The organism is Ruegeria sp. HU-ET01832 (assembly GCF_040371315.1).
In the GTDB taxonomy this organism is placed as follows: Bacteria; Pseudomonadota; Alphaproteobacteria; order Rhodobacterales; family Rhodobacteraceae; genus Ruegeria; species Ruegeria lacuscaerulensis_A.
The window spans coordinates 1-57671 of the sequence record NZ_BAABWL010000010.1 but is presented as its reverse complement, the minus strand read 5'-3'; the positions used below and the strand labels follow the sequence as shown (position 1 = coordinate 57671).

The 57671-nt window shown below is 55.3% G+C and carries 48 protein-coding genes (1 of these 48 running past the window's edge); 24 read left to right on the top strand and 24 right to left on the bottom strand.

Features of this window, described 5'->3' with window-relative positions; genetic code table 11:
• The 4 genes in view from paaB to ABWV79_RS21205 are tightly spaced (at most 9 nt apart) and all read left to right on the top strand, a layout consistent with a single transcriptional unit that may run on beyond the window.
• Window positions 1-28, top strand: the 3' end of a protein-coding gene (paaB, locus tag ABWV79_RS21220) for a 1,2-phenylacetyl-CoA epoxidase subunit PaaB (RefSeq protein ID WP_170356441.1). It extends 263 nt beyond the left edge of the window; the window shows 28 of its 291 coding nt (coding positions 264-291); its start codon lies off the left edge, out of view; its stop codon occupies window positions 26-28.
• Window positions 28-792: a 1,2-phenylacetyl-CoA epoxidase subunit PaaC gene (gene paaC / locus ABWV79_RS21215; RefSeq protein ID WP_353394693.1), complete on the top strand. Its 765-nt coding sequence runs from the start codon at window positions 28-30 to the stop codon at window positions 790-792. The genes paaB and paaC overlap by 1 nt, the downstream gene beginning before the upstream one ends.
• 2 nt (window positions 793-794) lie before the next feature.
• Window positions 795-1256: a 1,2-phenylacetyl-CoA epoxidase subunit PaaD gene (paaD, locus tag ABWV79_RS21210; protein ID WP_170356502.1), complete on the top strand. Its 462-nt coding sequence runs from the start codon at window positions 795-797 to the stop codon at window positions 1254-1256.
• Between the two features lie 9 nt (window positions 1257-1265).
• A complete protein-coding gene (locus tag ABWV79_RS21205; RefSeq protein WP_353394691.1) occupies window positions 1266-2333 on the top strand; it encodes a 2Fe-2S iron-sulfur cluster-binding protein in 1068 nt (355 codons plus the stop codon).
• On the opposite strand, the gene ABWV79_RS21200 is transcribed toward ABWV79_RS21205, so the two are convergent.
• Genes ABWV79_RS21200 through paaI form a run of 3 tightly spaced genes read right to left on the bottom strand, consistent with a single transcriptional unit; the run spans window position 2312 to window position 4681 of the window.
• The gene (locus tag ABWV79_RS21200) at window positions 2312-2938 is read right to left on the bottom strand and encodes a TetR/AcrR family transcriptional regulator (protein ID WP_170356444.1); all 627 of its coding nucleotides are present in this window, start codon (window positions 2936-2938) and stop codon (window positions 2312-2314) included. The two genes, ABWV79_RS21205 and ABWV79_RS21200, sit on opposite strands and share 22 nt — an antisense overlap.
• A 4-nt stretch (window positions 2939-2942) precedes the next feature.
• Entirely contained in the window at window positions 2943-4244 is a 1302-nt protein-coding gene (gene paaK / locus ABWV79_RS21195) for a phenylacetate--CoA ligase PaaK (protein WP_353394689.1), read from the bottom strand.
• Window positions 4245-4255: 11 nt separating this feature from the next.
• Window positions 4256-4681 (bottom strand): hydroxyphenylacetyl-CoA thioesterase PaaI, encoded by a 426-nt coding sequence (gene paaI / locus ABWV79_RS21190; protein ID WP_170356503.1) that lies wholly within the window; start codon window positions 4679-4681, stop codon window positions 4256-4258.
• A gap of 370 nt (window positions 4682-5051) precedes the next feature.
• Here paaI and paaZ point away from each other — a divergent pair, with 370 nt between their 5' ends.
• The 4 genes from paaZ (at window position 5052) to ABWV79_RS21170 (ending at window position 9814) form a co-directional block, all read left to right on the top strand.
• Window positions 5052-7091: a phenylacetic acid degradation bifunctional protein PaaZ gene (paaZ, locus tag ABWV79_RS21185; RefSeq protein ID WP_353394686.1), complete on the top strand. Its 2040-nt coding sequence runs from the start codon at window positions 5052-5054 to the stop codon at window positions 7089-7091.
• Window positions 7092-7174: 83 nt separating this feature from the next.
• A complete protein-coding gene (locus ABWV79_RS21180) occupies window positions 7175-7912 on the top strand; it encodes a hypothetical protein (RefSeq protein ID WP_353394684.1) in 738 nt (245 codons plus the stop codon).
• A gap of 140 nt (window positions 7913-8052) precedes the next feature.
• Window positions 8053-8907, top strand: a complete 855-nt coding sequence (locus tag ABWV79_RS21175; protein ID WP_353394682.1) for an SGNH/GDSL hydrolase family protein — start codon at window positions 8053-8055, stop codon at window positions 8905-8907.
• Window positions 8908-8929: 22 nt separating this feature from the next.
• A complete protein-coding gene (locus ABWV79_RS21170) occupies window positions 8930-9814 on the top strand; it encodes an SGNH/GDSL hydrolase family protein (protein WP_353394680.1) in 885 nt (294 codons plus the stop codon).
• Between the two features lie 33 nt (window positions 9815-9847).
• Here ABWV79_RS21170 and ABWV79_RS21165 read toward each other — a convergent pair whose 3' ends face one another.
• The 4 genes from ABWV79_RS21165 to ABWV79_RS21150 form a co-directional block, all read right to left on the bottom strand.
• Window positions 9848-11380 (bottom strand): sensor histidine kinase, encoded by a 1533-nt coding sequence (locus ABWV79_RS21165; RefSeq protein ID WP_353394678.1) that lies wholly within the window; start codon window positions 11378-11380, stop codon window positions 9848-9850.
• The gene (locus ABWV79_RS21160) at window positions 11365-12057 is read right to left on the bottom strand and encodes a response regulator transcription factor (RefSeq protein ID WP_170755928.1); all 693 of its coding nucleotides are present in this window, start codon (window positions 12055-12057) and stop codon (window positions 11365-11367) included. Before ABWV79_RS21160 ends, ABWV79_RS21165 begins: the two co-directional genes overlap by 16 nt.
• Before the next feature lie 12 nt (window positions 12058-12069).
• On the bottom strand, window positions 12070-13596 hold the full coding sequence (locus ABWV79_RS21155) for a DUF4153 domain-containing protein (protein WP_353394675.1): 1527 nt from the start codon (window positions 13594-13596) through the stop codon (window positions 12070-12072).
• Between the two features lie 144 nt (window positions 13597-13740).
• Complete coding sequence (locus ABWV79_RS21150; RefSeq protein WP_353394673.1) at window positions 13741-14169, bottom strand: DoxX family protein; 429 nt, start codon at window positions 14167-14169, stop codon at window positions 13741-13743.
• A 227-nt stretch (window positions 14170-14396) separates the two neighbouring features.
• Between ABWV79_RS21150 and ABWV79_RS21145 the strand changes: the two genes are divergently transcribed.
• The 3 genes from ABWV79_RS21145 (at window position 14397) to ABWV79_RS21135 (ending at window position 18563) form a co-directional block, all read left to right on the top strand.
• Entirely contained in the window at window positions 14397-15440 is a 1044-nt protein-coding gene (locus ABWV79_RS21145; RefSeq protein WP_353394671.1) for a zinc-dependent alcohol dehydrogenase family protein, read from the top strand.
• A 124-nt stretch (window positions 15441-15564) separates the two neighbouring features.
• Window positions 15565-16578: a helix-turn-helix domain-containing protein gene (locus ABWV79_RS21140; protein ID WP_353394668.1), complete on the top strand. Its 1014-nt coding sequence runs from the start codon at window positions 15565-15567 to the stop codon at window positions 16576-16578.
• A gap of 365 nt (window positions 16579-16943) precedes the next feature.
• Window positions 16944-18563, top strand: a complete 1620-nt coding sequence (locus ABWV79_RS21135; RefSeq protein ID WP_353394666.1) for a GMC family oxidoreductase — start codon at window positions 16944-16946, stop codon at window positions 18561-18563.
• Window positions 18564-18627: 64 nt separating this feature from the next.
• On the opposite strand, the gene ABWV79_RS21130 is transcribed toward ABWV79_RS21135, so the two are convergent.
• The 5 genes from ABWV79_RS21130 to ABWV79_RS21110 form a co-directional block, all read right to left on the bottom strand.
• Window positions 18628-19095 carry an acyl-CoA thioesterase gene (locus tag ABWV79_RS21130; RefSeq protein ID WP_170356457.1) on the bottom strand — a complete coding sequence of 156 codons (468 nt, stop codon included), beginning with the start codon at window positions 19093-19095 and terminating at the stop codon, window positions 18628-18630.
• A 136-nt stretch (window positions 19096-19231) separates the two neighbouring features.
• A complete protein-coding gene (locus ABWV79_RS21125) occupies window positions 19232-20290 on the bottom strand; it encodes an acyl-CoA dehydrogenase family protein (protein ID WP_353394663.1) in 1059 nt (352 codons plus the stop codon).
• Between the two features lie 3 nt (window positions 20291-20293).
• Window positions 20294-21481: an acyl-CoA dehydrogenase family protein gene (locus tag ABWV79_RS21120; RefSeq protein ID WP_353394661.1), complete on the bottom strand. Its 1188-nt coding sequence runs from the start codon at window positions 21479-21481 to the stop codon at window positions 20294-20296.
• 2 nt (window positions 21482-21483) lie between these two features.
• Window positions 21484-23544: a 3-hydroxyacyl-CoA dehydrogenase NAD-binding domain-containing protein gene (locus tag ABWV79_RS21115; RefSeq protein WP_353394659.1), complete on the bottom strand. Its 2061-nt coding sequence runs from the start codon at window positions 23542-23544 to the stop codon at window positions 21484-21486.
• 377 nt (window positions 23545-23921) lie between these two features.
• Window positions 23922-25073 carry a porin gene (locus ABWV79_RS21110; protein ID WP_170755919.1) on the bottom strand — a complete coding sequence of 384 codons (1152 nt, stop codon included), beginning with the start codon at window positions 25071-25073 and terminating at the stop codon, window positions 23922-23924.
• A 488-nt stretch (window positions 25074-25561) separates the two neighbouring features.
• Between ABWV79_RS21110 and speD the strand changes: the two genes are divergently transcribed.
• Window positions 25562-25960 (top strand): adenosylmethionine decarboxylase, encoded by a 399-nt coding sequence (gene speD / locus ABWV79_RS21105; protein WP_353394656.1) that lies wholly within the window; start codon window positions 25562-25564, stop codon window positions 25958-25960.
• Here speD and ABWV79_RS21100 read toward each other — a convergent pair.
• From ABWV79_RS21100 to ABWV79_RS21080, 5 genes are all read right to left on the bottom strand, one after another.
• Window positions 25907-27448, bottom strand: a complete 1542-nt coding sequence (locus ABWV79_RS21100; protein WP_353394654.1) for a polyamine aminopropyltransferase — start codon at window positions 27446-27448, stop codon at window positions 25907-25909. The two genes, speD and ABWV79_RS21100, sit on opposite strands and share 54 nt — an antisense overlap.
• Window positions 27445-27669 (bottom strand): DUF350 domain-containing protein, encoded by a 225-nt coding sequence (locus ABWV79_RS21095; protein ID WP_170356464.1) that lies wholly within the window; start codon window positions 27667-27669, stop codon window positions 27445-27447. The genes ABWV79_RS21100 and ABWV79_RS21095 overlap by 4 nt, the downstream gene beginning before the upstream one ends.
• 176 nt (window positions 27670-27845) lie before the next feature.
• Window positions 27846-29147 carry a DUF4178 domain-containing protein gene (locus ABWV79_RS21090; RefSeq protein ID WP_353394652.1) on the bottom strand — a complete coding sequence of 434 codons (1302 nt, stop codon included), beginning with the start codon at window positions 29145-29147 and terminating at the stop codon, window positions 27846-27848.
• Entirely contained in the window at window positions 29147-29662 is a 516-nt protein-coding gene (locus ABWV79_RS21085) for a DUF4178 domain-containing protein (RefSeq protein ID WP_353394650.1), read from the bottom strand. The genes ABWV79_RS21090 and ABWV79_RS21085 overlap by 1 nt, the downstream gene beginning before the upstream one ends.
• A 171-nt stretch (window positions 29663-29833) precedes the next feature.
• A complete protein-coding gene (locus ABWV79_RS21080) occupies window positions 29834-30724 on the bottom strand; it encodes a LysR family transcriptional regulator (RefSeq protein WP_353394648.1) in 891 nt (296 codons plus the stop codon).
• A 112-nt stretch (window positions 30725-30836) separates the two neighbouring features.
• Here ABWV79_RS21080 and ABWV79_RS21075 point away from each other — a divergent pair, with 112 nt between their 5' ends.
• From ABWV79_RS21075 to ABWV79_RS21060, 4 genes are all read left to right on the top strand, one after another.
• Entirely contained in the window at window positions 30837-32387 is a 1551-nt protein-coding gene (locus ABWV79_RS21075; RefSeq protein WP_353394646.1) for a proton-conducting transporter transmembrane domain-containing protein, read from the top strand.
• Between the two features lie 14 nt (window positions 32388-32401).
• Window positions 32402-34810, top strand: coding sequence for a YbcC family protein (locus ABWV79_RS21070; RefSeq protein ID WP_353394644.1), 2409 nt, complete (start codon window positions 32402-32404; stop codon window positions 34808-34810).
• 230 nt (window positions 34811-35040) lie between these two features.
• The gene (curA, locus tag ABWV79_RS21065) at window positions 35041-36072 is read left to right on the top strand and encodes an NADPH-dependent curcumin/dihydrocurcumin reductase (protein WP_353394642.1); all 1032 of its coding nucleotides are present in this window, start codon (window positions 35041-35043) and stop codon (window positions 36070-36072) included.
• Window positions 36073-36290: 218 nt separating this feature from the next.
• Window positions 36291-38348 carry an adenylate/guanylate cyclase domain-containing protein gene (locus tag ABWV79_RS21060; RefSeq protein ID WP_353394640.1) on the top strand — a complete coding sequence of 686 codons (2058 nt, stop codon included), beginning with the start codon at window positions 36291-36293 and terminating at the stop codon, window positions 38346-38348.
• 372 nt (window positions 38349-38720) lie between these two features.
• Here the strand turns inward: ABWV79_RS21060 and ABWV79_RS21055 are convergent, their stop codons facing one another.
• The 7 genes from ABWV79_RS21055 to ABWV79_RS21025 all read right to left on the bottom strand — a co-directional run bounded on the left by ABWV79_RS21055 (window position 38721) and on the right by ABWV79_RS21025 (window position 44598).
• Window positions 38721-39335, bottom strand: a complete 615-nt coding sequence (locus ABWV79_RS21055) for a rhodanese-like domain-containing protein (RefSeq protein ID WP_353394638.1) — start codon at window positions 39333-39335, stop codon at window positions 38721-38723.
• Window positions 39332-39532 (bottom strand): YgaP family membrane protein, encoded by a 201-nt coding sequence (locus ABWV79_RS21050; RefSeq protein ID WP_353394636.1) that lies wholly within the window; start codon window positions 39530-39532, stop codon window positions 39332-39334. Before ABWV79_RS21050 ends, ABWV79_RS21055 begins: the two co-directional genes overlap by 4 nt.
• A gap of 65 nt (window positions 39533-39597) precedes the next feature.
• Window positions 39598-40239, bottom strand: coding sequence for a Crp/Fnr family transcriptional regulator (locus tag ABWV79_RS21045; RefSeq protein WP_353394634.1), 642 nt, complete (start codon window positions 40237-40239; stop codon window positions 39598-39600).
• A 134-nt stretch (window positions 40240-40373) separates the two neighbouring features.
• Window positions 40374-41090 carry an MbnP family protein gene (locus ABWV79_RS21040; protein ID WP_353394632.1) on the bottom strand — a complete coding sequence of 239 codons (717 nt, stop codon included), beginning with the start codon at window positions 41088-41090 and terminating at the stop codon, window positions 40374-40376.
• 10 nt (window positions 41091-41100) lie between these two features.
• On the bottom strand, window positions 41101-42267 hold the full coding sequence (locus ABWV79_RS21035; protein ID WP_353394630.1) for a cytochrome-c peroxidase: 1167 nt from the start codon (window positions 42265-42267) through the stop codon (window positions 41101-41103).
• Window positions 42224-43522, bottom strand: coding sequence for a hypothetical protein (locus ABWV79_RS21030; protein ID WP_353394628.1), 1299 nt, complete (start codon window positions 43520-43522; stop codon window positions 42224-42226). The genes ABWV79_RS21035 and ABWV79_RS21030 overlap by 44 nt, the downstream gene beginning before the upstream one ends.
• Window positions 43523-43803: 281 nt before the next feature.
• Entirely contained in the window at window positions 43804-44598 is a 795-nt protein-coding gene (locus ABWV79_RS21025; protein ID WP_353394626.1) for a FadR/GntR family transcriptional regulator, read from the bottom strand.
• Window positions 44599-44949: 351 nt separating this feature from the next.
• Here ABWV79_RS21025 and ABWV79_RS21020 point away from each other — a divergent pair, with 351 nt between their 5' ends.
• The 8 genes from ABWV79_RS21020 to lpdA all read left to right on the top strand — a co-directional run bounded on the left by ABWV79_RS21020 (window position 44950) and on the right by lpdA (window position 57660).
• Window positions 44950-45999 carry a TRAP transporter substrate-binding protein gene (locus tag ABWV79_RS21020; protein WP_353394624.1) on the top strand — a complete coding sequence of 350 codons (1050 nt, stop codon included), beginning with the start codon at window positions 44950-44952 and terminating at the stop codon, window positions 45997-45999.
• Window positions 46000-46114: 115 nt separating this feature from the next.
• Window positions 46115-48178: a TRAP transporter large permease subunit gene (locus tag ABWV79_RS21015; protein ID WP_353394622.1), complete on the top strand. Its 2064-nt coding sequence runs from the start codon at window positions 46115-46117 to the stop codon at window positions 48176-48178.
• A gap of 14 nt (window positions 48179-48192) precedes the next feature.
• Window positions 48193-49380 (top strand): alpha-hydroxy acid oxidase, encoded by a 1188-nt coding sequence (locus ABWV79_RS21010; protein WP_353394620.1) that lies wholly within the window; start codon window positions 48193-48195, stop codon window positions 49378-49380.
• Window positions 49377-51068 (top strand): D-lactate dehydrogenase, encoded by a 1692-nt coding sequence (gene dld, locus ABWV79_RS21005; protein ID WP_353394617.1) that lies wholly within the window; start codon window positions 49377-49379, stop codon window positions 51066-51068. Before ABWV79_RS21010 ends, dld begins: the two co-directional genes overlap by 4 nt.
• 161 nt (window positions 51069-51229) lie before the next feature.
• Complete coding sequence (gene phbB / locus ABWV79_RS21000; protein ID WP_353394614.1) at window positions 51230-51952, top strand: acetoacetyl-CoA reductase; 723 nt, start codon at window positions 51230-51232, stop codon at window positions 51950-51952.
• 33 nt (window positions 51953-51985) lie between these two features.
• Window positions 51986-54640, top strand: coding sequence for a pyruvate dehydrogenase (acetyl-transferring), homodimeric type (gene aceE / locus ABWV79_RS20995; protein ID WP_353394611.1), 2655 nt, complete (start codon window positions 51986-51988; stop codon window positions 54638-54640).
• A gap of 27 nt (window positions 54641-54667) precedes the next feature.
• Window positions 54668-55918 (top strand): dihydrolipoyllysine-residue acetyltransferase, encoded by a 1251-nt coding sequence (gene aceF / locus ABWV79_RS20990; RefSeq protein ID WP_353394608.1) that lies wholly within the window; start codon window positions 54668-54670, stop codon window positions 55916-55918.
• Window positions 55919-55929: 11 nt separating this feature from the next.
• Window positions 55930-57660: a dihydrolipoyl dehydrogenase gene (gene lpdA, locus ABWV79_RS20985; protein ID WP_353394605.1), complete on the top strand. Its 1731-nt coding sequence runs from the start codon at window positions 55930-55932 to the stop codon at window positions 57658-57660.
• The last annotated feature ends 11 nt before the right edge of the window (window positions 57661-57671 follow it).

Below are 57671 nucleotides of genomic sequence, written 5' to 3'. Positions count from 1 at the left end.
CATTCCTGACGAAGTTGGGAAAATGTGATGGACGCGGCGCAAAAACCACTGTTCGAGTTTCTGCTGAGACAAGGCGACAACGCTTTGGTTCTTGGGCATCGAACCTCGGAATGGTGCGGGGTCGCTCCGGTTTTGGAAGAAGATATCGCGCTGGCCAATATGGCCTTGGATCAGATCGGACAAACCCAGTTGTGGCTGGGATATGCGGCTGAGGTCGAAGGGGCCGGACGCTCTGCCGACGATCTGGCGTTTCTACGTGACGTTTATGATTTCCGGAATTTGCTGATGCTTGAGGTCCCGAACGGCGATTTCGGGCGCACTCAGATGCGGCAATTCCTATATGACGCCTTTCAAGTGCCATGGTTGAAGCAACTGCAAAATTCCACCGACACCCGAGTGGCTGAAATCGCCTCAAAGTGCTTGAAAGAGGCCCTCTATCACTTGGATAGGTCTTCTCACACGGTAATCGCCTTGGGGGACGGCACCGCGGAAAGCAACAAGCGCATGGATGAAGCGCTTACTTTCCTGTGGCCGTATAGTGGTGAAGTCTTTGTCGATGACGAAACCGATCATGCCATGGCGGCAGCGGGTGTCGCGCCATTGCCTTCAGAAATAAAACCTCTGTGGCTTGAAACCGTACAGACGGTGCTGGCGCAGGCGTGCTTGACTTTGCCGGAAGGCGACTATGCCCAAAAAGGAGGGCGAACCGGATTTCGACACACTGAACACCTGGGCCATATGCTGGCCGTGATGCAAACCCTTCAACGCTCGTATCCAGGCGCAACGTGGTGACGATGATGGCGGTGACCGAGGCTCAGGTCTGGGATTGGCTCGACACCGTGCCTGACCCTGAAATCCCAGTCATCTCGGTTGTGGATCTGGGCGTGATCCGCGAGGTGCAGGTCGCGCAGGACCATGTGACTGTGACGATCACACCGACCTATTCCGGCTGCCCGGCCATGGCTGTTATCGCGCTGGACATCGAAACCGAACTTGCAAAAAACGGCATCGGCAAGCTGGACATTCAAACCCGCATCGCACCGGCGTGGACGACTGACTGGTTATCCGAAAAAGGCCGCGCCCGACTGGAAGAATTCGGGATTGCCCCACCCCAAGCTGCGGGTGGTCCCAAACGATGCCCCCATTGCAAATCCAAGCGGGTAGAAAAAATCAGCCAGTTCGGTTCGACCCCCTGCAAGGCCCAATGGCGATGTCAGGATTGCATGGAACCCTTCGACTATTTCAAGTGTATCTGAGGTCCCGATATGACCAACTTCCACCCTCTGAAAGTCACCGATATTCAAAAGACCATCCGCGACGCCGTCGTAGTCACTTTGCAAGCTGAAAACGTGGCAGAGTTTGGTTTTGCACCTGGTCAGTACCTGACGTTCAAAAGGGATTTCGAGGGCGAGGAACTACGCCGGTCATACTCTATCTGCGCGGCACCGCATGAAGGCATCCTGCAGGTTGGGATCAAAAGTGTGGATGGCGGGGCGTTCTCAACATGGGCCAATACCGAACTGCAGGTTGGGGACGTAATGGACGCCATGCCTCCCATGGGCAACTTTCATGCCGCAGTCGAAGACGACGCGCCGCACTATCTGGCGTTTGCTGGCGGCTCGGGCATCACTCCGGTCCTGTCCATTCTCAAGACCACCCTGTCCGAGGACGCGTCTACGCGGTTCACTTTGGTCTACGCAAATCGCACACCAAATACGATCATGTTCCGGGAAGAGCTTGAGGACCTGAAAAACCGCTACCTTCATCGGCTGAACATCGTCCACGTTCTTGAGGATGACAGTCAGGACATTGAATTGTTCAAAGGCCGGGTCGATCAAACCAAATGCGCCGATCTGTTTCGACACTGGATCGACATTAAATCGGTCTCGATGGCTTACATCTGCGGGCCCGAGCCAATGATGCTGGCCATTTCACAGGCGCTTAAGGATCATGGATTGCGAAAGGACCAAATTCGTTTCGAACTTTTCGCGTCGTCTCAACCCGGGCGCGCCAGAAAACGCGCTGTCTCAAAAGCCGCTGAAACTGGCGGTGTCAAAGGTCGCGTCACATTGGGCGGAGAAACCAGAAGCCTTGTCATACCTAAAGACACAAGCTTGCTGGAATCGGCTTTGGCCGAAAACTTGGATGCGCCCCACGCCTGTAAAGCGGGTGTTTGTTCGACCTGCAAGGCCAAGGTCCTTGAAGGTGAGGTTGAAATGGTCGCCAACCACGCCCTTGAGGACTACGAGGTTGAAGCCGGTTTTGTTCTGACCTGTCAGTGCTTTGCAGTGTCAGAGAAAGTTGTTTGGGATTATGATGAGGCCGGGCATTGAACGTTGCTTAACACTCCGGGCAAGCCCGCCACGGTGAAACGGGCAACCGTTTTGGCATATCCTTCGCGATCAGCACGTGTCGCCTTTGGATGCCACATGTAATACCAGTTCAGCATTCCGAACACAGACATGGTCACCTCACGCAGCAGGCTGCCATCGTCTTGCAGCTTGCCACCACTGATCGCGTTCAGAATGTTGCTCATCTGCGCTACCATGTCTTTTTGATAGGCTTTAAGCACCTTCTGCATATGCTCGGGCAGCAGAGAGACACCTTCGCTTTGAATGGTGTGTTCGTAATCCATCCCTTCATAGGCCAGCAGATATTCGCGCAGGATCAGATGCAACTGTTCTTCGGGTGGATACCCGTCCAGATCAATTGCGGAGACGCGGTTCTTCAACTCGGACAGATAGGTATCCAGAATGTCGAACAGCAGTGCTTCTTTGCTGTCATAATAGTGGTAAATATTCGCCTTCGATATACCCGCGGCTTTGGCGACTTGATTCATCGAAGCCCGTGCGATGCCTTCATGGGCGAACACATTGGCAGCCACCGCGAGGATGCTCTGACGCTTCTTGTCATGGTCCTTAGCGATCGTCCGCGCCACGGGTTTACTCCTTTGGCCTGTTGTCAACTACTCGACGGGCTTTGCCCTGGCTGCGCTCGACACTGCCCGGAGCACCAACGTTCACCGATGCGCCGATCCCAATGGTGTCTTTAATCCTCTTGGACAAGGCCCCGGCAATACCTTCGCGCATGTCCTCTGGCGCGCCGGTTTCAACGCGTACTGTCATATCGTCCATCCGGCCCGTGCGGGACAGCTCTATTTGGAAATGCGGCGCCAGTTCCGGGGCTGCCAAAACAAGCTCTTCAATCTGGGTCGGAAAGACGTTCACGCCCCTCAAGATGATCATGTCATCGGATCGGCCGGTGATTTTCTCCATTCTCCGCATTGATCGCGCCGTTCCCGGCAAAAGCCGCGTCAGATCGCGAGTGCGATAGCGGATCATTGGCATGCCCTCTTTGGTCAGCGTCGTAAAGACCAGCTCACCCAGCTCGCCATCTGGCAGCACTTCACTCGTCTCCGGGTCAATGATTTCCGGGTAGAAGTGGTCCTCCCAGATATGCAGCCCGTCCTTGGTCTCGACGCACTCATTTGCAACGCCTGGCCCCATGATTTCGGACAGGCCATAGATGTCGACTGCATGCATGTCGAAGGCATCCTCAACCTCTGCCCTCATTGCGTTCGTCCAGGGTTCGGCGCCAAAGATTCCCACATCCAACGTGGAATCGCGCGGGTCGATACCAGCCGTGTGAAACTGCTCCAGTATGTTAAGCATATAGGACGGAGTGACCATGATCGTGCTGGGTTTGAAGTCCTGTATCAGCATCACTTGGCGTTCTGTCATACCGCCGGAAACCGGAACAACCGTGCAGTTCAGACGCTCGGCCCCGTAATGCGCGCCCAACCCCCCTGTGAACAGGCCATAGCCATAGGCGATGTGCACTATTTCTCCTGGTTTGGTACCGCTGGCCCGCATGGATCGCGCCACAAGTCCGGCCCAGTTATCAATATCTTTCGGAGTATAGCCCACCACTGTTGGTTTACCCGTCGTCCCGGATGATGCATGGACCCGCACGATTTCTTCCCGAGGAACAGCGAAAAGCCCAAATGGATAGTTGGCACGCAGATCGTCTTTGTGCGTAAACGGGAATTTCGACAGGTCGCTTAGAGATCGCAGATCATCCGGATGGACCCCCGCCGCGTCGAATCGTTGGCGATACATCGGAACGTTTTCGTAAACGTGGCGCAGAGACCATCTCAGACGGTCCAACTGCAGGCTTCTAATTTCGTCGATGGAAGCAATCTCTATCGGATCAAGCGTGTTTCGGGCTGGTGTTAGATCTTTCATGAACTCCTCCGCTATTCCTCGAACACGTGACCGTGCACCGCCCGAGAGCAACCGCGAAACACTGCTACAACTGTGTTCGTCTGATTGACCACTGTCACATCATAAATACCGCTCCGCCCAGTAAGGCTGACCTCGGTCGCTGTTGCGGTCAGACGATCGCCCAACTGACCGGGCGCGATGTAGGTAATTGAGTTGTGTTGCGCGACCGTCGATTGGTTCCGGCTGTTGCAGGCAAACGCGAATGCACTATCGGCCAGCATATAGATCACGCCTCCATGACAAATGCCGTGCCCGTTAGTGTGGTGCTTTTCTACTGTCAGCGTCAGAACCGCCTGCCCTTCATCCACCGCTTCGATCTGCATTCCCACCCAAGGACTTGCCTGATCATTACCCCACATCGTTCGGGCCGCCTGTTCCGCACGTTCCTTGGGCGTCATAACTGTACCCTTGGGCTTTTGGCCGTATTCGTCACCACTACGATACCACACGCGAAGGCGATGATCGTCTTGTCCTGACAGCCAAGCTGTTTACGGCATAGGCGACTGGTGCAATGTGCTGCTGCCTCGCCTCACTGATCAAAAGTTTGTGCGCAGCATTCGCGCAATTCAAGGCATCGCGAAAGGTACGGTGCATTTCATTGGTAAAATTGCTCATCTGATCAGGTCGATTCACAGTGAACCCGTCCCAACCTGCGTGTCGCGTGGCAAGCACTGTATACTCCTTGATCTTAAGCAACCTTCAATTTAAACATTTCATAAACCGTCCGGTTGGTCAATTAATGAACGACACCATTGTAGAGGTCCCGAAATGGCAGTTCAGAACGTTGAAAGTCATGTAGCCGGTCAATGGATTGGCTGTGACAGCGCCGCGCGGGATATCCACTCGGCGGTGACCGGAGATTTGATTGCACGGGCAGGCAACAGTGCTTTGGACACCGAAGCCATGCTGGAATATGCGCGTGCCAAAGGCGGTTCGGCGTTGAGGGCCATGACTTTCCATGATCGAGCCCGCATGCTGAAGGCACTTGCGCTGCATTTGGGCCAGCACAAAAAGGCACTTTATGACGCCTCTTTCGCGACCGGGTCTACGCACAAGGACCACCTGATCGACATTGATGGGGGGATCGGCACGTTGCTGGTCTTTGCCAGCAAAGGTCGGCGTGAGATGCCAGATGATACGATCTATCTGGACGGCAATATCGAGCAACTGTCCCGCAGTGGAACCTTTTTGGGGCAACATATCTGCACCTCGTTGACGGGCGCCGCTGTCCACATCAATGCGTTCAATTTTCCGGTCTGGGGCATGCTGGAAAAGCTTGCGCCCACCTTACTTGCCGGGGTGCCGGCAATCGTCAAACCGGCGACAGCCACCTGTTACGTAACCGAGTTATGTGTTCGCATCATGCTCGAAAGCGGCTTGTTGCCAGATGGTGCAGTACAGCTGATCTCGGGCGATATTGGTGCGCTGCTAGACGACGTCGGATCGCAAGATGTGATCAGCTTTACCGGCTCGGCGCAAACGGCTCTTAAACTGCGTAGCACACCGAGCATTTTGCATAACGCAACCCGTTTTATTGCCGAGCAAGACAGCCTGAATGCCTCAATTCTCGGACCCGATGCGGAAGTAGGCACGCCCGAATTCGACCTATTCATCAAGGAAATTACCCGCGAGACGACGGCAAAGGCTGGGCAGAAATGCACTGCCATTCGTCGGATTATTGCGCCTGAACCACTGGTCGAAGCGGTGATTACAGCTTTGCGGAAAACCCTTGAGCGGACAATTATAGGCGATCCCTCGGACACGGCGACGCAGATGGGGCCGCTGGTCTCTCAGGCGCAACGCCGGGACGTTTTGCAGAAAGCCGCCCTGATCGAGCAGGATGCGACTCGCGTATTTGGCCACCCAGAAAAGTTTCAGGTATCGGGTGCGGACCGCAAAAAAGGCGCGTTCGTGCCGCCCATGCTGTTTTATTGCGAGACCCCAGATACAGCGCAATACGTTCATGATGTCGAAGCCTTTGGGCCGGTTTCGACCGTCATGCCTTACCGCGATCTTGATCATGCCCTTCGCCTGACCAACAAGGGCAAAGGCAGCCTTGTTGCCTCGGTCATCACCAACGACGGCGACTTTGCCCGACAAGCCGCCTTGGGTGCGGGCGCGTTTCACGGGCGACTGTACTTCAACAACCGACAATCTATGAACGAAAGCACGGGCCATGGCTCTCCGCTGCCGCACATGGTGCATGGTGGCCCAGGACGCGCGGGCGGCGGCGAAGAGCTGGGAGGCGTTCGGGGCGTACTGCACTACATGCAGCGCACTGCGGTTCAGGGCAGCCCCGATATTCTGACGCGGATTAACCGAAAATGGACGGCCGGCTCAGCAGAAGTCACCCGCGATGCCCACCCCTTTACCCGCACCTTCCATGAACTGGAAATAGGTGAGACATTACACACCGCGTCCCGAGAAATCTCTTTGGCCGACATTGAAACTTTCGCACATTTCACCGGCGATACGTTCTATGCACACATGGACGAAGCTGCCGCGAAGCGGAACCCATTTTTCCCGGGACGGGTTGCACATGGGTATCTGTTACTCAGCTTCGCTGCGGGGTTGTTCGTGCAACCAGATGAAGGGCCAGTTCTGGCGAATACCGGGCTCGACAATCTGAGGTTCCTTAAGCCCGTGCAAGCCGGAGACAGCATTCAAGTTCATCTGACGGTCAAGCAGAAAACTCCGCGCAACCAAGACTATGGCGAGGTTCGCTGGCATGTGACACTGACAAACCAGAATGGCGAGCGGGCAGCCGAGTACGAACTTCTGACAATGAATGCATATTCCCGAGGTTGAGCATCGGTTTTCCGTGGCCACACAAGACATTGGCATGATATCCAATAGGCCAGCCTGCGAACCGGCCATTTGGAAACTTAGATTTGAATTCAGCCGAAAAACTGATTGAAGAACTTGTTGCGCTGGAACCGATCAAGACCTGGTCGCTGATCGTTACCCTGTTCGGTGACATGAACGGCAAAGAAATTACAGGCAAAGACTTGGGGCTGCTACTTGGTCGTGTTGGGATCAAAACCGAAGCCATGCGTGTCGCCTTGCACCGCCTTAGAAAAGACGGCTGGATCGAGTCAACAAAATCGGGGCGCGAAGTTACCTATCGCCTTTCTTCAAATGGCCTATCAGATACCCGGGCCGCCTATGAGGATGTATATCGTCAAGACGCCAAATACCCCGAAGGCTGGGTAACCTGCTGGGTTCGTCAAGGATTCGCAGCGCCACCTTTATCGATTCCAATCGAAAAAGCGCTGGTTCTGATGCCCGCCTCAGCTGCTGCCAAAGCCGAAAACGTCGTGACGCTAAAGTTTGATGACTACCCTCCGCCCGAGTGGTTCTCGAGCGGTCTTGTGCAGGACAATGTTCTACGTCAAGCGTCGCACATCTTTGACCTTGCAGCTTCTGCCGAAATTCATCGCATGCAATCCTTGCCCCAAGCTGCGATACGACTGATGCTTTTGCACCACTGGCGGAAAATGGCACTGCGCCCTGCAGTATGGGCCCATATTTCCCTAAACCCAAAAGGACCGCTGGCACTGTGCCACGGCAGGGTCACCGATCTACTGTCCGCGTTGCCCAACTTGTCGCCCGAACGATTTTCCCGATAACTCACGTTCCAATCTGAGTGTCTCTGCTAACTGTAACCGGGTCTTGATTGGTATTTCATCGCCGGTTAGGCCATGTTTTACCGATCAGTTAGGATTTGGATGCACAGTTGGTTCTCATCGAAGGTAGCCGCGTGACACACATGGGACGATCAATCTTGCGCACTGCGCTTGTGGCGATACTGTCGCTGGGTACAGTGCCTGCGCTGGCGCAACCCGACATTTTGGTGCTGGGCGACAGCCAGATCTCTTTTGGGGCAGGAAAGGAATACACCCGGTTCTTCCAAGACTTGCCACAACGCTGCAATGTGACAGCAGAACGCACTCGGTTGATGGAAAAGCTTGGCGCGCGTCAAACGGCTGCGATCGGTGTACGGTCCACCTCGTTGCAATCTTGGACATCCGTCAGCGGGCCGACACGCGGTGCAATCTGCGATGTAGACAAGAAATTTGGTGTTAACGCTGGTGCCTATGGGATCGATGGAAACCCTGATCGTGTTTTCATCCAGATCGGAAAAGGTCCATCTTATCAGTTCTGCAAACCCAAACAGACCGCGTTTGAGGCTATGTTTGCCGAAAACTACTATGATCCCGGTTTGTTGGTCCTGACTTTTCTGGGCAACTCGGCCGATCGCTGGGCAAACTCACCAGAAGCGGTCGCACAGGATGTGTCCAAGACTCTGGAACAGGTGCCCAAGGACATGCCTTGCGTCTTTATCTCAAGCGCGCCGGTCTACCTGAAAAAAACAAACGACAAGCGGATGAAAGCTCAAACGGCCATTGCCCGGGCGTTCGAGCGTGCCGATGCCCAGTGTATTGCCGTGGAAGGGTTTAATGCAAAGACGCGCGCGGCCATTGAGGGCAAACCAAAATATTTTCGCCGCAACGAAGCCGGTCGTGTCAAAGATCCGCATCATCCAAGTCCGGCTGCAATTCGCCAGTTCTTGAAGATCAACACGGTCGATTTCTGCGATGCGATCTTCGAAGCCCTGAAATAGAGAAACCGCATAAGGGGGAAACATGCAGTTTCTGAACAAAGCCTCGGGCATGGCCATTGCCCTTCTTTTGAAAGCACTTCCGGTCAGTGCCGAGCCGTTTGACTCGCCTGAAATACTGATCATCGGGGACAGTCAGATATCGTTCGGCTCGGGGCCTGCATTCCTGGAGTTTTTCAGTAATATCAAAACTCATTGCAAACCGAACGCCGAGCAAAAGCAGCATCTTGAACGACTTGGAAAAATGCGGGTCGGTGTAATCGGTGTGCGCTCCAGTTCTATACCATCGTGGACGGCACGATCTGGCAAGGGTAAGGATACGATCTGCAAGGTTGATCCCAAATGGCGGGTTAATGCGGGGGCTTATGGTTTCGTAAACAAGTCCGGCAACAAATACGTCCAGATTGGCGAAGGGCGCGACTACCAGTTTTGCGCAGCAAACACGTCTCCGCTGGAAGAGATGTTGCGCGACGATTATTACGACCCAAAGCTGATTCTGATGTCTTTTCTGGGCAATTCCGCCAAACGCTGGGCCAACAGCCCCGAGGCTGCAATCCGCGATGTTCAAAAGTTGAAAACCCAACTTCCACCTGACCTACCCTGTATTTTCATGACCACCGCCCCAGCTTACAAAAAGAAAATCGTAGACTTGAGATTGCGGGCGCAAAAGAACCTAATGGACGCCTTCAAAACATCAGGCTTGCGTTGTTCGTTTGTGCCGGGATCCACGTCGGAAACTGTCGCCGCCAATCAAGGGAACAAAGAGTATTTTCGTCTGAACAAAAAAGGCATGGTGAAAGATCCGTATCATCCGAACGAAGCTGCAGCCAAAAACTTCTTTGCCCTAGAAATGGATCAGATTTGTACGGCGATCTTCACGCAAATTTCGCCGACGAAGGAACAAAGCTGAATCCTAATCGTGCTCTTTAGCGCGACAGTCGAGTCAGCCGAAGGTCAAGAGAAAACATGCCCCGCGACTGGATGAGTCCAGGCTTAGGCGTCCACCGATCGCCTCGGCGGTTGCCGTCACAATATTCAAACCCATACCCGTCCCACCACTGTTTCTCCGCGTGGTGAAAAAGGGCTGCATTATCTTTCCTGCATTCCCATCGCTAACCCCCGTGCCGTTGTCTGCAACGCGCAGGGTGGTCGCATCGTTGCCTTGACCTGCTGTCAGAACGATTTCGCTGGCGTCGTGTTGCTGTGCATTTTCAAGCAAATGCGTCAGTATAATCCTTAGCGTTTCTTCAGCCACGGGCAGAGGGAGATCTCCGTTTTCGACTTGCACCGAAAGGTTGGGAAAGGTCTCGGTCACGAAGGGAACGACATCATCTAGACGACAACTTCCGGTCAAAGCACTTTGATCGGCAAGGCTGAACGCACGCATATGGGCCAGCAAGTCCTCCATACGCTTGCCGCCTTTATCTACGGTATCCAGAAGCTTGTTCCGTTGTTCCACAGGCAAGCTGTTGTCCCGCAGCAGCTCGGTCGCACCTTTGAGGGCAGTCAGAGGAGACTTCAACTCGTGCGTGACATGGGCGGTATAGGTTTTTAGCGCGTCTTGTTTGTTTTGCAGACGTGTGGTGAGAGACTGAAAGCTCTGACTCAGCTCCTCAATTTCGCGGGTTCCTAAATGCTCTGGTGGCTCCCACGCGTCAACGCCATAGCCTGCCGATTGCGTCCTTTCTATCAAAAGACGGATGGGCCGTGTGATAAAGCGCCAGAACACAAACCCGATCAACGCAGTGGACAAAGCCACGAATACGGCCGCTTTGGCCAAGTTAAAACGCTCTCCATAAAGAAATCGGAAGATATGGTTTGGGGTCCGGCTCAGATAGACAGCCCCGATCTGCGCCTCTTCTACGAACACCGGCATCGCAACAAACACGCGAACACGGGCTGCCCTGCTGAGTGTATAGACCGCAGGTGTTCTGTCCTCGCGCAGACGCGTTCGAGCGACCGACGCGATGTTCCCGTGCATAGCTTCCTGTACTTCGGCCACCTGCCCCAGATTCTCTCCGAGTTCGGCGGTTCCGGCGAAGACATTTCCGAACGTATCCAGAAACCGATACCCCACCAGCGTTTGCGTCTGTGCGCCAGCCGCGATCCGCGATAAAGGAGCCGCTATTTGCTTATAAACGCGGCCCGGGTCCAGTTGCATTGCCTGCGCATCGGGGCGCGGAGGCAAAACTGTTTCCCGGTTTACCGACAATGCTGGAAAGACTGCCCGATCGACCGAAATTGCGCCGCGCTTGGGCGGATCAAGCCCTGCTGCCTCAGCATATAGCTCGGAATAGGTCGCCGAGAGGACAGCAGCTTGTGTCAGCAGGCTTTCTTCGGTTTGCTGGACCAACTGGCTGTCGTAAAATCGGAACAATGCCAGCCCAGCAAACGGCAGACAAAGAACAATCCCCAGTACAAGCAAGACAACAGTCCAAAGCTTGGGACGTTTTCTAGGCTTTACCCCGCCTTGCATGGTCCCATCCTCAGGCCAACACCATGCACGGTGACAATTCCGTCGGTGCAGCCGGCTTGTGACAGCTTGGCGCGGATATTGCGAATATGACTGTCTATTGTTCGGTCCGACACGTGGATGTTGTAACCGTACAGCGCATCCACCAACTGAGGTCGGGACATAACGTGATCCGGTCGAGACATCAAAGTTGCCAACAGCCGAAGCTCTGATCCTGTCAATACCACCTGCTCTGCGCCGTACAGGCACGAATGGCGCCGCGCATCCAGAGTCAGCTTCCCTTGCACGAGGACTTGTTCCGCCGGGGTGGCTGGCGGGACGCTGCGTTTGAGGATGGCTTTGATACGTGCCACCAGTTCGCGCGGGGAAAAGGGTTTGGTCAGATAGTCGTCTGCTCCGATCTCAAGCCCGACGACCCGGTCAACCTCATCATCCCGAGCCGTAAGAAACAGGATCGGGACATCCGAGGACTTGCGAATTTCGCGACACACTTCAAGCCCGTCACGTTCAGGCAGGCCGATATCCAATACGATCAGTTCAGGTTGCTCTTGTCGAGCAGCGTCAAGTGCGGCCAAACCGTCACTGGCAAACATCGTCTGAAAACCAGCGTTTTCAACTGCAAACCCTGTCACTTCAAGAATGTCCGGATCGTCGTCGACGATAAGAATACGTGCGGGCATCAAATAGGGTCCTCAGCTCTGAGCCTGATAATAGGCTTGGATGCGCCACCTGCGAAAGCCCCATTCTCGCCAGTTGGAAATGGCATCCTGGGACATGAGATAGTCCAGTCTTTTACCGCAAATACGCTCGCCGGTTTTGGCTTCAAAAGCGTGTATGGCAGGGTATGCATCGGGACCTAATCCGCAGATGTAGTAGGTATCGCGAAGCGCCAGATCCTGACCGTGCGTCAGGTTGTAGCCAGCGATCAGGTGCGCGAAATTGACAAAGCAGCAAACATAGACTGTGACGACAACGGTGGCCAGGCACCGTCGCAATAGCCAATCAACTCCCAACCCTCGATGAACTTGAATGACCGTCAGCACCAAGCCGATCAATACAAGGCCCATCCAGACAAAGGCGGCCACGCGCAGATAAGTCAGTGCATATGCCTCAACATATAGCTGTAGGCGGAAGGCTGCGGTCATCACCAAAAAGATATTCTGAGCCAACCAAAGATAAACCAGATTCCGCAGGACCGTATCCTGCGCGATCATGCTGCGTGTCAACAGGACGAATACCCCTGCTAGCAATGCCGTCACGACCAAAGGATAGGCACCGCGATGGGCATAGGAAGCATAAGTCATACCATCGGGCAAGGCGACACCGCCGGTAAAAATCCCGATATCCATACCTGTCTGCACTAAGAACAACAGGTTGAACAAAAACAGCGAATTCCGAACAGAAAGAGGGTTGATCAGAAATGTAACCCGTCCGGGCCCGGCCCTCTGGAAAGAGGGTTTTTGCGCTCCGGAACCCAACCAAGACTTACTAAGGTTCAAACACGCCCAAACTTGAGACCCGATCAGACACCAGAACAAGACGCGCAACCAAAAATCGGCTGTGAACAAATGAGTTGGGTCCAACCCTTGCAGGTAGCCTTCCAGAACTGGGTTTGCGGCGGCCAGCAGTATCAGGAAAATGATGCCCATCATGAAGGGAAGCACGGCCGAAGATGCCTGACGACGAATGCCCTTGCCCATATCTGCCTCAGGCAAATCACGCAGCGCGGCCCAACTCAGCAACAAGTTTCCGATTGTAGGCAATCGTATCGCAACCCTAAAAAACAAGCGTTCGTTCAACGGCAATCCGTAGACCGACCACCCCACCAGCAAAACCAACCCGGCCAGACTAAATAACACCGACAAGAATTGCAGGTCGATGCACAACGGCAAATTGCTCACTAGGGCAAAGCCCATGGCCCCGACCCACTCGCGCCGATTGGTCCGAGGGGTCTTCAAGGCCACTATTGCTGCCGAAAGGATCATCGCAAACACGGCAAGAGAGATTCCAATCGGCTGGTGCCAGAACAGCCAGTCTGCCAGTGTCACCAAAACGCCAAGCAAAGGTATCTTGTGCCGCATTCCAAGTGAGGAAAACAGCGATTTATCGCTTTGCGCCCGTGGGGTTGTTTGCGCGGATGTTGTCTCTGACATGCTTAGCCACCACGCATCTCGTTTAAGGCTATCCGGCACTCCGTGGATTATCAGCTCCTGCCTCATTATGCGCCTCCTGATTGCGGTTATTCTTCCCATCAAGTTGACAGACGCAATTGCAGAGCTGGGGCGAGTCCTGAACAGGTTTTGAAAAGCTATTGTGCAGATTTTGCGCACACCTTTGACGACTCCACCCAGTTGACCAAACGATCAGACCCAGCGACGGTCGCGTGTCGACCACCAGATACAAACCAACAGTAGGACTTGAATAACTAGGCGTAAGTTCAGCTGCCATTCGGTAGCAAATGGGTAAAGCTCAGGGTTCAGTGACATATGAATGTTGGCCGGGGTCACGGCCAATGTCAGTAAAATCAGACAATTCCCAGCCAGTTGGCGGGCCTGCGGCAATAGAATGCCAATCGCCCCCAGGATTTCCAGTACTCCTGACACATAAACCACCGCCAACGGCCAAGGAACATAAGGTGGCGTAATACTTAGGAAGAACTCTGACACGACAAAATGCCCGATCCCGCCGCAAAAAAAACCAAAGGAAAACGAGCAAAAGACCCAAGTAATAAAACCTGACCATGTTCCCCTCAGACTCGCAAGCGCATTGGTTGTCGGGAAACCGCCAGGCATTGGTGAACTCCAAGCTGAACCAAGTCGGTTTAAGACAACGTCATTGTAGGCTCAAGCTGTTTGCGACAATGGCACATGACCTATTTTCATCGATAAATTTCCGCAACCGGAGGCCACAGTAAATTGAACACCGAAACCACTGATCAAACGACGCTTGGCAGAGCTTTTTATCGCATGAAAACCTGACTACCATGCTGCCTGAGCAACCACTACCGCGGGACTGACCAATGAAAGCCGTTCTCTACGAAAATTTCTCGCATCCTCCTAAGCTGGTCACAATAAGTGACCCCTCACCGGATGCAGATGGTGTTGTGATCCGCGTTGAGGCGTCGGGTGTATGCCGCTCGGACTGGCACGGTTGGATGGGGCATGACGACGATATCGAATTGCCACATGTCCCCGGCCACGAACTGGCCGGCGTTGTGGAAGCCACAGGCGTAAACGTCAAGAAATGGAAACCAGGTGACAGGGTAACAGTCCCCTTTGTCGCAGGCTGCGGCTCTTGCCCGGAATGCCACGCGGGACATCAACAAGTTTGTCTGGATCAACATCAACCCGGCTTTACGTACTGGGGCTCATTCGCCGAATATGTTGCGGTTCATCAGGCCGATCTGAACCTTGTTGCTTTGCCCGAGGGCATGGAATTTGCAACCGCGGCCAGTCTTGGTTGCCGCTTTGCGACGTCGTTTCGCGCTATTGTCGACCAAGGAAAAGTCGGCGCAGGTCAATGGGTCGCCATTCACGGGTGCGGCGGGGTCGGTCTGTCTGCCGTGATGATCGCCAGCGCGTTGGGCGCTCAGGTCATTGCCGTGGATATTGATGACCGAAAGCTTGACCTGGCTCGGAACCTGGGCGCGGTCACCGCAATCAATGGCACCGGGACAGATGTCGCAGCAGAAGTTATCGAATTGACCCGTGGCGGTGCTCATGTCTCAGTTGACGCACTGGGACATCCGGCGACCTGCTTCAATTCCATCCAAAACCTACGACCCCGAGGGAAACATGTGCAGGTTGGGCTTATGCTGGGCGAACAAGCGCAACCTCAGGTGCCAATGGCAAAAGTTATCTCGAATGAGCTTGAAATCTTGGGCTCTCACGGAATGCAGGCCCATCGGTACGGCGCGATGTTGGACATGATCGCTTGTGGCAAGCTAGCGCCAGAAAAACTGGTAGGCAAAACGATCAACCTGTCTCAGGCGCCGCAGGCCTTGATGGAAATGGATCGCTTTCAATCCATCGGCGCGACAGTCATCACTGATTTCGACCGTTAACGCGACTAGCTCTTGTCGATAAAAACGGATTGTAATCACCAAGATTCTTGTGTGATCAGATAGATATAGGCCATAGTCTTGCTCAACCCGGTTACGAACGCAGTGGAACCGAGTGGGAGGAGTTTTGAAAGAAAGGCATTATACAGCCGCAAAATTGAATGCGGCGCTTCGGGTATTGGATCGCTACCAGATTCAATCTGATGGTGTTTTCGAACGAACAGATATCGACCGAACTCGCTTAAAAGAGACAGAGTACCGTGTCTCGCTGCATCAGATCATCGATGTGCTGAATAATATCGCGCAGCAGCGCTGGCACCCCGAATTACCTTACGATATCGGAAGAAACCTCCACATCTCGGATTACGGGCTTTATGGATATGCTGTTCTAAGCAGCACAAGATACCGGGATACTGTAGATTTCGCGCAGAGGTTTCACTATCTTGCGGCGCCTACAGCCGAAATGTCCTTTGACTTTGATAAGGACAACCCCGGTTGGGAATTTGAACCGGTCTCGGTGATCGAACAATCGCCTGACTTCTATTCCTTTCTGACCAATCTGCAGGCCGGAATATTTGCCTCACTGCATCAGGACGTGATTGGTCAGGATTTCCAGTGCAATTTGCTTGAGTTGCGATACCCAAGGGACAGTTATTACACCATTCCGGCACACGCCGCAGATGTCATCAAATTCTCGGCTGAGAAGAACCGGTATAGTGTTCCTCCCAAATGGATGGACCAAAGATTGGAACTGGGAAACCGGATGACCTTTCAGCAAATCGTCCAGATTTGCGAACAGGAGTTGTCCGAATTGCTCAGCCGCGATGAGGGGCGCGTGTCCGGCGAAGTTCGAAAAGCGCTTGTTCAAAGCCTCTCTTTTGGGGCCAATATGGAACTGATTTCACGTCAGATTGGATTGACTAGCCGAACCCTGCGCCGCCATCTGAAACGAGAAAACACGACGTTCAGCGATATCGTCGATTCCACGCGGTCTGAACTAGCACTTCGGTATCTTCGGGATGCCGAACTCAGCACACAGGAAATCGCCTATGTGCTAGGTTTCTCAGATTCTGCCAGCTTCGTGCGCGCCTTCAGAAGGTGGACAGGAAAAACTCCGAAACATTATAGGGTCGGTTTCTGAAGGCGGAATCTGACGCTACGTTGTCCTCGATTGTCAATCTTATGACCCGATGTGGGGTTTACGCACTGGGGTCGACTGGCAATATTTTCCACTAAGTCGAAACATCCGCAGATCAGTCTTTCTGTTGGGTATCGAGTTGCTGCTGGCTAGGAGAGAGGCTGGGGCATCCGAGAAACGGCCGGAGGATAACTATGTAATTGCTACGAACAAAACCTCATCCAACAAATTGGTTTGGCTTTAAGGGTTTGTTCTTGCGAGCAAATACAGACCGGCGGGCGCAACTTGGTCCGAACCAGTTCAGCTTACGCACTAAGCCTCGCGCCACATATAACCCGCAAAAGAGCAGGTAAACTGGAAGGAAATCTATGCAGTTCGATTACGTCATAGTAGGTGGCGGCTCCGCCGGGTCGGTTCTTGCCGCACGCCTCAGCGAAGATCCGAAAGTTTCGGTTTGCCTGCTCGAAGCCGGCGGGGGTGGCAACGATATATTCGTACGTATGCCTATGGCAGTCGCAGCCATGGTCCCAAGCAAGCCGATAAAGATCAACAATTGGAGCTTTGAAACGGTCGAACAACCCGGCTTGAACGGGCGCAAGGGCTATCAGCCCCGCGGGAAATGTCTGGGCGGGTCCAGTGCGATCAATGCCATGCTTTATGTCCGCGGCCAGCGAGAGGACTACAATGCTTGGGCCGATCTGGGCTGTGAAGGATGGGATTGGGACAGCGTCCTGCCCTACTTCCGAAAAGCCGAAAGCAATGAACGCGGCGAAGACGACATGCATGGCGGCAGCGGACCGCTGCAGGTGTGTGACCAGAAATCCATCCATGTTTTATCTGAAGCCTTTGTTGATGCCGCCACGCAGTTGCAACATCGCAGAACACGCGACTTCAACACCGGCGACAACGAAGGGGTTGGATTTTATCAGGTCACACAGTTCTTTGACAAAGACAAAAACGGTGAACGCTGCTCGGCGGCCGCGGGCTATGTGTTTCCCAATGCCGACAGACCCAACCTTACGATTGTGACCCGCGCTCGTGCACGTCGCGTCACCTTTGATGGGAAACGTGCCACAGGCGTGATTTATCAACACAAAGGCCAAGACATTACGGTTACCGCAAAACATGAAGTCTTACTTTGTGGGGGGGCCTTTCAGTCGCCGCAACTGTTGCAACTGTCCGGGATCGGTAATGGTGCAGATCTGTCCAAGTTGGGCATTCAGGTCAGACATGATCTACCGGGCGTCGGCCAGAATTTGCAGGACCACCTGGATTTTATTCTTGGCTACAAGACCAATCGGCACGACAACCTTGGGATCAGTTTGAGAGGCGGTATCCACATCGTCCGCGAAATCCTGCGGTGGCGCAAAGACGGAGTTTCTCTTGCCGCGTCACCCGTTGCCGAAGCTGGCGCATTCTTAAAGACCGATCCGGCGCTGGACCGGCCGGATATTCAGTTTCACTTTGTGCCAGCCTTACTCGACGACCACGGGCGCAAACAACATCTGGGACACGGCTACAGCTGTCACATCTGCCAAGTACGACCCTACAGCCGCGGCTCGGTCTTTTTGCAAAGCACGAACGAGCTGGCTGCACCGGGTATTGATCCAGCTTTCCTGTCCGATCCTCGCGACATAAAAGTCATGGTCAAAGGCGCGAAGATGATGCGCGACGTCCTTGAGACAGAAACTATGACCCAACACCGCAAAAAAGAGATGTTCGGATCTGATAAATTGAGGACTGATGAGGATTGGGAAAACCACATCCGGTCTCGCGCAGACTCAATCTATCACCCCGTCGGCACGTGTAAAATGGGCGTGGATGAGATGTCGGTCGTTGACCCTGAACTACGCGTGCATGGGATTCAGGGGTTACGTGTAGTTGACGCTTCGGTCATGCCCAATCTGGTGTCCGGGAACACCAACGCCCCTACGATTATGATCGCCGAGCGCGCCTCGGATCTGATTAAGGCTGCCCGCGCAGCCTGATATCTGAGTCCAAAAGGCACTGGTCCAAACGCGGACCGGTGCCGGAACTCACTCGCGCATAATTCTAACGCTGAACCGAGACTTTCACGTCATAGGCCGTCTTGAATATCTCTGGCATTCGTGTGGGGCGACCGGTGCTCAGTTTGGTGCATACGTAGTGGGATTTTGCCCGCAGGATCGTTTTCATGTCTTGCAACCGGATCACCTGAAAAGACCGGCTGGCGCGCAACCGTTGGTCGTTGGCAGAGATCCAGTTGTAAACAACGATCTCATCTCCCAGAAAAGCAGACGCGATGTAGTCGATCTCGTGACGCGCGGCCGCCATGCCGCGGTCTAGCTCCAGGCAGGCACGTTCACCCAAGCCCACGGCTCGTGTGTGCTCCCACACTGTCGCGTCCAGCCACTTCAAATAAACGGCATTGTTGACATGGTTAAAGCCATCGAGATCGTCTTTCGTTACGACAAAGCGTTTCCAAAACGCATCAGGACAATCTGACAAGGTCGACAGGTCTTGGTCGTGACGGGCATTCATGAAATAGCCTTTGCGTTCAAATAGGGTTCCAGACTTTTGTGGTAGAACACGTCAGGAAACAAGACCCAGTACCCGATAGTTTTGATACATCTTAGCTAAGCACCTAAACGATGCCTTTACCCAGTCATAATGCTGGTTACATCTCGATCACGCGCTGCAATTGCGCGTAGCGATCGCCCAATTGATGGTCGATCATTACCAATCGTTTGGCATAATGAGATCCTGGGTATTCCCATGTCATTCCGATACCCCCATGCAACTGAATACTTTCTTCGGCGATCATGGTGCCTGCACGTCCAATGAGGTTTTTCGCCATAGCGACGTATTTTTCAGCTTGATCGGTTCCCAGCTTACTGGCCGCCAGAATAGTGATCGACCGACATTGTTCGATCTCGATTGCCATATCTACAGCGCGATGCTGCAACGCCTGAAAGCTGGCGATTGGGCGACCGAACTGTTTTCGCTGTTTCAAGTATTCCACAGTCATGTCTACAAGAACCTGCATAACGCCAACCGCCTCGGCACAGAGTGCCAGACGGCCAGCATCCAAACTCGCTTTGATACTCTGGGTTGCGTCTTCGACCAGACAGATGGCCGGAGTATTGTCCAAAACCAACTCGCCTGCACCGCCACCGTCAATCATGGCATAGTCGATGGTCTCGGGCGTCTCGACCAGAAACAGCCCGATTTCCGCTTCGACACGCGCTGCCACCAGTACGCTTGCTGCGCCGGGCAAGCCGTAAACCACAGATTTTCGACCGTTCAGAACCCAACCGTCATCGGACTTGTCAGCACTTGCCCGGATCAAAGAAAGACCATCAGCATCCGGCTCGAACACCGCAAAGGCGAACCTTCTGGTGCCCATGATCATCTCATCAACCAACGCCTGCGCACCGCAATCGGCAGCGACACGCGCGCTCATCAACGCGGCCAGCATCGGCTCGGGGCATAGGCCCCGTCCCAGTTCCTCAAAAACAGTGGCTATATCGAAACCAGTGCCACCGAAACCGCCTTTGTCTTGGGCCACAAAAGCGGCGATCAGGCCCAGTTCTGACAATTCCTCCCATTTCTCAGCAGAATGGTACGGAGCGGACGCAGTCGCTGCGTCCCGGACTTTGAAATCATATTGGTCCGCCAAATAGCGGCGCACAGTATCGGACAGCATCTGGCGGTCTTCGGTCAGGTTGAAATCCATGTGTCAGCCTCCAAAAAGATCTTTGGCGATAATGTTGCGCTGAATCTCGTTTGACCCACCAAAGATCGAAAGCTTGCGGTTGTTGAAGTAACTGGCTGCAGCACGCGCTGCTTCTTCGGGCACGGACAGCACGTTCTCTGGTAACTCATCTGCAGGGAATGGGGCAGCCGCAGACCCAAGCGCTGAACGGGTCAAGCTTAGAATTCGTTGGCGGATCACGGTTCCCTTGATCTTGAGCATCGAGCTTTGTGTTCCGGATGCAGCACCTTCTTTGGCCGCGGACAGCATACGCAGGTTCATGATTCTCAGCGCTTCCAGGTCGATTTCGACCTCGGTCATTTCCGCCGCAAACAACGGATCCTGAGACAATGGCCTGCCCCCCCGAACAAGGGTTTGGGACAACATTTTCAGCTTATCAAGGTCGCGGGTGGAAAACCCGACACCCGCAATATTTGTCCGCTCATGTGTCAGAAGGTATTTGGCGATGGTCCAACCTTTGTTTTCCTGACCGACCAGATTGGCCACGGGCACATGCACGTCGGTAAAGAAAACCTCGTTAACCTCGTATCCGCCCTCCAACAATCGGATCGGACGCAGCTCAACCCCCGGTGTGTACATATCGACCAGAACGAAGCTGATACCTTCCTGCGGCTTCCCTTCATTCGACGTCCGCACGAGGCAGAAAATCTTGTTGGCATACTGCCCCAGCGTCGTCCATGTTTTCTGCCCGTTGATTACATAGGCGTCACCTTCCCGCACAGCACGGGTCTTGAGGCTAGCAAGGTCGGAGCCCGCGCCGGGCTCGGAATAGCCCTGACACCACCAATCTGAGCCATCCAGAATACGCGGTAAAATTTCAGCTTTTTGGGCTTCGGTTCCGAACTTGATCAGAACCGGCCCTAACATGTTCAGGCCGAAGGGGACTGTACGAGGGGCATTGGCCTGAGCGCATTCTTCCTCGAATATATGGCGCTCGACCGCACCCCACCCGGTGCCGCCATATTCCAAAGGCCACGTTGCAGCCAACCATCCTTTTGCGTTCAGCTTCGCATGCCAATCTTCCATATCCGGCTTGCTTAAAGCTGCAGAACTACGGTTTTTTCGAACAAGATCATCAGACAGGTTATCATCCAGAAACGCGCGTACCTCTGCACGAAACGCTTCTTCTTCCGGGGTAAATCTCAGGTCCATGTTCACGCCACTTTGTTAAGATCGCCGAAGGTTTTACCCGCTTCGGCCAGTTCGCGCAGCAGGTCTGGAACCTGCCAGTAGTAAGGGTCTTCTTGCGCGTATGCCTCAATGCGTTGCACCAGAACATCCAGCCCCGTCATATCGGCATATTGCAGAGGTCCACCCCATACGCGCGGAAACCCGTAACCGAATAGAAATACAGCATCTACATCAATGGGACGCAGGGCTATTTTGTCCTCAACGACCCGAGCGGCTTCGGACACCATCGCCGCCATGTATCGGTCGACAATTTTCTGATTGGTAAAGCTGCGCCGAGTGATCCCTTTGGCGTTTCGTTCAGCCTGCGCAAATTCGGCCACCGCTGGATTAACGCTGCGGGTTTTGCCGTCGTACAAGTAGAACCCTTTGCCTGTCTTGCGTCCGAACCAACCTTGTTCGCAAATACGGTCGGCAATCTCGACATACCGTTCCTGCGACGGACGGAAGGCAGCTTTGCGTTTCCGCGTGGCCCATCCAATATCCAAACCAGCAAGATCCGAGACAGCGAAAGGTCCCATAGCGAAACCGAACTCTTCCAACGCAGTGTCGATTTGATCAAACGGCGCCCCATCAAGATGCATGTAAGACGTTGATTTCAGGTAATGCGCCAGAATTCGGTTTCCGATAAACCCGTCACACACCTCGGCCCGAACCGCAATCTTTCGGAGTTTCTTCGCAAGTTTGAAACAGGTGGCGACCGTCTCGGGCGCGGTTTCTTTACCAACCACAATTTCAAGCAATCGCATGACATGAGCAGGTGAGAAAAAGTGCAAACCGATGACATTCTTAGGCCGCGTGGTCGTTGATGCGATTTCATTGACATCAAGATAGGAGGTATTGGTGGCAAGGATGGCACCGTGTTTGCAAACCTCATCAAGTTTTCCGAAAACCTCCTGCTTGACCTCCATGGATTCAAAAACAGCCTCGATCACAACGTCCACATCCGCCAGCGCGGCCATATCCGTGGTACATGTCAATGCGGCCAAGGCCGTGTCCCTTTGCGCCTCGGTCAGTTTGCTGCGCTGGACGGCACCGGCAAGATTTTTGGTGATCGTATTGCGAGCGAAATCCACACGGTCCTTTTCCATCTCAACCAGCGTAACGGGCATCCCGGCCAGAAGCATCGCCGTAGCAATGCCCGAGCCCATGGTACCACCCCCAATCACCCCGCCCGAGGTCAGCTCTCTTGCTTCGGCCTTGGCTTCGGGAATATGGGCAACTGCCCTTTCCGCGAAGAAGGCATGCTTCAGCCCTTTGTGTGCGTTGCTACCCATCGCTTCCACGAAAAGCTCACGTTCAATCTTTAGACCTTCGGCGAGCGGTAGGTTACTTGCTTCAGCAGCCTTTAAGGCGCGTTCAGCGACCTCACCGGTGATCTTGCCGCGAAAGGCGTCGATTACATCAGCACTGAGGCGATTGTCCTGATCGGCAGTTGCGCGGGTTTTCAGGGTGCCGTCCAACACCTTTTGCCCTGCAGCCAACGCTACCGCTTCGGGATCACCCTCTTGCAGATCATCCAGCAACCCTGCATCCAGTGCGACGTTTGCTGATACCGGTTTACCAGAGGTGATCATTGTAAGCGCCGTTTGCCCATCAACCAGGCGCGGAAGGCGTTGCGTTCCGCCCGCACCGGGCAACAGGCCGAGGTTAACTTCCGGTAGGCCCAGTCGAAGACCCTTTATGCCGACCCGCGCGTGACAGCTAAGCGCGATCTCAAGGCCTCCACCCAGTGTTGTTCCATGCAGAACGCATACAATAGGCTTGGCGCTGGCTTCCAGTATCTCACACACTTCGGGCAAAACCGGCTGTTTCGGCGGCTGGCCGAACTCGCGAATATCAGCACCGGCGACAAAAGTCCGCCCCGCAGCATAAAGTACTATAACGCGAACGGTTTCGTCCCCGGCCAGATCACGGACTGCGTTCACCAGCCCGCTACGCACACTATACCCCGCCGCGTTGACCGGCGGATTGTCGATTTTTACGAGCGCTAGGCCATTTTCTTTGCGTATTTCAACTGACGCCATGGGTTCCTCCTGATTTCACTCGCATACGCCCAAAGCCTCCGTTGCCTTGTGTGCTGTCATTGCGAGGTGTCAGCCCTAAACTTCTGCTGCATTCTGTCAGCACCCACAAAACAAGTTTTGGAGTCTCGGCACCAGAGGGTTTCTCGTCAGTCACTGATTTAAGAAATGAAGAGCAGCGCGGCCAAAGGCACGAAAGAACTCGTGTTAATCGTGATCGGATTCAATACACCTTCAGTAGCTCCAGCGATAGCTGAAGCAGAGTAAGCAATTTTATCCGCGCAAAGCGCCTTGGGATAGTCCGGAAACAGGGCCTATAATCGTTCGATGTCATCCTTTTGCGGGCCAGTCAAAGAAGGGCCCGCAAACGTGAATCGGCTTCAAAAGCGCCAGCGTGCGCCCAAGACGACTGTGGACAGGTCATCAAACTCATCGGATGAATCGTCATAGGCATAATCCTGGTACGAGAAGTAAGCTTCCATATTGTACTGGTCGATTTTTTGGACGACACCAATGCCCCAGACCTCAGAATCCGAACCATCCGCGTTAAAATCTGAGCCGTCCCAGTAATGAAGCCCGACACCGGTTTTACCAAAGTTGAACCAGTCGCCCTCGTAGCCGATTTTGAGATAGTAAAAACTGGGATCTGCCGAGGCATCATCGTCCACATCCCTCTCACCGATGGCGACCGCGAAGCTTAAGCCGTTATCCAACAGAACCGAGGCCGATCCAACAACGTCCTCACGCTTTTCGCTTTCACTGCCGCCTGCACCGCTGTTGCCGGATCCACGTACCTGATAGGCTAGTCCGGCAGCAACTTCGACACCGTTGGCAAACGTGTTTCGGTAGTAGGCTGCAAAGTCATAATAGTCGCGGTCATCGTTGAAATCTTCTTCCAACACGTTCTGGCCATAAGACAGACTGAACGAAAACCCATTAAACGACGGCGTGTCATAGCGCACCCGTGTGCGCCGCGCGCCATCAAAGTTATCGGTTGTTCCAGAGACCGTCGGCCCACTCAGAATGCCGCCATCGTCACGGAACAGGAAGGATGCGTTTGAATCCGCGGTGAACGAATACAAGACCAGAGCAACCAGCGACAAATCCTGTTCGGCGACACCGTCAGCGGCCATGCTGCCCTGCCCGGCCGAGAAAGTGCCCCAGTCTCCCTCTAGGGACAAATCTACATGCCGAATGTCTTCGCGTGTCCAGCCGCTAAAGTCGTTGCCGTTCTGATCCGTTTCGGTCGAATTTGGCAAACCTAGTGCAGTTTCAAAGCGGAACCGGAACGTGTTGGCGCCATAGGGTTGCTCGAGCCGTAGTCCAACACGGCTGTTGGAGGCGTCAAAGTCGCGAACATTGGTTTCGGTCTCTTCTCCGTCATCAACCGAGATGATAGCGGGGTTCAACTGTCCATACAGCACAACAAATCCGCCCGAGTTGTTGTCGTACTTTAACTCGGCCGCAGCCGGCAGTGCAAAACCCAGAGCCAGAACGGCAGCCGAAGATATCAATCTGGTTTTCTGTGTCATCTGTCATTCCCTCATTTTTAAATATCGCAACGCACCGGATCATCTCTGCGTTTGTTGTCCGGTCAGTGTCAGATAAAGGTGCGCAGCGGATGTGCAGATATGTCTTGTCTGAATTTCGGCTCCTCCGTGTTTCAATGAAACACCGCGCCTGCTTCAGAACTCCACTCGTTGCCGAAGCCACAGAGTTCCTGATACAGGCAACAGCTTAAATGCCGTGGCCCATTGCGCTGCTCCTATGGGAATTTCCTCAGAGTCCCAACGGGCGACCGCATATTATATGCCTTCAAGTATTTACGTATTATGTTTTTTAGTTTCGTTTTGAGATAAGCTAACCCAAGCGCTTCCGGTGTGTCACGTGATTTTTCGACACGCCACGTCTGAGAAAATCGGACTTTGAAAACAGGCTACCGCTCGCCATGACCAGACATGCCCCCGAGCTGGGCAACCGGGGGTTTTCGTGGCCCGCTTTTTCCGTGTAAACGCATGACATGATCAGGAAGAATCCCGTCGGGACGCACATACTATTGGACCATCATGGCGGGTCGAGGCTGACGGACTCCTCGTATCTAGAGAGCGCGCTGAAATCTGCGGCCCACGCTGCAGGGGCGACAATCCTTTCAAGCAGCTTTCACACTTTCGGTGGCCATGGCGGCATTACGGGCGTTCTGTTGCTGGCTGAGTCTCACATCTCGATTCACACATGGCCCGAGAAATCTTATGCCGCGATCGACATTTTTATGTGCGGGGGCACCTGTCCAGAACGCGCCGTGAACTGCCTTGCAGAATTGCTGCACCCCGAGAGTGTGGACATCACTCGTATTCACCGAGGTGCCTTAACGGAACCAGAAATCCCACCCGTCCAAATAGTAGCCGACCAAAGCATGTGACTGCAGCGTATTCGGATCAGCCGCGATACGCGCGGTATCAGCTCCGAATACCTGCGTTGCACGCCAAACATCTTCATCAAGATATCGCAACCCCGCCGGCAACAAGATCTTTCGGCCTGACACAGGCTCTGGCGAGGCCAACACAAACCCCCACTCACCGAAACTGGGCACGTAGCTGTGATAGGGCAAAACACTTAGCCCCTGCCCCGGTTGCTGAGGATTCCGGCTGGACTCGATCGTTCCAACAACGAACCAAAACGCCTGTCGGGCAAAAAAAGGTGAACCGGCTTGAGTCACAAGCATTCCTTGCGCGCTGAGGCGTTCGACCAGAATGGAATAGAATTGCCTAGTATACAGGCGTGACAAGCTTATGGATTTCGGGTCAGGCAAATCTACAATGATCACATCATAAATCTTGTGATCCTGTTCCAGGAATTTCCACGCATCATTGCTTAGGATCGTTACGCGAGGATCCCTTAAAGCAAAATCATTCAAACTCGATAATGCAGGATGGTCGCGAAACAACTCGATGACTCTTGGATCAAGGTCCACCAAAGTGACATTGTGAACATCTGGGTAGCGGAGCACCTCTCTGACGGCCATTCCGTCCCCTCCGCCCAGAACCAGCACCTGAGCCCTGCGCGGTGCCAAAGCCATTGCAGGATGAACCAAAGGTTCGTGATACCGATGTTCGTCAAGGCTGTCGAATTGGATTGAGTGGTCCAGAAACAGCCGCACTCTGTCTCGATACCGCGTAACAGTAACCTGTTGATATGGAGTGTTTTCCGACAGGACTATGTCATCATCAAACAACTCAGCCTCGGTTATGGAGACCAGCCGTTCGGATTGCCATAGGCCCGCAACCGTGGCCAGCATGGCCAACGTCCAGACTGTGACTTGCCTGCCGGTCGCCAGCTCCCGAAACACCAGCAATGACAGCCCCGCCACCGCAAGATTTAACGCGCCGAATGCAAGACTTGCGGACATCAATCCGAAATGCGGAATAACTAACAACGGAAATGCCAGTGAGGCCACCAAAGCCCCCACGTAATCAACGCTCAACACGTTTTCGAAACGGAACTTTAGCGCCCCGATCTCCTCCAACACACGCGCGATCAATGGCAATTCCATGCCCGACAAGATCCCGATCGCAACCAGTGCCGCGTACAAAGGCAAGGCCACCTGACCTATCCACGCGTAGTTCAGGAACAGAACCGGGGCCATGAAGCCACCGACAATGCCCAACAGAATTTGCGCCCAAACAAACCCCGAAAAAGCATGAGTAACAAAGCGCGACAGCCACGCGCCAACCCCCATTGCCGACAGGAAAATCCCGATAACCAGCGAGAACTGACGCACCGAGTCGCCCAGCAGATAACTGGAAAGAGTTGCGGCAATCAGCTCGTAGATCAGGCCAGCCACGGCCACCAGAAAGGTCGCCGCAAGCAACCAAACCGCCCGTGCCTGAACCGCCGGAGCGGGTGTCATGACAGGATGACAGCTGCGATGATAATTGAGACGGCCACGAATAGCAGACCGATCAGAATTGCCAGCGCAATGTTCTGGTCCTTCTCGATCTCGCGCACGATGGAAAACGGCGTCAGCCAGTCGATCACTTTCCAGACACCCCACATCAGCGAGACACCAAGAACAGTGTAGAAGATGGTGCTTACAATCTCGGCGATCTGAATCGCTGCCAGATATTCCATTGGTTTTCCCTTATTTTACACGACCTGTTCGATAATATCCGCCGCCACCGCTACCGACGCGAACCGAAGTATCCAAATCCCGGCTCTCGGCGCCATAGCCGTGCCATGCGACGTACCCCACTGAAGCGATTGCGGTGGTTGAAATGACAATAAAAATAGCTCGGAACAGGTTCACGTTAATCCTCATCCACCCAATCGGTTCCGGACCAACGGGCGCGCTGGTGCAGCCATTTACGTCCGAATTGCAGCAAGAACAACAACCCGAAGCCTCCGGCCAACGCAAGCGTCCACAAGCTGCTGGACAGACCGGAACGCACACTGATCGTGAGCTGGTTGAAAGGATAACTCGGAACCGAGGATGCTCCCGGCCCGGTCCAGACCCCTTGGTCGGGCACGTCCACTGTTAGTGTGTAATCGCCTGTACGTTCTGGCCGAAACGACAAGTTGGCGCGTCTTGTTCCTTCGCTCCATGATCCGTCGGCGTCGCGGCCCGAATAATACTCGATGGTCCGGCCTGCGAGGAAGACAGGAGTATCGTCTGGATCCAGCAATTCCAGATCCAGATACGCCCAGCTGTTGCGAACATCGGCCGAAAAAGAAATACGCGTAAGCTGACTGTTGGCTTCCAGCGGGAACGTGATTTCTGCGGGAAAATCCGCCCGCGTCAGGACATGCGCGCCCAGCACATCTTCACCCGTGCGGCTGGCAAAAACAAAGGACATGACAAGGCAGATGATCGCAAACACGCACGAGGCAACCAGTACAAAGCCATAGTTCGGTCCGGCGACAAATGGCTCAAGCGGGTGAACGCGAAAAGGTTTCTGATCAAGCTGAACATCGAATGCGTCTTCGACTGTTTTTCTGGGGACATAAATCGAACGATAGCTCTCGCGTTCAGAGCCAGTCGTAGAAAATCCCAGCATCGCCGCATCAGACATCGCTGAGATGGTAGTGGTTTGCTCGCCTATTTCTGGCCGCCACGTGAATTCACCTTCGACGTAGGTGATCGAGCTTGTCGTCGTTTCGAAATAAACAAACCGCTCTCCATTTACGCGGACAATCGGCGGATATTCTGATATTTCCACTGCCCGCTCAGATATCCATCCTGGCCCACGGTGGCGTCGTGTAAACACCAAATGGCCAGCTTCCAGCGTTAGCCACGCATAACCATGTGTGGGCGAATAAAGCTGGTGATCAATCCACGTGTAGAACCGCCCGCCCCACCGCTCTGAGTGTTCAATCAACCCGATAATGGTGAAATCGACCCCATAGAGCGCGCCGGTCATCCCGATCGAAAACGGTGTCTTGGGACGCGTAAGTCCCTTGAACTGCCTGAGAGTTCTGTAGTTGTCCTGTGCGTCCAGTTCGCTACCGCAATAGGGGCAGATTTGCACCACGACACGACCGCCACCCAACACGTTCAGTCCCGCGCCGCAGCTCGTGCAGTTGATCGACAGTATCTCGGGGTTTCTGGCCATTACTGGCGCTCAACCTGTATGTCGAAAGGATCGTACCAGCGACCATAGAACCAAGCGGCGGACTGACCCCAAAATTCACCGGACAGCAACGCTTCGTCACCGGCAGACGCGTTTACGAATTGATAGATTTCTCCCACGGTCAGAGCTTCGTCGAACTGCCCGCGCAACGCGATACATTCGGCACTTTCCACTTCTGTCACCGTAAACGTCGCCGAGTCGAAGTATAATGTTTCGCCGGGTTTGAAGGGCGGTTGGTTCTTCGGCGCGTCGTCCGCCTGCAAACGGGTTTGCCGCACGACGTCACCCTCGTCGACCGAAATCCAGCAGGTTTCTCCGGCTTCATCCACACCGCAGAACTCATCCCAAAACCCGCGGCCGTAAGAATATCGGGCGTGACCAAGAATTCGGGTCGAAGTCCGGCCCATCACCACCCGGTCGCCAATCCCGAATAGTAGAGGTGCATCATGCATCACGCCTTGGTCACCCGCGACCGAGGCCGTTTCGTCGCTCAGCATCAGCGTGGTTCCGCAAGACGGACAAACAACGACCTTAATCAACGTCAATGAAATCGGGCAGTCCGTCCCGCAATTCGGACAGTTCAAATTCTCCATACCGTCAAGTTGCTTATGGGTTGCCAAAGCGCAAGAACAGTTTGACAGAGCAAGATGACGAGTGTTGCTTTTTGATCAGGTCAAGAATGCAGAGCCGGAATTCTGCTCCAAAATCTGCTGCACCAAAGGATTTGCAAACCGCCTTCGTAGAGTGACCGCGTAGAACGTTTCCTTGATCCGGGGATGCTCTTTGGCCTCTTTCAATCGACCCGAAGTCAGTTCGTCTGTCACAACGATAGGCGCCACAAGCGCAAGGCCAATATCTTCGCGCGCGAGCAGTCGCATCATCGCCATATCATCCACCTCGGCGGCGATCTGTGGACGGACCGATAACCGGCTGGCCAGCGCGTCAAAGGCCGTTCGAACGCTGCTGTCAGTTGTCGGCAGAATAAACGGTTGTTTATGCAACAACTCGCGCAAAGGTGCATCAGGCTGCAACCGTGCCGGAGTGCCCACGATGCTAACCTCTTGCTCACCGATCGAATGAATTTCGAAAGGGGTCAGACTATCATCAGGGGGAGGCCTGTTCATCAAGGCAAGGTCCAGATTGTGCGCTTCTAAACCCTCTAACAATTCGATCGGGCTGCCCGATCTTAGGATCACCTCCACATCCATACGAGACAAGATGGGCCTTAGAAACCCAATCTGAAAGTTGCGTGACAGGGTCGCCAGCGACCCCACCCTAAGTGCCTTTCGGTTCTGAACTGTTCCTTCCATCGTGGCCACAAGCTCTTGCCCCGTGGCGAAAATCGCGTCTGCATGGTCCAGCGCGATGCGACCAGCCTCGGTCAATTGCAACTGCCGACCGCGGCGTTCAAACAAGGCGTGACCCAGACGTTCTTCCAGTTGTTTGATTTGTACAGAAAGAGCCGACTGAGACAGGTTCAGACGCTGCGCCGTGCGGGTCAGGTTACCGTCATGCGCAACGGCCCAAAAATATCTGAGATGGTGATAGTTCAACGGCATATTGTTCTATTTATTAGAACGTAATCTTACAAACAATGAATTTTTATTGTCACAAATTCTGTCCTATCTGCCGCAAAAGGCCCTTTGGCCGCGAAACAGAAGGAAATTGACTATGGCTTACGTTTTTTTGCCGCTTCTTGGCCCGCTCGTTTTACTTGGGGCAGCTTGGCTTGCGTCGCGGCAACCCGGAAAACGGCCGGGAAACATAGCAGGCCTGACTGAAGTTGCCGCATTCGCGGCCTTTGTTTCCTCGATCCTTGCAACCATATTTCTGATGATAAACGGGCCCGGCACATCGGCATTGATCGGGATGTTCGGCGTCGGGCTCTCGGTTCACCTGGATGCGGTGAGTTCCGTGATGCTGCTGCTAGTCAACTTCATCGGCTGGATCGTGATCCGCTATTCCAGAACTTACATGGATGGCGAAGACCACCAAGGTGCCTTCGCGGGCTGGATGTCAGTCACACTGGCGTCGGTTCTTCTATTGGTCATGTCCGGCAACCTTGTGCAGTTCTTCGTGGCTTGGGTCGCGACCAGCCTGGCATTGAACAAATTGCTGCTATTCTATCCGGAACGCGCCACCGCGCAGCGCGCAGCACGTAAAAAAGCCTTCGTTGCACGGCTAAGCGAGGCGACCTTGGCATTGGCTTTTGCGCTGATCGTTGTCGCCACCGGGACTACAGACATAAAAACGATCCTTTCGGTCGTAGAACCAAACTGGCTGACGATGTCCGCTGCCTTTCTGATTGCCGTGTCTGCTGTCCTGGCTTCAGCCCAGTTCCCGCTGCATGGATGGCTGACCGAGGTTATGGAGGCCCCAACGCCCGTTTCGGCCCTGCTGCATGCAGGTGTCATCAATGCTGGCGGTCTGCTGCTAATACGTTTCGCCGACGTAATGTTGCTTGCGCCGGGTGTGATGGCTTTGTTGGTCATGTTGGGAGGGTTCACCGCCTTGTTCGGCGGGTTGGTGATGCTGACACAACCAGCAGTAAAAACATCGCTTGCATGGTCGACCATTGCCCAGATGGGCTTCATGGTCATGCAATGTGGCTTGGCGCTGTTCCCGCTGGCATTGCTGCACATTGTGGCCCATTCGCTGTATAAGGCACATGCGTTCCTAAGTGCAGGCGAAGCAGTGCGAAACGTCGCTGCAATTCGCCGCCCTGGACCGATTGCCGTCCCAAGCGCGCGTAACGTGTTGTTGTCTTTTGTGATCGCGATAGCAATCTACGGACTTGTTGGCATGGTCGTTGGGTTTGACGGAAAATCGGTTCAGGCCATTGCACTGGGAGTCATCCTGATTTTCGGCGTCGCTTATCTCTTGGCCCAAGGGTTTGCTGATGCTGCCCCACGGGCGTTGATGCAACGCACTGTCGCCTATGCTCTGGTCACTTCGGTCAGCTATTTCGCCCTGCAGGTCATCGCACAGAAACTGACTTCTGGAACCCTGCCAGCTACTCCGGTCCCGGGCCCGCTTGAATGGGCTTTGATTATCCTCGCATTGATCAGCTTTGGCTGTGTTGCCGTGGCACAGGCGACATTCCCGTTATGGGCCTCGCACCCAGCAGCGGCAGGGCCAAGGGTTCACCTGACCAATGGTCTCTATGCAAATGCAGTTTTCGATAAGTTGCTGGACGGTTGGTCCAAGCGTTCGATCGTGTGAAAAGAACTTTCCTCATGTTTGCGAAACTTGAAACCTACCCCGCCCCTTTGTTGGAACTTGTGACCGAGGCCAACGACGCCTCCAAAGCGATCCCGCCCCTGTTCCCGCTTTCTTCTAGCGTTGCGGTGAACCCCTTTCTTGGCCAGATTGATGAGCCACTTTCTGTCACCGCGGCACGCCTTGAACGGGTTGCCGGAACACGGATCACCCCTGCTCGCGAATACTGGAAAGCCAAATTTGAGAGCGACGAAATCTCGCAGGAAGATGTGCGCGCCGCTGTGTCGGCGGTTGAAGGGCAATTTAACGCACCAAGCCTGCAAGAAGTACTGGACGCATTAGACACACCTCATGACACGCCGCAGCCACTGGCAACCGTCGCCGAACTTGCTGCCGATGTTTCTGGTATTGATTGGCCTGGCTTGATCGAGGATCGCATCGGCGCCTGGGCTGCGGGTCATTTTGATCAGGGTCAGGCGCTCTGGCAGCAAGCCGATACAGGCGGCGTATTCCAGTCGTGGCGGGAATTCGCCACGCGTGACCTGACGCCTGAAATCCACGGTTTGAAAGGCTTTTGCGCCTTTGTCACTCGAACCAACAGGTCGCATTGGCGCGCCATAGGAAGGGCGTCCGAGCGGTTGGGCGTCGACACTGAGGCCGCCAAAACGACATTCCATCGCTGGTTGATAACCTTGGGAGGTTGGGCGCAGTACGGCCGGTATCATTTGTGGCAGGCCGAATTGGACGGACGCCCGGACAGCACTGTGGCCGAGTTGCTGGCCGTTCGCATGGTGTTTGATGAGGCGCTATATGACCTCTACCAAGACCAAATCGCCGCCCGTTGGGCCGAGGTCGTAGCCAAGCACCGCACACCCGTCACGCCGTCCAAGTCCGAGGTTATCGACGCTGTCCTGCAGGATGCAGCTGAACGCGCACAACAACGCGCTTTGGCTACTAAACTGAAAAAAAGCGAACCCGTCGCCTCCAATGGACGCCCTGAAGTACAGGCAGCGTTCTGCATCGACGTCCGCTCTGAGGTTTTCCGCAGGGCGCTGGAAGCGCAGGATGCCAAAATCGAAACCATCGGCTTTGCCGGGTTCTTCGGTTTGGCCAGCGCACACAAGGCTGCAGGGTCGGACGTGACCGAGTTCAGGGGTCCGGTTCTATTGAAAGCCGGGGCAACCTCGGAAGCTGTTGAACCTGTCAAAGCTGACCTGAACCGCCGCTACACGGCGCGGGCTAAACGCGCATGGGGCCGGTTCAAGCTGGCCGCCGTGTCGTCCTTTGCCTTTGTCGAGGCCAGCGGCCCGGTTTATGCCGGTAAACTTGTGCGGGATTCGTTTGGTCTGGGTGACAAGGCCAAACCGGAACCGGCGCCAAAACTGGACCCTTCCCTAAGCTTTGAAACGCGGGTCGGTATGGCCAAGTCTGTTTTGTCGGCTATGTCGCTGACCCATAACTTCGCACGAATTGTCATGTTGGCGGGCCACGGTGCCGACGTCACAAACAACCCCCATGAAAGCGCATTGCAATGTGGGGCTTGTGGTGGCTACGCCGGAGATGTGAACGCTCGCCTTTTGGCTGGGCTGTTGAATGATCCCGACATACGAAGTTGTCTTCAGGCTCAAGGGATAGATATACCCGAAGACACCGTGTTCTTACCTGCGTTGCATCACACGACGACTGATATGGTCACTTTGTTCGACCAGGATTTACCATCAGGCACCGCAGCGGCAGAGATTGCGCAGCTCAAAACCTGGTTGGATGCCGCAGGGGATCTGTCCCGCGCAGAACGCGCGCAACGCCTGCCGCGTGCAAACGAGTCTGCAGCAGTTCTGCGTCGTGCACGTGATTGGGCTGAAACGCGGCCCGAATGGGGTCTTGCCGGGTGTCGAGCGTTTGTCGCCGCTCCACGTGACCGGACCAATGGCGCGGACTTGTCCGGGCGGGCATTTCTGCACAACTACAACTGGCGACAGGATGATGGGTTTGGCGTCCTTGAATTGATCATGACTGCTCCGGTTGTCGTGGCCAGCTGGATCAGCTTGCAATATTACGGTTCGACCGTTGCGCCCGACTTGTTCGGAGGAGGCAACAAACTTCTGCACAATGTGGTTGGCGGGATAGGCGTGCTGGAAGGCAATAACGGCGCCCCCAGGCCGGGCTTGCCATGGCAGTCCGTGTATGATGGCAACGGATTCCAGCATGATCCTCTGCGCTTGACGGTGGTCATCGAAGCCCCTCGCGAGGCGATGTCAAACATCTTGGCACGTCACCCTGACGTCAAAGCGCTTTTTGACAATGGGTGGCTTAACCTGATCGCCATGGATGACAGCGGACAACTGGCTTGGAGATACGACGGCGACCTTGAGTGGTCCCCAATCCGCGAAACTCCAGACACCTCAGGCGCAATCGCAGCAGAATAAGAACAGAGCAGCAAGACACAGTAATTTTGGCGGTTAGGTCCATTTGAAATTGGACTTAGCCAGCCTGTCTATTTTGCCTAGCTTGAAACAAGACTACGAGGGCAAAGAGGCTAAATATCCAGAGTATTCTTGGCCAGTCCCTGACGGTTTCCCCTTTTACCTGCATTGTTTCCCTTGCACCTTGCTCGCTTAAGGTTTCTGGTGCGGGTAAATATTTGCAAGAGGTTCCAATGCCCCAAACATCCGATACCAACCGTCGTATCGTTCTTGCTGAACGCCCTGTTGGTCAGCCCAACGAAAACACGCTTCGGCTTGAAACCACAGATATCCCGTCACCAGGCGCTGATGAGATGCTAGTGCGAACGGTCTTTATGTCGCTCGACCCCTACATGCGCGGCCGCATGAACGACGCAAAATCCTATGCCGAGCCCGTCGAAATTGGCGGCGTCATGACCGCTCAGGTTGTGGCTCAAGTGATCGAGTCGAACCTGGATGGGTACGAGGCCGGTGACTATGTCTTGAATATGAGCGGCTGGCAGGACTACGCGATTTCGAACGGAGAGCAGGTGGTCAATCTGGGCAAAACACCAGACAATCCATCCTGGGCTTTGGGTATTTTGGGAATGCCCGGCTACACGGCCTATGCAGGTTTGTTGAAAATTGGCGAGCCCAAGCCCGGTGAAACCGTCGTTGTTGCAGCGGCTGCGGGACCGGTCGGGGCAACTGTGGGACAGATTGCCAAGCTTAAAGGATGTCGCGTCGTCGGCATCGCAGGCGGGCCGGAAAAATGTGCGCATGTTGTCCAGAACCTTGGCTTTGACGCCTGTATAGACCACAGATCCGACGATATGGCAGCTCAACTGCGCGATGCATGCCCAGATGGCATCGACGTCTATTTCGAGAATGTTGGCGGTACGGTGCTTTATGCAGTTCTGCCGTTGCTAAACCCGTTTGCACGGGTCCCTGTCTGCGGAATCGTAGCGTGGTACAACCTGCCCGGTTTGCCGGAAGGGCCGGATATGGGCCCTGCGATCTTGGGCACCTTGCTGCGGATGAAAGTCAAAATGCAGGGGTTCATCATTTTCGACAATTTCGGCCCCGAGGTTTATCAGGAATTTGTACGAGACATGACAGGCTGGCTTAAGGACGGCTCGGTATCGTACAAAGAACACGTAGTGGATGGGCTGGAAAACGCGCCAGAGGCCTTCAATCAACTACTCGCTGGTGGTAATTTCGGCAAAATGGTTGTGAAAGTCGGCTGATTGGCATTCGAAAGCAGGCGTTGCGCCTTTGATGCGCAACGCCAGTAAACATCCGGCGAATTGTCGGCCGGTCGCCGTTTTGGCCGCCACGTTTCCGCCAGTCGATATGGCATCAACCTAACAGATGCGTGAATTTTCGGGCGTTTAGCAAAGCAACCTTTGCGCTTGGCAAATTCTCAATCCAATACTGCTTTACCGGTCATTATTGTGGAGATGTGATGCGGATAAGTGTAGGCATCGCTGTATCTATCCTGGTCGCCCTGTCCATTGGCGTGTCAACTTTTATTGTTCATACGCTTTGGTGGACAACGGCACGGGACAACAGCCGTATGCTGGCTGCTGAAATCAACACTCAGATCGCCAATACCGTCCGGATCGAGGTCGGCGCGACACTCAGCTCGGCCGAAGCGGCCTGGGCCGCAGTGCGCACCATTTTCGTGCAGAATGTCATCGCCACGCGCCAGGCAGACAAGCGAGAATTCGTATTCCTGTCGCAACTACAAGCGCAGCCCAATATCTCGTGGATATTCTTCGGCTGGCCCGACGGCAATTTCTTCGCATCGCACCGCCTTGGGGATGGCGGCCTTGAGATGGTCGAAATCGATAGGAACATCCGCGATCGGCAGTTGCGAACCGACCAATACATTTTCATTCCAGGTGACATCCAGTTCGAAGAGCGAAAATTCCGTGAAACAGAATATGATCCACGCGACCACGCCTGGTTTAATAACTTTATGAGCCTGAACTCATCGGGATGGATCGAAGCGCGGGATCTGCCAGGAAGTGAAAAAACGGTCTATGCTTATGCCGGTCCCATTGACGTCAACCGCGGGCGACAGGGTGTTCTAGCGGTCGCAATCGAAACCGACCGTTTGTCGCGGTTCCTTGCGACCTTACATCCCGGCGAGTTCGGAGCAGCCTATATTCTGGATGCTGATGGCAAGGTGATCGCAGTTCCCGACGCCATGGCAGATGAAACGACACCGGCCCGAATGGGCGAAGGCGAGTTGTACGAGGCCGCCATGATATCGGGCGAACGGCTTTTGGGTGACCCTGCCAAAAATCCTGCCGGCGGGGCAACGACCCGGGTTGTAATAGACGGCGTTCCCTATGCAGTTGCCCTGACCCCGTTGGGATTTTATGGCTGGCGCGTTGCTACCGTAATACCGGAATCCGCATTCCTGTCTGGAATCGACAAAACTCTGATCAACCTTCTTTATATTCTGATTGGGGTAGTCGTTTTCGCCACCGGGTTAGCCATCTGGCTGGTCCGTAGGGTTGTGGCGAACCCTTTGGCGCGGATCGCCGAAGACCTTAACAAGATCGAACGTTTCGATGTTGAGCGTATTTCACGCAGGCCCTCAAAGCTGTCAGAACTGGCCAACCTGTCTGCGGCAACGGCCAGTATGGCTGCGGGTCTGTCAGCGTTCCGAAAATATGTGCCAACCGATTTGGTTCGCATGCTGGTTGCCGAAGGCATCAAAACGCAGCCGGGCGGTGATATGAAGCAAATCTCGGTTTTGTTTTGCGATGTGACTGGCTTTACCGGACTGTCCGAGAACCTGGGCCCAGGAATTGTTCAGTTGATGGAACCGTTCTTCACTGCCGCTTCGGCCGCGATTGCAAAGCATGACGGCACTATCGACAAGTTCATGGGTGATGCAGTGATGGCCTTTTGGGGGGCACCACGTCAGGATAAAAACCACGCGGAAAACGCCTGTCGTGCGGCGCTGGATCTTGTCAAAACCGTCGACGCGGCAGGCATTAAGGACAGTCAGGGTATTCCTCTGCGGCTACGGATCGGGGTGAACAGCGGCGAGGCGCTTGTGGGGAACATAGGATCCGAACAGCGCCTGAACTATACGGCGATTGGCGATGTGGTGAATGTCGCAAGCCGACTGGAAGGCGCGAACAAAGTCTACGGCACCCTTATCCTGATCGGCCCAGAGACCCGACGCGAAGCCGGCGATTCTGTAATTGTGCGCGAATTGGATACGCTCACGGTGTTCGGCCGCAGCGAAGAGCTTGTGGTTTATGAACTGATTGCAATGACCGAAGGATACAACCCCTCACGCGATTGGATCGAGGCATATGAACGCGGCCTAACGCTTTATCGCGCCGGGCAATTCGAAAATGCCCTGTCAGAATTTGAAACCGCTGACCAAATCCGTGGCGGGGACCTTGCCTCGCTCGCGATGGCCGACAAAATGCGAGAACTTCTGGCAAGCCCACCCGCTGAGGGATGGAAGCCCGTAACCATCACTGAAAAATCCTAAATAAGTCAGCTGGTTCTACAGAAGCTGCAAAAAACAGCACATTTTCCTTTATTGACTGGTGTTCAAAATAAACGAAATCCGATAGTCAGAGCGCCAAAAGATTGTAAGACAGAAAAACAGCCCCGTGTTCGACCTACCCGCGCAGCGCGCGCATCTCTCAGAAAAATATGACCTGACCCCGCCGTTTAAGCACCCATCACTCCTACAAAACGGTGGACTGAAAACCCAAACTGATCTGTTGATTAAATTTGTACCAAACGCCGCACTCGGGTCGTTGGCTTCACACGACAAAAGGGCGTGGCCTCGCATTCAGTTTCGACACCACACTCGTGGTTAGGGATAGGCAACCCTATACCTGTTGCAACAACAAGGTTAAGTCGCGCCCTGCCATGCAACGCCGGGGCCCAAACGATACCCCCATGGCAATCCCGCATTGCGCCAACCATTAAGCGCACGTACGCCGCGAGCGTCCTTGTCACCCTCAAACCCTTCGATCAGGTTCCAGACATTTGTATAACCCGCCTTGGCCAATTGACGGGTTGCGACAGCAGACCGCGCCCCTGACCGACAAGTGACAAAAACGGCATCCTGCCGCAATCTCCCCTGCTGCTTCAACAAAGCATCAAACTCGGGCACCAGATTACGATTATTTTTCATTTGGTACTGACCGCTTTGCGGATCGACTTGGTGAGTAACAATGCCCAGTGGGATGATCTTATCCAACCCCTCGGGGTGGCCCACAAAAGAAACCTCGATCGGGTCGCGTACGTCGACGAACAAGATGTCACTATCCCGCTGCAGGGCCGCAAATGCAGCCTGCGGCGTCAAATACAAGCCCAATGGTGTCCGTTGCCGGTCTGATAGGCGCGCTGGATCGACCGAAGTTTCAATCGAACTGGCACCCGAAACCAACGACGGTAAGGCCAGCGCCGTCGCGATCCCCATACCCAGAACGGCCCTGCGTGACGGAGGTGTGCGCAGGGTCATTGGTCGACCTTTCCACAGGTGCATAGGCCCAGCATCGCGTAGATCGGACAGAATTTGACGAAAGCTGTAACGATAAACACCGCGCCCAGCCAGCCCCACAGGCCAACAGTGCCAGTCAAAGCCAAGAGGATCAGCGCTGTCCCCAGGATCAGACGCAATGCGCGGTCGATAGAGCCTACGTTGGATGTGAATTCCATGATCGAATCTCCTTGATGATCTGGGAAGAGATTCGCAGCTTTTGGCTTGGCTATATGTGACGAGGTCACACAGACGCGGATTTTGCGTGCAACTGCAATGCAGAACGATTCTGCAGGTGGATTACACCCCGTTCTAACGCGACCCATCCCCGGTGTTCGAAATCCTTGAGAATACGCGACATCACCTCGCGTGCGCTGCCCAGCTCAGTGGCAATTCGCTGATGAGTGGTGTGAATGTCGGGGACATCTTTGCCTTGATCCAGCAACCACTGCGCCAGCTTCTGATCCATACGGTTCAGCAAAAGGTCGTCGATGACTTCGGACAGTTCGACGATCCGTTGAGAAAATGCCATGAAAACCGCAGCGCGAAACGCCGAGTCCATAGCCAGTAGCGCGTTGAACCGGTCCCGGCCAATCGCCAGTGCGGTCACTGCCCCTTCGGCATAGCCAAAACCGGAATATGGAATGTCGGACAACATACAAGATGTCGTCATCACACAGCTATCATTGGGACCAACGCGGTACAGCACCACCGTACGACCAGACGGGCTGGTTTGTTCAACGCGCACGATCCCCGACCGGACAATCAGAAAAACCTGTCCGTAGGCACCCGGAGCAAACAACTGCGCTCCGTCAGGGATTGTCATGCGCGTCCCTTCAGCTTCCAGCCGGTCGAGGATGGATGTGCTCCAACTTTGATGCGTCACCTAGGTAGCTCCGAATTGCGATGACCCGAACTTAAGCGCTGACCGCTTTGGGAAAAACCCACACCGCCTGTGACAAATCCATGTCTGACGGGGCAAGTGACTCAAATTCCCAAATGGGACTGCCCTTGCGAGCCCTATTTCCGCTGCTTCACCAAACCGGCAAAATTGTCAGCCAACGCTGAGGCATCATCCCGATCCATTTTCACAGTCGGCAAGGCCGAGAGATCAAGCCGGGTTTCGCCGTCGAACAACGCCATTATATCAACATCAAATGCAATTTCGCGCGCGCCGCTCTCAAGGTTTAAAGCCAGGCTTTGCTCACGCATATTCTCGTCAAACCCGACATGGTAGACCAGAGGAATAAGCCCATCCGCCCCGCGCAGAGCGCCTTCGGCCAGTACGAACTTGTAGCCGATCTCCCAATTCCACGCCATGCGGCTGTTCGGGTCTACATCTCCGCGCGGCATGATCGACCCGTTGGTCTGAGCATCCAAACCGATGGCAAAGGAGATTTCCGAGACGGTCTGCAAGGGCATTTCCAGGATAGTCACCTCATATGTTTGGCTACGGCCATCAAACCTGATCAGGTAATAGCTGTCGGGAACCGCAAATTGCCGGGGGCCATCGGAAAACACCACATTGCTTAGAAAAAATCGAAAGTCGCGCAGGCGAAAAGGTTCGCCCCCAATTGGATCGGAATGGACAAATTCATCGAAAATGAAAGTCGCGTCACCGGTCATCGCGTGGAATTCAAGCGTCATCGGAGATTGAGCCGCAACCTGCGCGCCCCACAAGGTCAGACCCAACCCTGCCCCCATCAACTGTCGTTTTACCGTTAGAAGATTGATCATGAACAGCACCTTAAAATGGGTTCGAAAACTTTGGATTTGACAAGAATGCTTCGTCCGTGAGCGTGTGCAGAAAGGCGATGATTGCATCTATTTCCACTTCGGTCAGTTGCAGCCCCAATGCCTGTGTCGGGTCGGCCACTTCATTATCTGCCTCGAGGATCAGCGGGCTAAGCGTGCCGCTGAGGACGATACCTTCATTGTAGTGGTTCAAAACCTCTCGCAATGTCTCAAAACGCCCATCATGCATGTAAGGACCGGTGACTGCGATATTGCGCAGGCTGGGTACTTTAAACTTTCCATGGTCACCATCGTAGTCGGTCGTGGCACTCAGGCCGGGCTTTAGGTCTGTATCGGAGTCTAAACCGTTGTTGCTGAACCCATCAAACCCCTCGGCAAATCCGGCGGTGACAAACTGACTATGGCAATCGATACAGTTCCCTCCGCGCAGTGATGTTTTCACATCCGGATGCGCCATGAACAGTTTGCGCCCATGCTCCTCCTGATCGCTCAACTTGATATCACCCCGCAGGTAACGGTCATATTTGCTATCGGCGGAAATCAACAGTCGAACAAATGTCGCCAGCGCTTTGGAAACGGCCTGTTCCGAAATTTCGCCGTAAGCAGCGTCAAACATTTTTTGGTAGTGGGCGGAAGCTCTCAACTCATCCAACAACGCGTCCAGAGGCTGGTTCATCTCAATCGGGTTAAGCAAAGGCTGCAGGGCCTGATGTTCAAGGCTTGGGCTGCGTCCATCCCATAGAAACAGTTGCGGCCCCCAAAGCAGATTGCCCAGGGCCATTGCATTGAAGTCCAATTCTTCACCGTTATGCCCAACCGACCGCGCGCGGCCATCTGTGAACCCACGAGTCTGTTCGTGACAGGTTGCACAAGACATCGTGTTGTCACCCGACAGGATCGGGTCGTAAAACAGATTTCGACCCAGCTCAAAGGCTTCTTCCGTCAGCGGGTTGTCGGCGGGTACCGTAAACCGGCCAAATACAAAGGGTGCTTGAAAGCCCTCTATCGGCGTAGGATCGGCATGGCCCTGACCATCAAATGAACCAAAAAGCACCCAAGCCAAAACGGCCGTTAGCCCGGTGCAAACGGCCTTTTTGGACTTGGAAGAACGCAGCCTAGTGGTGATGTACGAAGCCCGAGCCAAACAGGCCTTCGACATTTTCGACCCCTTTCCGGTACGTTTCTTTGAAATTCACCGTGCCCAGACGCTCTCCGGTTTCCAGATCATGGACGGTAATTGTGTTGGCATTGACCGAAGCGATAAAATCGACATCCGTCGGATCATTCGCTTCAGCATTTCCAAGGTTCAAAAGGTTGTTCTGAACGGCGATCAGATCGCGTCCAGACGCCGAAGTGAAAAAGATCATGTGATGCGCACCTGGATCGGCAACGATATCAGGACCAGACGTGACAAGCTGAGGCAGCTTCGACAAGTCGTAGCGCTTTACGACACCCGGCAGAGCGTGACTGATAAACAGCTCATCCTCGGTTCCATAGAACTCAAGTGGCACGCCTGTGCCGTTTTCAGTGCCGGAATAGATCACTTTGCCTTCGCCAAACGTCTTAGTCGCCGCATCGTAAGGGATGGACCAGGTTTCAAAGCCAAACATCGTATTCACCATGACCGCTGGTTCGATCTCTGGGTGGATCGACGGGCGGGCAAAAAGCACCTCGACCGGAGATGAAGGGAAGCCGATCGGTGTCTCACCTTCGACTGTAATTGTCTGGATAGGTTCGAGCGTATTGAGATCGATTACCGTGATTGAATTGCCAACTCCGGTCGCCAGGTCAGGATGGACTGTTGACGAGATCACCATACGATCTTCAAACGCCGAAATCCCGTGGGGATACATGATGTAAGGCGCACCCTCAGCGCCCTCGCTCTTACGGGCCTCAATGACTTTTACGACTTCATTCGTCTGTGGATCAAACACACCTAATGACCCACCGTCGTCGCCGCCAAGGCCGCCCATGAACGTGACAAACATGTACTCGGACCCATTCGACGTGGTCCACATGATGTCTTCGCCGACCATCTGGCCTGCGGTGTCCAGACATTCAAAACCTGAGACCTGTGGCGCACCGCTGGAATCGCGGACAAGACCGATTTCTGCCAAACTGCATGTTGGGTCCAGCCCGGTGGCATACAGGCGACCATTCGGACTGTAATACAAGTGATGAAACGGCTCAGCCATGTCAGGTTGTTCGGCTTCGCTGAGTATTTTCCCGAAGTTTTCGGATTCCGGATCAAGCTCGACAATCGCGACACTGTGCGACGTGTCCAAAGTTGGCAGTCCGCGCAGCAAAACCATGCCCTGACTTTCTTCGCGAGCACTTTCAGCCAGTACTGATGTTCCGCCCGCAGCGATTACAATCGGCAAAGCAAACGCGTTGAGTATCCTTGATGTTTTCATATTGATTTCCCCCCAAATACTTACACGAAAACAAAACGTAAAACCCTCCTTCTAAGGGCTGCACGTAACATTTGCCTGACCGTCAGTGATCGCATCTTCAACACACCGAAAACGCTGGCACATGTTTAAGACGATAGCGTCTTGCGATTGTTCTGTGCACACAAACCTTAACGCACCCCACTCAAAATTTCGAGGTTGCCGCGTGAACGTTGGCTGTTTTAATGCAAACCTTAGCTACTAAATCGCGAGTTTTGCCCGAAATGTACGGGCTGCGCTTGCTCTCAGGAATTGGGTGTCGGCTTAGAACTTGAAAGCATACGTCGTTTCTCGGCCATTGTCTCTCGCCGGCGTCTTTCAATTCCCAGGCGGAAAGACTCCTCTACAAAATCAATATGGTCGAATGCGGACTGTTCGGCACGCGCCTCGTCGCCCGCAATGACAGCCTCACCGAGTTCTTTGTGCTGTTGCACCAATCGCTCGCCGGTTCCGTCAATGGTTTTCAGGAACTCGCGGTTGTAGAAAACGCCTTGGCGAGTCAATTCATAGATTGAGGCCATCATGTGAATAAGCGTGGCATTCTGGCTTGCGTCAACAATTGCTGCGTGCAACGCAAAATCAGCTTCCCGAGAAGCAGCCGGATCATTCGCGCGCCAAGCTCGGTCATCTTCGGCCAGAATTTCCGTGATCCGTTCTTTGTCGGCCTTAGTCGCGCGGCGCGCGGCCAGTCGCGCAGCAAAGCCTTCTTGTTCGCGGCGATACTCAAGATAGTCGAAAAAGGCAGGCTCGTGGCGTTCGTACAATGCCAGCAAAGCAGGCATCATTGCCTGCCCTGTCAAAGCGGCCACAAAAGTGCCTTCGCCGTGTTGGGTTGTGACCAGACCACGCTCTTCCAGAACATGTAGCGCTTCACGCAGTTTAGGCCGGGACACGCGCAACATCTCTGCCAAATCGCGCTCGGAAGGCAGTTTGCGGCCCTGCTTGAGAATACCTGAAGCAATAAGATCCTCGACCTGGGCAACCACCGCATCTGCAAGCGATTCGTGGCCGATTGGTTCAAAAATCGCAGTTGGTGTCATCACGCGCGGCCTTTTGTGGTTTGGGCTCAGTCGTTCTTACTGGTAAATTAAAATAACCTCTGAGACGCCAAACTTCAACTAGTTTCTGCGCACACAGGCTCACCTGACAAATTACCTTAATAGTATGTTTTAAATTATTTTATTCTGAATTCCTGAACTTCTCGCCCAAAGTCAGAAATTATCTACCGATCGAGACGCAATGCAGTTCGTGCCTGCGGCCACATGATCCAGTGGTAAATAAAGTTGTTGACTGGATATGTTGGTAAACTTTATTGACCACTCAAGGCGCCGGATAACCTGGCGTCACAGATTGATTGGACTTTGCGTCCGAACCATCCCGGAGGAGAATTCATGAAAAAGACCCTGACGAGCCTTGCAGTCGCTGCCAGCTTGATCGCCGCACCCGCGCTTGCCGCCGACAAGCTGCTGCTGAAAACACCTATCGCCTTCTCGACCGAACTGCCGGGTCTGGGCTCGCCAATTCCACGCGTGGCCGAGCAGCTGCAGCTGATGTCGGGCGGCACGCTGAAGATGAAGGTCTATGAGCCGGGCAAGCTGGTTCCGCCATTTGAAATTCTGGATGCGGTGTCGACTGGCAAGATCAACTCGGGCTACACAACCGCCGGTTACTGGGCGGGTAAAATCCCGGCCGCACCGCTGTTCTCGGCCGTTCCGTTTGGCCCAGAAGCCGGCGAATACATGGCCTGGATGTATTACGGAAACGGTCGCGCGCTGTATCAGGAAATGTACGACCAGGCGGGCTATAATGTGCACGTCATGCCCTGCGCCATCATTGCCCCGGAAACCTCGGGCTGGTTCGCAACCGAGATCAACAGCCCCGAAGATCTGGACGGCCTGAAGATGCGCTTCTTTGGCCTGGGCGGCAAAGTCATGCAGAAACTGGGCGTTGCAACCTCGTTGCTGCCCGGTGGTGAGATCTTCCCCGCGCTGGAAAAAGGCGCAATCGACGCGACCGAGTTTTCGATGCCCGCAATCGACGCTCGCTTGGGCTTCCACAAGCTGGTCAAGTACAACTACTTCCCCGGCTGGCACCAGCAGGCAACCGTGTTCGAATTGATGATCAACAAGGATGTCTGGAATGAAGCCAGCGACCAGCACAAGGCGATCATCGAAAATGCCTGCAAAGCGTCGATGACAGACAGCTTTGCCGAAGGCGAAGCCATTCAGCACGCCGCGTTGCTTGACAACGTCGAAAACAACGGTGTCACCATCAAACAATGGTCGCCCGAGATGCTGGACACCTTCCGCACCACTTGGGAAGAAGTCGCTGCTGAAGAAGCTGCAAACGATGCCTTCTTTGCCAAAGTCATGACCGACATGACCGAGTTCCGCGAAGGCTATGACCTGTGGAAAACCAACGCGTTCCTCCCTCGTCAGTAAAATTGAACGACTGACGCGTCCGGGGCGGCGGGCTCCTCCGCCCCGGATATTCACAGGACCACTGCCTGCAAAGCCTTGATCGCGCCCGCGCCGATCAACCGAGGGAGGATTACCCATGGCCACGCCAAAGAACGTCAATGATCCGGTCGAAGCCTATGAAGGCCTCCTGGAACATCCCGATACAGACCGCCAGAAAATTGCTGTTGCCATAGACACCAGCGTAAAGGCCGTTGGCCATGTGGTGATGTGGGCCAATGTGCTGCTGATGGCCGCGATTTTCACTCAGGTTTCACTGCGCTATTTGTTCAGCCAGAACTATCCCAAACTGGACGAGATCCAGTGGCATTTCTACGGCATCGTGACGATGATCGGCATATCCTATGCCCTGATCACCGACAGCCATGTGCGTGTGGACGTGCTGCATATGCAGCTTTCCCGCCGCGCTCAGCGGGTGATCGAGGTGATCGGCATCCTGACCCTGCTGACCCCGTTCATCTATCTGATGATCGACCAAGGGTATGACTATTTCTACGAAAGCTTCCGCGTCAACGAACGGTCCGACAGTCCGACCGGCCTTCCGGCACGGTGGGCGTTCAAAGCGGTCATTCCTATCAGCTTTGTGCTACTGGCGCTCGCCGCCCTTGCCCGACTGATCCATGATGGCCACGCGCTGATCTACGGACCCGAGAGCGAACGCGAAGGCGCGCCGCTGCGCCGTGTCCTGCTGGTTCTGGCCGTCTTTGCCGCGATCTGTGTGGGCCTGACATTCCTAGTGGAAACCACCGAGGAAAAGCTGGTCATCGCCATGTTCCTGACCTTCATCGCGCTGCTGTTCACTGGCTACCCGGTGGCATGGGTGCTGGCGGGTGTGGGTGTGGCCTATTGCGGGCTGGCCTATCTGTTCGACAACGACCTGATGCTTTGGACGGGGCTGGAAAGCACCTTTACCGGGCTGGACTATCTGACGTTGGGCGCGGTGGTAAATCGGGTCTATGCGACCATGTCCAACGCGGTTCTGGTGGCCCTGCCGATGTTTATCTTCATGGGCCTGATGCTGGACGAATCCGGCGTGGCCGAGCGTCTGATGTCCTCAATGCAGCGCCTCTTTGGCACAGTGCGCGGAGGTTTGGCGATCACCGTGACCCTGATCGGGATCATCCTTGCGGCTTCAACCGGGATCATTGGTGCGTCTGTCGTGTTGCTGGGCGTGCTCTCGCTACCCTCGATGATGCAGCAGAAATATCAACCGACACTGGCGGCAGGCGTGGTTTCCGCGTCCGGTACGCTGGGCATTCTGATCCCGCCCTCGATTATGCTGGTGATCATGGCCGACCAGATGGCCCTGTCTGTGGGTGATCTGTTCATGGCCGCCGTCTTCCCCGGAGTGATCATCGGTGGGCTGTACCTGAGCTATATCTTCATCCTTGCGCTGGTGAAACGCGACGCGGCCCCCGTGCCCGAAGGCGCAACGGCCCCCGATTGGGCAGCCGTCAAGGACGTGCTGATCGCCGTCATCCCGACACTGATGCTGATCCTTGCGGTGCTGGGGTCGATCTTTGCGGGCCTGACCACGCCGACCGAAGCGTCGGGCATCGGGGCACTGGGTGCGACCCTGCTGGCCTTGGGCTATCGCAAGCTGACCTTCCAAAAGCTGTGGAACGTGCTGGTGTCGACCTTCAACACCACCGCCTATATCTTTGCGATCTTCCTAGGCGCGACCGTGTTCTCTTATGTACTGCGCGAACTTGGCGGCGATGAGCTGATCGAACATGTGGTTCAGTCCACCGGCTTTGGAGCCAATGGCACGATCCTGTTCATCCTGTTCATCGTTTTCCTGCTGGGCTTTGTGCTGGACTGGATCGAGATCACCCTGATCGTCCTGCCCCTGATGCGCCCGATCGTGAATGGGCTGGGCATCGACATCCCCGGCTTTGGCGTCTTGGACGAACCCGCGCTGGTCTGGTTCGTGATCCTAGTGGCAGTCACGCTGCAAACCAGCTTCCTGACACCTCCGGTTGGCTTTGCCTTGTTCTATCTCAAGGGCGTTTGCCCGCCAGAGATTAAACTGACCGACATCTACAAGGGCATCATCCCGTTTGTCCTGCTGCAACTGACCGGGCTAGCGTTGGTCTTCCTGTGGCCCACATTGGCCACCTGGCTGCCATCCGTCGCGTATTGATAGGAGGAAGAGACATGCGTCTGACCGATTGCCATAACTTCCGCGATTTCCGCCAACTGGCCAAGCGCCGCCTGCCGGGACCAATCTTCAACTATATCGACGGTGGCGCGGATGATGAGGTGACGTATCGCGAGAACACCAACGCCTTTGATCGCTGCGATCTGCTGCCATCGGTGTTGCGCGGGGTGAAGGACGTGGACATGTCCGTCACCGTCATGGGGCAAAAGCTGGACATGCCGATCTATTGCTCGCCCACCGCGCTGCAGCGCTTGTTCCACCATCAGGGCGAGCGCGCCGTGGCGGCGGCGGCCGAGAAATACGGGACGATGTTCGGCGTATCCTCGCTGGGCACCGTTTCGCTTGAGGAACTACGCCAGAAACACAAAAACCCGCAGGTCTACCAATTCTATTTCCACAAAGACCGGGGCCTGAACTCGGCCATGATGCAGCGCGCCAAAGAGGCGGGTGTCGAGGTGATGATGTTGACCGTGGACAGTATCACCGGCGGCAATCGCGAACGTGACCTGCGCACGGGGTTCTCGATCCCGTTCCGGCTGACGCTGGGCGGCATGATCCAGTTTGCGATCAAACCGATGTGGGGCATCAACTATGTCACGCGCGAGAAATTCCGCCTGCCGCAACTGGACGAGCACGTGGACATGAGCGGCGGAGCCAGCTCGATCGGTGGCTATTTCACCGAAATGCTGGACCCGTCGATGAACTGGGACGATGTGGCCCAGATGGTTCGGGAATGGGACGGTCAGTTCTGCCTCAAGGGGATCATGACCGTCGAGGACGCCCGCCGCGCGGCCGAGATCGGCTGCACCGGGATCATCCTGTCGAACCATGGCGGACGTCAGCTGGACGGCTCGCGCACACCTTTCGACCAACTGGCCGAGATCGTTGATGCCGTCGGCGACCGAGTGGACGTGATGATGGACAGTGGCATCCAGCGCGGGACCCATGTGCTGAAGGCGCTGTCGCTGGGGGCCAAGGCGGTTGGGGTCGGACGGCACTATCTGTATCCGCTGGCTGCAGCGGGTCAGCCAGGCGTCGAACGCGCGCTTGGTTTGATGCGTGCCGAGATCGAGCGCGACATGAAGCTGATGGGCGTTACGCGGGTCGACCAACTGTCGCGCGCCAATCTGCGGTTCCGCGATCCGGTGGCGGCTCCGGGTGAGGCGCATCGGAACGCGGCATGAGCAACGAGGCACTCATATCTGACTTCCGCGCCATCGTAGGGTCTCGGCATGTTCTGACCGGCGCGCGCGCGACCGAACGGTTCCGCCGCGGGTTCAGGTCGGGGGAAGGCGAGGCGCTCTGCGTCGTTCAACCCGGCACCCTGCTGGAACAGTGGAAGGTGCTACAAGCCTGTGTTGCAGCCGACAAGATCGTCATCATGCAGGCCGCCAATACGGGCCTGACCGAAGGGTCCACACCCTCGGGTCGCTATGACCGCGATGTGGTTCTGATTAATACCCGCCGCATGGATACTCTGGTGCCGCTGAACGGCGGCGAACAAGTCATCAGCTTTCCCGGCGCCACGCTCTTTGCACTGGAAAAGTTGCTGGACCCAATGGGGCGTGAGCCGCACTCGGTGATCGGATCTTCGTGCATCGGGGCCTCGATTGTGGGCGGGGTCTGCAACAATTCGGGCGGTTCATTGGTTGAACGCGGGCCGGTTTACACCGAGCTGTCGGTCTATGCCCGCATCACCGAAACCGGCACGTTAGAGCTGGTCAACCATCTGGGCATCGATCTGGGTGAGACGCCGGAACAGATCCTGTCAAATCTCGATGCTGGTCAGTTCGAGCGCAATCCGGGGGCCACGAATAAACGCGCCTCGGCCAGTGATTATGCGCAGATCGTGCGCGACGTGGATGCCGAAACGCCCGCACGATACAATGCGGATAAGGCGAAGCTGTTTGAATCTGCGGGTTCAGCCGGGAAAATGGCTGTGTTTGCCGTGCGTCTGGACACTTTCGCCAAGAACGAGGCCGAACAGGTTTTCTATATCGGAACCAACTCTCCGGATGATCTGGCCGAGTTGCGTCGGCAGATCCTGTCGCAATTCACGTCCCTGCCAGTCTCGGCCGAGTACATGCAGCGCGACGTGTTCGACATCACTAAGACCTACGGTAAGGACACGGTGTGGATGATCGACAAGTTGGGCACAGATCGCTTGCCGATGTTCTTTGCGCTGAAGGGCGCAGTGGATGCACGTTTACGGCGCATTCCTTTTCTGCGCAATTTCACCGACCGGTTCATGCAGGCCGCAGTCAGCCTCCTGCCGCAGGTCCTGCCCAAGAGGATGATCGAATACCGAGACGCCTATGAACATCATCTGATCCTGAAGATGAAGGACGAGGGCATCGAGGCGATCCGTAATTGGTTGCCCGGCTTCTTCGAAGGACGCGATGCACGTTTCTTCGAATGCACTCCGCGTGAGGCCAAGATCGCGGGCCTGCACCGGTTTGCTGCCGCTGGTGCTGCGGTGCGCTACATGGCGATTCACGCAGATGAGGTCGAGGACATCATCGCGCTGGACGTAGCCCTGCGCCGCAATGATCGTGATTGGCTTGAGGTTTTGCCGCCCGAGATCAGCGATCAGATTGTTCACAAACTCTACTATGGCCACTTCATGTGTCACGTGATGCACCAGGACTATGTGGTGCGCAAAGGGGCAGATCCCAAAGCACTGAAAACTGCGATGCTTAAGCTGTTCGATGCGCGTGGTGCCGAATATCCGGCGGAACATAATGTCGGGCATCTCTATAAGGCCAAACCCGACCTTGCGGCGCATTACACGTGTTGCGATCCGACAAACTCTTTCAATCCGGGGATCGGCAAGATGTCAAAATCCCGCAACTACGGCGAAGGGATCAAGTAAATCGCTCAAGGCTACGAGTGGCGTTTTTCAGATAGTTTAACGTTAAACTTTTCCTGAGACGCATAGCTGGTATTCCGCACAGGCCTATCCGTACGCTGAAAATTACGCTACGTAACAAAGCGAGTTAGGTCAAAGTTTCTGACTAATTGGAGGAATTGAAAATGACACGTACTGCACTTGTAACCGGTGGTAGCCGGGGTATCGGCGAAGCGATTTCCAGAAAGTTGAAGGCTGAAGGATTTAATGTAGCCGCGACTTATGCTGGCAATGATGAGAAGGCCGCCGCCTTCACCGCCGAGACCGGTATCAAGACGTACAAGTGGAATGTTGCCGACTACGAAGCCTCGGCAGCAGGTATAGCCCAAGTCGAAGCGGACCTTGGACCCATTGACGTTGTCGTGGCCAATGCAGGCATCACTCGTGATGCACCATTCCACAAAATGACCCCAGACCAGTGGAAAGACGTGATCGACACTAACCTGACCGGTGTGTTCAACACCGTCCACCCCGTCTGGCCCGGTATGCGCGAGCGCAAGTTTGGCCGTATCATCGTCATCAGCTCGATCAACGGCCAGAAAGGTCAGTTCGCGCAAGTGAACTATGCTGCGACCAAGGCGGGCGATCTGGGTATCGTCAAGTCACTGGCGCAAGAAGGAGCGCGGGCTGGCATCACCGCCAACGCGATCTGCCCCGGATATATCGCAACCGAGATGGTCATGGCCGTACCCGAGAAGGTGCGCGACTCGATCATAGCCCAAATCCCGGCGGGACGGCTGGGTGAGCCTGAGGAGATCGCCCGCTGCGTGGCCTTCCTGGCCTCGGATGACAGTCAGTTCATCAACGGCTCGACCATCTCTGCCAACGGCGCGCAGTTCTTCAGCTAACGCGCGGACATACACAAGAAAGGATCCTGCCACATGAAAGACCTTGAACCCGACATCGACCCAATCGAGTCTCAGGAGTGGCAGGACGCCATCGAAGACGTCATCGAACGGGATGGCGCCAATCGCGCACATTTCCTGCTGGACAAAGCGGTGCAAAAGGCGCGCGCTGCTGGGGCGACCCTGCCGTTTTCGGCAACCACGCCCTATCAGAACACCATTCCTGTCGATGATCAGTATGCCTTTCCCGGCGATCAGGACATGGAATGGCGCATTCGCACGATCAACCGCTGGAACGCGATGGCCACCGTGGTGCGGCGCAACAAGGTCAGCAGCGAATATGGTGGCCACATCGCCTCATTCGCGTCGTCGGCGGTCATGTATGACATTGGCCTGAACCACTTTTGGCGGTCGAAATCAGCGATCCATGGCGGCGATCTGGTGTTCTTTCAGGGCCACGTGATCCCCGGCATCTATGCCCGGTCCTTCATGGAGGGTCGCATCAGCGAAGAGCAGTTGGAAAACTTCCGCTCGGAAGTCAGCGGAGGTGGTCTGTCCAGCTATCCCCACCCGTGGCTGATGCCGGATTACTGGCAGTTCCCGACCGTTTCGATGGGTCTGGGTCCGTTAATGGCGATCTATCAGGCACGATTCATGAAATACATGCACAACCGGGGCCATATCGACATGGCGAACCGCAAGGTGTGGTGTTTCCTGGGCGATGGCGAGATGGACGAACCCGAAAGCCGGGGTGCGATCGACCTTGCCGTGCGCGAAGGTCTGGACAACCTGATCTTTGTCATCAACTGCAATCTGCAACGCTTGGATGGCCCGGTACGCGGCAACGGCAAGATCGTGCAAGAGCTTGAGGGCGACTTCCGCGGCGCAGGCTGGAACGTCATCAAACTGCTCTGGGGCAAAGGCTGGGATCAGCTGTTGGAGAAAGACACCACCGGCCGTCTGCGCCAGTTGATGGATGAGACGGTCGATGGGGACTACCAGACCTTCAAATCCAAGGACGGCGCTTATATCCGCGAACATTTCTTTGGCAAATACCCCGAGACTGCCGCTTTGGTCGAAGACTGGACCGACGATCAAATCTGGGCGCTGCGCCGGGGCGGACACGACCCTGAGAAAGTCTTTACCGCGTTCAAACGCGCAACCGAGAATGAGGGCACTCCAACCTGCCTGTTGGTGAAAACCGTAAAAGGCTATGGCATGGGCTCGGCTGGTGAAGGTCAAAACACCACGCACCAGCAAAAGAAACTGGCCGAAGATCAACTGCGCGCCTTCCGCGACCGGTTCCAAATCCCGGTTAGCGACGAAGATCTGCCAAACGCGCCATTCGTGTCGCTGAACAATGCACAGAAGGCTTATCTCGCAGACCGGCGCAAAGCTTTGGGGGGGGAATTCCCCAAACGCGACAGCACCGCACCCGCTCTGGATATCCCGGACCTGTCCAAGTTCGAAGCGCAGCTCAAAGGCACCGGGGAGCGCGAGATTTCGACCACCATGACCTTTGTCCGCATCTTGACCACGCTGCTGCGTGACAAAGGGATCGGCAAAAACGTGGTTCCGATCGTGCCCGATGAAAGCCGCACTTTCGGGATGGAAGGGCTATTCCGCTCGGTTGGCATCTACAACCCGGCGGGTCAGAACTATACCCCCGAAGATGCCGATCAGATGATGTTCTACAAGGAAACGACCAACGGTCAGGTCCTGCAGGAAGGCATCAACGAGGCTGGAGCCATGGCCGACTGGATCGCGGCGGCGACGTCCTATTCCAACCACGGCGTGGCGATGATCCCGTTCTTCATCTACTACTCGATGTTCGGGTTCCAGCGGATTGGCGATCTGGCCTGGGCTGCGGGTGACAGCCGCGCGCGGGGCTTCATGCTGGGCGGCACTGCCGGACGGACCACGTTGAACGGCGAAGGGTTGCAGCACGAGGATGGGCACAGCCATATCCTTGCGGGCACCATTCCGAATTGCATCACCTATGACCCGACCTTCAGCTATGAGGTCGCAGTGATCATCCAGAACGGCCTGCAACGGATGTATGGTAATCAGGAGGATATCTATTTCTACCTGACCCTGATGAACGAAAACTATGCCCACCCCGACATGCCAATGGGCGCGGAAGAAGGCATCATCAAGGGGCTTTACCGGTTCCAGGAGGTCAAAAAGCCCGGCAAGAAGCACGTCAATCTGATGGGCTCGGGCACCATTCTGGTTCAGGCGATGAAAGCCGCCGAGATGCTGAAGAAAGATTTCGGCGTGACCTCGGATATCTGGTCGGCAACCTCGTTCAACGAACTGGCCCGCGATGGTCAGGACGCGGCGCGCGCCAACCGTCTGGACCCGCTGGCCGAAGAACGTGTGCCTTACGTGACCGAGCAGCTGTCCAAAGCCAAGGGCCCGATCATCGCAGCCACCGACTATATGAAGAACTACGCCGAACAGATCCGCGCCTTTGTGCCGGGCCGCTACACCGTGCTGGGCACGGATGGCTATGGCCGCTCGGACAGCCGGGTGAACCTGCGCCGGTTCTTCGAGGTCGACGCCAACCACATCGCGGCGGCCGCCATGGTCGATTTGTACCGCGAAGGTGCCGTGACCAAGGCCGAGCTCGAGAAAGCGCTCAAGACATATGAAATTGACGGCGACAAGCCGAACCCCCGGTTGGTTTAAGGCCACGGGGCACGAGGAGACATAGACATGGCAATCGAAGTAACAGTCCCGGATATCGGGGATTTCTCGGACGTTCCCGTCATCAGCATTCTGGTCACGGTCGGTGACACTATCGCCGCCGAAGATCCGTTGATCGAATTGGAAAGCGACAAGGCAACGATGGAGGTTCCCTCCCCGGCCGCTGGTGTCGTCAAGGAAATCAAAGTGGCCGAGGGCGACAATGTGTCTGAGGGCGCGCTGATCCTGCTGCTGGAAGGCGAAGGGGCCTCTGCCGCCCCGGCCGAGGCTGCGCCCGCACCTGCTGCCGCTTCGGCACCGGCCGCAGCGCCTGCTGCCCCGGCACCCGCACCCGTTGTGGATGGTGGGTTCGGCAAGGCTCACGCCTCGCCATCGGTGCGCGCCTTTGCGCGCCAGTTGGATATCGACCTGTCCAAAGTCAACGGTTCGGGCCGTAAGGGTCGCATCCTGCGCGAAGACGTCACCAAGTTCCTGAAAGCCTCAACCGCGGCGGCCCCGGCTGCTGCCGGTGCGGCGGGCGGCATGGGCATCCCGCCGATCCCCGTTGTCGATTTCTCGAAATTCGGCCCCGTGGAAGATGTGGAAATGCCGCGGATCAAAAAGCTGTCGGGCCCCGCCCTGCATCGGTCCTGGCTGAATATCCCGCATGTGACGCATAATGACGAGGCGGACATCACCGATCTGGACAAGTACCGCAAGGAAATGGACACGATGGCCAAGGAAGAAGGCTATCGCGTTACACTGCTTAGCTTTGTCGTCAAAGCCTCGGTCAGTGCGTTGAAACAGCATTGGGAATTCAACTCGTCCATCCACCCTGATGGCGACAAGTTAATCCGCAAATCCTACTACAATATCGGTTTCGCCGCGGACACGCCCAACGGGCTGGTGGTTCCCGTCATCAAGGATGCCGACCGTAAGGGGATAGTCGAGATTTCCAAGGACCTGATGGAGCTGTCCGGCAAGGCCCGGGCGGGTGAGCTGAAGTCAAACGATATGCAGGGCGCGACCTTCACGATCTCGTCGTTGGGCGGTATCGGCGGCACGCATTTTACCCCCATCGTCAATGCACCCGAGGTGGCAATCCTGGGCCTGACCCGCTCGAAAATGGCGCCGGTCTGGAATGGTGAGGAATTTGTGCCGCGCCTGATGCAGCCAATGTCGCTTAGTTATGACCACCGTGCCGTCGATGGCGCCTTGGCTGCGCGCTTCTGCGTGACGCTCAAGACGCTGTTGGGCGATATGCGCAAGCTGATGTGGTAAGGAGAGATCAGATGGACGTCAAAGTACCCGATATCGGTGATTTCTCCGATGTGCCCGTGATCAGCATTCTTGTCTCGGTCGGCGACACCGTCGCCGCCGAGGACCCACTGATCGAGCTGGAATCCGACAAGGCCACGATGGAGGTCCCCTCCCCCGCCGCAGGCAAAGTGGTCTCGATTGCCGTGTCCGAAGGCGATAACGTCTCGGAAGGTGCGCTGATCCTGACATTGGAAGCAGCCGATGGGGCCGCGCCCGAAGCTGCTCCGGTAGAGGCACCCGCCGCGCCGCAGGCCGTGGCCGCCACCGGCACGGCGACCGGTCAAGGCGATGTGCATGCCGAGGTAGTTGTGCTGGGCTCTGGCCCCGGTGGTTACACCGCCGCTTTCCGTGCCGCCGATCTGGGCAAGAAGGTTGTCATGATCGAACGCAACCCGACGCTGGGCGGCGTCTGTCTGAACGTGGGTTGTATCCCTTCAAAAGCCCTGCTGCACGTAGCCAAAGTTATCACCGAAGCCGAAGAGATGGGCGCACACGGCGTTAGCTTCGGGAAGCCCAAGATCGACCTGGACGAGCTGCGTGCCTTCAAAGACAGCGTTGTTGGCAAGCTGACCGGCGGTCTGGACGGTCTGTCCAAAGGCCGCAAGGTTCAGATCGTGCGCGGCTATGGCCGTTTCTCGGGCCCGAACATGATCGAAGTTGTGGGCGATGATGGCATGACCACCGTCTCGTTCGACCAGTGCATCATCGCTGCGGGCTCTGAACCTGTTGAATTGCCTTTCATCCCGCATGACGACGACCGCGTGATCGACTCGACCGGGGCGTTGGAACTGGCGGATGTGCCCAAGCGGATGCTGGTTCTGGGCGGCGGTATCATCGGTCTGGAAATGGCCTGTGTTTATGACGCTTTGGGGTCGAACATCACCGTGGTTGAACTGATGGATCAGATCATCCCCGGTGCCGACAAGGATATCGTCAAACCCCTGATGAACCGCATCAAGGGCCGGTATGAGAACATCTTCCTCAAGACCAAAGTGACCGCGATTGAGCCCTTGAAAAAGGGCCTCAAGGTCACGTTCGAGGATGACAAGGGCGAAAGCTTCACCGACACGTTCGACAAGGTTCTGGTCGCCGTGGGTCGCAAACCCAATGGCAAGCTGATCGACGCCGAAAAGGCGGGTGTTGTGGTTGATGAACGTGGCTTCATCGCGGTGGACAACCAGCAGCGCACGGGTGTGCCGCACATTTTCGCCATCGGTGATCTGGTCGGCCAGCCCATGCTGGCACACAAGGCCGTGCACGAAGGTAAGGTCGCCGCCGAAGTGGCCGCCGGTCACAAACGGTTCTTCGACGCCAAGCTTATACCCTCGGTCGCTTATACCGACCCCGAGGTCGCATGGTGCGGGTTGACCGAGACCGAGGCTAAGGCCAAAGGGATCAAGGTCGAAAAAGGCGTGTTCCCTTGGGCGGCTTCAGGCAAGTCTTTGTCCAATGGCCGGTCTGAAGGCATCACAAAATTGCTTTTCGATCCCGAAGATCAACGCGTAGTGGGGGCCTGCATCGTGGGCACGAACGCGGGTGACTTGATCGCCGAGACAGCTCTGGCCATCGAGATGGGCGCAGATGCGGTCGATCTCGGTCACACGATCCACCCTCACCCGACGCTCAGCGAGACGGTGAATTTCGCGGCCGAAATGTTCGAAGGCACGATCACCGACCTGATGCCACCCAAGAAACGCCACTAGGACCTGACCCA

Bases quoted from the DNA above. Each gene is read 5' to 3' on its own strand.
- ABWV79_RS21070 (WP_353394644.1), top strand. From the start codon at position 32,402: ATGTTTGCGAAACTTGAAACCTACCCCGCCCCTTTGTTGGAACTTGTG.
- ABWV79_RS21085 (WP_353394650.1), bottom strand. From the start codon at position 29,662: ATGCTGAGCGACGAAACGGCCTCGGTCGCGGGTGACCAAGGCGTGATG.
- paaI (WP_170356503.1), bottom strand. From the start codon at position 4,681: ATGACGCCCAAGGAACGTGCGGAACAGGCGGCCCGAACGATGTGGGGT.
- ABWV79_RS21030 (WP_353394628.1), bottom strand. From the start codon at position 43,522: ATGAAAACATCAAGGATACTCAACGCGTTTGCTTTGCCGATTGTAATC.
- ABWV79_RS21175 (WP_353394682.1), top strand. From the start codon at position 8,053: ATGGGACGATCAATCTTGCGCACTGCGCTTGTGGCGATACTGTCGCTG.
- dld (WP_353394617.1), top strand. From the start codon at position 49,377: ATGAGCAACGAGGCACTCATATCTGACTTCCGCGCCATCGTAGGGTCT.
- ABWV79_RS21040 (WP_353394632.1), bottom strand. From the start codon at position 41,090: ATGATCAATCTTCTAACGGTAAAACGACAGTTGATGGGGGCAGGGTTG.
- ABWV79_RS21025 (WP_353394626.1), bottom strand. From the start codon at position 44,598: ATGACACCAACTGCGATTTTTGAACCAATCGGCCACGAATCGCTTGCA.
- speD (WP_353394656.1), top strand. From the start codon at position 25,562: ATGATCAGGAAGAATCCCGTCGGGACGCACATACTATTGGACCATCAT.
- paaZ (WP_353394686.1), top strand. From the start codon at position 5,052: ATGGCAGTTCAGAACGTTGAAAGTCATGTAGCCGGTCAATGGATTGGC.
- ABWV79_RS21020 (WP_353394624.1), top strand. From the start codon at position 44,950: ATGAAAAAGACCCTGACGAGCCTTGCAGTCGCTGCCAGCTTGATCGCC.
- ABWV79_RS21100 (WP_353394654.1), bottom strand. From the start codon at position 27,448: ATGACACCCGCTCCGGCGGTTCAGGCACGGGCGGTTTGGTTGCTTGCG.
- ABWV79_RS21130 (WP_170356457.1), bottom strand. From the start codon at position 19,095: ATGAATGCCCGTCACGACCAAGACCTGTCGACCTTGTCAGATTGTCCT.
- ABWV79_RS21155 (WP_353394675.1), bottom strand. From the start codon at position 13,596: ATGAGGCAGGAGCTGATAATCCACGGAGTGCCGGATAGCCTTAAACGA.
- ABWV79_RS21080 (WP_353394648.1), bottom strand. From the start codon at position 30,724: ATGCCGTTGAACTATCACCATCTCAGATATTTTTGGGCCGTTGCGCAT.
- aceE (WP_353394611.1), top strand. From the start codon at position 51,986: ATGAAAGACCTTGAACCCGACATCGACCCAATCGAGTCTCAGGAGTGG.
- ABWV79_RS21125 (WP_353394663.1), bottom strand. From the start codon at position 20,290: ATGGATTTCAACCTGACCGAAGACCGCCAGATGCTGTCCGATACTGTG.
- ABWV79_RS21165 (WP_353394678.1), bottom strand. From the start codon at position 11,380: ATGCAAGGCGGGGTAAAGCCTAGAAAACGTCCCAAGCTTTGGACTGTT.
- curA (WP_353394642.1), top strand. From the start codon at position 35,041: ATGCCCCAAACATCCGATACCAACCGTCGTATCGTTCTTGCTGAACGC.
- phbB (WP_353394614.1), top strand. From the start codon at position 51,230: ATGACACGTACTGCACTTGTAACCGGTGGTAGCCGGGGTATCGGCGAA.
- ABWV79_RS21095 (WP_170356464.1), bottom strand. From the start codon at position 27,669: ATGGAATATCTGGCAGCGATTCAGATCGCCGAGATTGTAAGCACCATC.
- ABWV79_RS21110 (WP_170755919.1), bottom strand. From the start codon at position 25,073: ATGACACAGAAAACCAGATTGATATCTTCGGCTGCCGTTCTGGCTCTG.
- ABWV79_RS21050 (WP_353394636.1), bottom strand. From the start codon at position 39,532: ATGGAATTCACATCCAACGTAGGCTCTATCGACCGCGCATTGCGTCTG.
- ABWV79_RS21090 (WP_353394652.1), bottom strand. From the start codon at position 29,147: ATGGCCAGAAACCCCGAGATACTGTCGATCAACTGCACGAGCTGCGGC.
- ABWV79_RS21120 (WP_353394661.1), bottom strand. From the start codon at position 21,481: ATGGACCTGAGATTTACCCCGGAAGAAGAAGCGTTTCGTGCAGAGGTA.
- paaD (WP_170356502.1), top strand. From the start codon at position 795: ATGATGGCGGTGACCGAGGCTCAGGTCTGGGATTGGCTCGACACCGTG.
- ABWV79_RS21160 (WP_170755928.1), bottom strand. From the start codon at position 12,057: ATGCCCGCACGTATTCTTATCGTCGACGACGATCCGGACATTCTTGAA.
- aceF (WP_353394608.1), top strand. From the start codon at position 54,668: ATGGCAATCGAAGTAACAGTCCCGGATATCGGGGATTTCTCGGACGTT.
- paaC (WP_353394693.1), top strand. From the start codon at position 28: ATGGACGCGGCGCAAAAACCACTGTTCGAGTTTCTGCTGAGACAAGGC.
- ABWV79_RS21170 (WP_353394680.1), top strand. From the start codon at position 8,930: ATGCAGTTTCTGAACAAAGCCTCGGGCATGGCCATTGCCCTTCTTTTG.
- lpdA (WP_353394605.1), top strand. From the start codon at position 55,930: ATGGACGTCAAAGTACCCGATATCGGTGATTTCTCCGATGTGCCCGTG.
- ABWV79_RS21115 (WP_353394659.1), bottom strand. From the start codon at position 23,544: ATGGCGTCAGTTGAAATACGCAAAGAAAATGGCCTAGCGCTCGTAAAA.
- ABWV79_RS21145 (WP_353394671.1), top strand. From the start codon at position 14,397: ATGAAAGCCGTTCTCTACGAAAATTTCTCGCATCCTCCTAAGCTGGTC.
- ABWV79_RS21150 (WP_353394673.1), bottom strand. From the start codon at position 14,169: ATGCCTGGCGGTTTCCCGACAACCAATGCGCTTGCGAGTCTGAGGGGA.
- paaK (WP_353394689.1), bottom strand. From the start codon at position 4,244: ATGAAAGATCTAACACCAGCCCGAAACACGCTTGATCCGATAGAGATT.
- ABWV79_RS21060 (WP_353394640.1), top strand. From the start codon at position 36,291: ATGCGGATAAGTGTAGGCATCGCTGTATCTATCCTGGTCGCCCTGTCC.
- ABWV79_RS21010 (WP_353394620.1), top strand. From the start codon at position 48,193: ATGCGTCTGACCGATTGCCATAACTTCCGCGATTTCCGCCAACTGGCC.
- ABWV79_RS21015 (WP_353394622.1), top strand. From the start codon at position 46,115: ATGGCCACGCCAAAGAACGTCAATGATCCGGTCGAAGCCTATGAAGGC.
- ABWV79_RS21205 (WP_353394691.1), top strand. From the start codon at position 1,266: ATGACCAACTTCCACCCTCTGAAAGTCACCGATATTCAAAAGACCATC.
- ABWV79_RS21035 (WP_353394630.1), bottom strand. From the start codon at position 42,267: ATGTCGAAGGCCTGTTTGGCTCGGGCTTCGTACATCACCACTAGGCTG.
- ABWV79_RS21075 (WP_353394646.1), top strand. From the start codon at position 30,837: ATGGCTTACGTTTTTTTGCCGCTTCTTGGCCCGCTCGTTTTACTTGGG.
- ABWV79_RS21055 (WP_353394638.1), bottom strand. From the start codon at position 39,335: ATGACCCTGCGCACACCTCCGTCACGCAGGGCCGTTCTGGGTATGGGG.
- ABWV79_RS21135 (WP_353394666.1), top strand. From the start codon at position 16,944: ATGCAGTTCGATTACGTCATAGTAGGTGGCGGCTCCGCCGGGTCGGTT.